We start from the raw sequence: 54,483 nt of genomic DNA on the forward strand, positions 1-54,483 counted from the left end.
AGTCGGCCCTTTCTGCAGCCAAGTCGGAGGGCGGCAAGGTCACCGGTGGCGAGCGTGTCGAGAACGGTGCCGGCGAAGCCTTCTATGTTCGTCCGGCTCTGGTCGAGATGCCGTCGCAGACGGGTCCCGTTGTCGACGAGACCTTTGCGCCGATCCTCTACGTCATGAAGTACAGCGATTTCGACGACGTGCTCGAGCTGCACAATGCCGTGCCGCAGGGCCTCTCCTCGTCGATCTTCACCAACGACATGCGCGAAGCGGAAACCTTCGTCTCTGCCCGCGGTTCGGATTGCGGCATCGCCAACGTCAATCTCGGCCCGTCCGGTGCCGAAATCGGCGGTGCTTTCGGTGGCGAGAAGGAAACCGGCGGCGGCCGTGAATCCGGTTCGGATGCGTGGAGGGCCTATATGCGCCGCGCTACCAACACCATCAATTACGGCAAGACCCTGCCGCTCGCACAGGGCGTCAAGTTCGACGTCGAATAAGGGCGCTTGCATTGCAGCATCGGGGGCGATGACGTAACACCGTCATCGCCCCCTTTTGTTTATTCCAAGGTCTTTCTCATGCATCTGACGCTCGCCGCTGCCGAAACGCTCGTCCTCGACGCGTTGAAACGCAATGGCGTCGAGGAGGGGAATGCGCTCTCGGTATCGCGGGCGCTTGTTGCGGCGGAAGCTGCCGGGCAGAGCGGGCACGGGCTTCGCCGCGCCGTTGCTTATGCGATGCAGGCGAAATCCGGGAAGGTCGATGGCGTCGCCAAGCCGATCCTCTATCAGCCCTATCCGTCCGTCATCCAGATCGATGCCTGCCACGGATATGCCTATCCGGCGCTCGATCTCGCCGTTCCCGTCCTGACCGAAATGGCCCGGTCGCAGGGTATCGCCATGGCGGCGATCCGCCGCTCGCACCATGCCGGCGTTCTGGCGCTGACGGTCGAGCGTTTTGCTGAGGCTGGCCTCGTTGCGATTATGGTTGCTAATGCCACGGCGGCGATGGCGGCCTGGGGCGGGCGCAAGCCGCTGTTCGGCACCAACCCGATTGCTTTTGCTGCGCCTGTAACGGGACAGGACCCTGTGGTCATCGACCTTGCGCTGTCGCGCGTGGCGCGCGGCAAGATCATGGCGGCGCGGCAGAAGGGTGTGCCGATCCCCGCCAACTGGGCCTTCGACCGCGACGGCCAGCCGACGACGGATGCGGTTGCGGCACTCGATGGCACGATGGTGCCCTCGGGCGAGGCCAAGGGCGCTGCCCTTGCGATGATGGTCGAAATCCTCGCTGCGCCGCTGACGGGCGCCAACTTCTCCTATGAATCGACCTCGCTTTTTGACGACAAGGGCGCGGCTCCCGGCCTCGGGCAGATGATCATCGTCATCAATCCGGAAGCGGGTGGTGGTGCGTTTGCGGCGGCCCGGCTGACCGAGCTTGCCAATGAAATTTCTTCCGATCCAGGTGTTCGGCTGCCCGGCAGGCGCGGGCTGACGGCGCGGCGCGCCGCGATCGAAAACGGCATTGATGTCGAGGATGATGTCGTCGATGCGATCCTCGCGGTATAGAATCGTTCTAAACTTGATAAATAATTTCAAGTATTTGTGATCATCCCATGGTGAAGCAAACTTGAAAATTGAAGTCAGGAAAAATATAGGGGGCGCGCATCACCCCACCCCCAGGGGAGATATTGCCATGGAGGGCATCATGAAGAATTCCATTACGCGCCGTTCCGCGCTCGCGCTGGCTGCGTCTCTTCTCGCTGCAACATCGCTCGCATCAGGCGCCAGCGCGCAGGACGAAGGCATCGTCGTCTATAACGCCCAGCACGAAAGCCTCGGCCGCGAATGGATTGATGCCTTCACCAAGGAGACCGGCATCAAGGTCACCATTCGTCAGGGCAGCGACATGCAGTTCGCCAACCAGATCATCCAGGAAGGCGACGCCTCCCCGGCAGATGTATTCCTGACGGAAAATTCCCCGGCCATGACGCTGGTCGACGGCGCAGGCCTCTTCGCACCCGTCGATAAGGAAACGCTCGATCAGGTTCCGGCCGAGTACCGTCCGTCCGACGGCATGTGGACCGGCATCGCCGCCCGCTCGACTGTCTTTGCCTATGACAAGCGCAAGCTGACCGAAGACAAGCTGCCGAAGTCGATGCTCGATCTCGCCGATCCGGCCTGGAAGGGCCGTTGGGGTGCGGCTCCTGCCGGTGCCGACTTCCAGGCCATCGTCAGCGCGCTGCTGCAGCTGAAGGGCGAGGAAGCGACTGCCGCATGGCTCAAGGGCCTCAAGGACAATGCGACGCCTTACAAGGGCAACAGCGTTGCGATGAAGGCGGTCAATGCCGGCGAAGTCGAAGGCGCGATCATCTACCACTACTACTGGTTCGGCGATCAGGCGAAGACGGCTGAAAACAGCGCCAATGTCGGCCTGCACTATTTCAAGAACCAGGATCCGGGCGCATTCGTCTCGATCTCCGGCGGCGGCGTTCTGAAGTCGACGCAGCACATGAAGGAAGCCCAGGCATTCCTGAAGTTCATCGCCGGCAAGGCCGGTCAGGCAATCCTGAAGAACGGCACGTCCTATGAATATGCCGTCAGCGGTGATTCCAACGACAAGCTCGTTCCGCTCAAGGATCTGAACGCACCGAAGGTCGAAGCCTCGGAGCTGAACAGCAAGAAGGTCGTCGAAATGATGACTGCTGCAGGCCTGATCTAAGCCCATCTGCCGCAGGCGGATGGAGTCAAAACTATTGCTTTTGGCTCAAGAAAACCTTACGGCATGACCAATCATGGCAACCGCTTCCTGACGAGGCGGTTGCCTTCCTTTTTCAGCGTCACAAAGGCGTCGGCCTTGCTGCAAGACAACAGATCGCTCGTGACCGGCCTTGCCGGCAATGAAGCGCCGGTCAGCACAATCAGTTCCCTGCGCGGGCGCATGCCGCACGCTTCCGTCGTCGTCTTCGCAACCATCGTCGCGCTCTTCAGCCTCGTGCCGCTCGGCTTCATCGCCTGGATCACCTACGATGTCGGCTGGGAAACCGTGAAGGCGCTCGTCTTCCGCCCGCGTGTCGGCGAGCTGATGATCAACACGGTGTTCCTGGAAGCGTTGACGGTTCCGCTGTCGATCGCGCTTGCGGTGACGCTCGCGTGGCTGACGGAACGGACCGACATTCCCTTCGCGCGCCTCTGGTCGTGGCTTGCGGTCGCGCCGCTCGCCGTTCCCGCCTTCGTTCACAGCTATGCCTGGATCAGCCTCGTGCCCGGCATGCGCGGGCTGCAGAGCGGCGTCTTCGTCTCGGTGCTTGCTTATTATCCCTTCCTCTACCTGCCGGTCGCAGCGGCACTTCGCCGTCTCGATCCGGCGATCGAGGATGCTGCGGCCTCGCTCGGGCTCGGCCCCTGGCGGGTGTTCTTCCGCACGATCCTGCCGCAGCTCAGGCTGGCGATCTGCGGCGGTTCGCTGCTGATCGCGCTGCATCTGCTGTCGGAATACGGGCTCTATGTGATGATCCGCTTCGACACGTTTGCGACGGCGATCGTCGACCAGTTCCAGTCCGCCTATAACAGCCCGGCCGCCAATATGCTCGGCGGCGTGCTCGTCGCCTGCTGCCTGTTCCTGCTCGGGCTCGAAATCCTCGTTCGCGGCAATGAGCGCTATGCCCGCGTCGGCTCCGGTTCGGCGCGCCCGGCAGACCGGCGCAGGCTCGGATGGTTCACCATTCCGGCGGTGCTGCTGCCCATCGCGGTTGCAGTGCTGACGCTCGGCGTTCCCCTGGTGACGCTGGGGCGCTGGCTCTATCTCGGCGGCGCCGAGATCTGGCGGCTGGATACGGTTGGCAGTGCGTTCATTCAGACAATCATTCTTGCCGTTGCGGGCGGTGTGCTGACGACGATTGCCGCGGTGCCGATGGCCTGGCTCTCGGTGCGCGCGCCGGGCCGCTTCCAGCGCTTCCTTGAAGCCTGCCACTATTATGTCGGCTCGCTGCCTGGCGTCGTCGTGGCGCTGGCGCTGGTTACGATCACCGTGCGGCTGGTGCTGCCGCTCTACCAGACCTTCGCGACGCTGACCGTCGCCTATGTTCTGCTATTCCTGCCGCGTGCCATGGTCGGCCTGCGCGCCAGCATCGCCCAGGCGCCGGTCGAACTCGAACGCGCCGCCATGGGCCTTGGCCGCACGCCGTCGCAGGCCGTGCGCCAGATCACCATGCGGCTTGCAGCACCTGGTTTTGCTGCCAGCGTCGCTCTCGTTGCGCTCGGGATCACCAACGAGCTGACGGCAACGCTGATGCTTTCGCCGAATGGCGTCGAGACGCTGTCGACGAAATTCTGGTCGCTGACGAGCGAGATCGATTACGTCTCGGCGGCGCCCTACGCGGTGATGATGATCATCCTGTCGCTGCCGCTGACGCTGCTTCTTTATTCCCAATCGAAACGGACTGCCGGACAATGACGCTGCTCACGATCCAATCCGCAAGCAAGCGCTATGGTCCGGTCACCGCGCTGGATAATGTGTCGCTGGATGTGCCTGCCGGGAGCCGCACCGCCGTCGTCGGACCATCGGGCTCCGGCAAGACGACGCTGCTGCGGCTGATCGCCGGTTTCGAGCGACCGGATCAGGGCAGGGTCGTGCTGAACGGCGAGATGCTCGCCGATGGCCCGGCAATCGTTCCCGCCCACAAGCGCGGCATCGGCATCGTTTCGCAGGACGGGGCACTGTTTCCGCATCTGAGCGTCGCCGAGAATATCGGCTTCGGCTTCGAGCGCGGGGCAATGGACCGCGAGAAGCGGATCGTCGAGCTTCTCGATATGGTCGAGCTCGACCGCAACATGCTGACGCGCCGTCCGCATCAGCTCTCGGGCGGTCAACAGCAGCGCGTGGCGCTTGCCCGCGCACTTGGCCGCAAGCCGCGCCTGATGCTGCTCGACGAGCCGTTCTCGGCGCTTGATACAGGTCTTCGCGAAAACATGCGCAAGGCCGTGTCACGTGTTCTGCAGGCAGCCGGGATCACCACGATCCTCGTGACCCACGATCAGGGCGAGGCATTGTCCTTCGCCGATCAGGTGGCGGTGTTGCGGGATGGGAAGCTGGTGCAATCAGGTTCGCCGCAGAAGCTCTATCTGCAGCCGAAGGACCGCGAGACTGCGCTGTTCCTCGGCGATGCCGTGATGCTGCCTGCGGTCATCCGCAACGGTTTTGCCGATTGTGCGCTTGGCCGGGTCGCCGTCGATGGCGATCATCAGGGCAAGGCCGAGATCATGCTGCGGCCGGAACAGATCCGCGTCGTTCCTGACGACAGCAAGCCCGCCTATCATGGCCGGGTGGTTGAGGTGGAATTCGGGGGCGCGACCTGCACCGTTGCCGTCTCGCTGGAGGGCGTGCAGCTGCCGCCGATCCTGATCAAGACTTCGAGCGTCGCGCTGCCGGAAACTGGCGACCGTGTCCGCCTGGACATCGCCGGCCGCGCGCATGTCTTCTCGGCGCGCTAGGCCGTCTTGCGATCGGCTTCTTCGCCCTGCTCCAGCCAGCCGCCGGTGAAGCCGGCGCGTTCGAGGCCAAGGCGAATGACCGGCGATTGCCGCATCAGGCTCCAGATAAAATCCGAACGGTCGTTCTCAATGGTCATCACCAGCAGACCCTGATCGATGCCGACGCAGCGGTCGTCCACCCAGCCTTCGGGACGTCTGGTCTTCACCGTCGGATTGAAGCCGCCCGGGAAACGGCCCTCGTAGGTCAGGTCAGGATAGGTCTCCAGCAGCGCCTTTGTGCCGTCGAGTGCCGCCTGGCGGTCAAAGGGGAGCGATGCGAGCGCTGCCCACGGCGCGATCGTTCCATCATCGGGGCCGAGCGGAGCACCGCGGGCTGCATAGCCCAGCACCTTCGGATGACGTCCGCCGCGCATATGGCGGCTCGGCGGTGGGCCGTCGGAGGCGGAGAGGCCCCAGATATCCTTGTTATAGCCGACGAAATGGCCGGGATTGCGCACGGCATAATCGCGCTGGACGGCGATCGAGATCTGCGTATTGCGGAAATAGTCCCAATCGCGGGCTGCCATCGGGCGGTCCTGGATGCCGCGGAAATCGATCCAGGCATGCGAGAAAAAATGGATAAAGAGCGGGCCGGCATAGAGATAGGCCTGATCCCTAAAGAGCATCCAGGAATAGCTCGAGGTAAAGGCGTCGTAGCTCGACTGCGGGATCGGGTGCGTCGGCGAGGCGAGCGCCAGCGTATAGAGCAGTACGGCCTCATCGTAACCCTGCCAGCGCCAGTGCAGGAAGCCGCTGGCGGGCTTCCAGCCCATGCAGATGGTCTCGCCCTTGTTGAGAGCCCAATGCCAGTCGATGCGCTCGTAAATGACCTTCACGAGGTCGCGGATTTCCTGCTCGTCGCCATCGGCGCGATCGAAGTAGGCCGAAGCCGTCAGCATGCCGGCGACAAGCAGCGTCGTATCGATGGTCGACAGCTCGCTGTTCCAGGCGCGGTGGCCGGTATCCATGTGCAGGAAGTGATAATAGAAGCCGCGATAGCCGCTTGCGTGGCGCTCCCGGCCCTGATGGCTTCCGGCAAAGAAGCGAAGCGTCGTCAGCGTGCGTTCGATGGCGCCTGCGCGCGTCATCCAGCCGCGCTCGACGCCGACGGTGTAGGATGACAGCGCAAAGCCGACGGCGGCGATACTGCAGGGCACGCCCTCGATCGACGTATCGGCAACAAGCCCGTTATCGGGATTGGTATGTTTCAGGAAGTAGTTGAAGGCGGATTGTTGCAGCCTGTCGATCAGCGCAGCATCCGTGTCGTCGAGTCGTTGCAGCATACTCAAACCATTCGTTTTCGCCCCTGCTTCAACATGGCGATGCGTTGCGTGCAAATCAAACCTTTTTGAAAAGCGCGCGAATTCGATGGATGCTGCGGCCGCAAAGGCGGAAACGGCAAAGCACACGCCTGAGCGTGTTGTCTGCATTTTCGATCTCTGAGGAAAAACTGGAGCGGGCGAAGGGGTTCGAACCCTCGACCCCAACCTTGGCAAGGTTGTGCTCTACCACTGAGCTACACCCGCTCATAATCCCGTCGGCCTGTGGTAGTTGTGAGGACCGTGGGCGCCACCTTGCGGCGACGGGCGCTATATCGCCCAAACGATTTTCAAATGCAACAGGGAAATGACGGAAAGCCGAAGAAAAATTCCAAGCTGTTGAAATGATTTCCGAAAACGCCGCAAATCTGCGCGAAAGCGTCGATCATGCGCATTGCCAAAGCCGACGCCCGGACTTAATCAAAGCGCCTGCCCGCAATTTTCATCAGATGGATGCCGCGATGACCGATACCAAACCGAAGACCCGCGACGAACTTTTCGCCTTTCTGGACAGCCTCGGCATCAAACATTCCACCAAGGATCATGCACCCGTCTTCACGGTCGCCGAATCGGTGGCCCTGCGTGACGAAATTCCGGGCGGGCACACGAAGAACCTTTTCGTGAAGGACAAGAAGGACCAGTTTTTCCTGCTGACCGTCGAGGAGCATGCCTCTGTCGATCTCAAGACGGTGCACACGCTGATCGGTGCGGCGAGCAAGGTCTCCTTCGGCAAGCCCGAGAAGCTGATGGAATATCTCGGCGTCATTCCCGGCTCGGTCACGGCCTTCGGCGCGATCAACGATACCGGCCACAACGTGACCTTCGTTCTCGATGCGGATCTGATGAAGGACGAGATCATCAACTGCCATCCGCTGTCGAACGACGCGACGACCTCTATATCAAGTGCCGATCTCGTCCGTTTCATGGAAGCGACGGGCCACAAGCCGCTTGTCTTGAAAGTCACGGCCTGACATACGATTTTAACGCTAGAAAAAAGGCCGGGCACGACCGGCGTGGCGGGAGATACCTATGAGCGGCAACGACAACCCCTACAGCACGTCCTACGGCACGATGTCGGCAACGGCGACCTATGGCGGCGCACAGCAGCCTGCGGCGGCTCCGGCAGCAGCCGGTAGCTATATCAAGGACACGACGACGGCGAATTTCACCAAGGATGTCATCGAGGATTCGCGCAACCAGCCGGTTCTCGTCGATTTCTGGGCGCCCTGGTGCGGTCCGTGCAAGCAGCTGACGCCGGTGCTCGAAAAGGTCGTCAACGAGGCCCAGGGCCGCGTCAAGCTCGTGAAGATGAATATCGACGATCATCCGTCGATCGCAGGCCAGCTCGGCATCCAGTCTATCCCGGCCGTCATCGCTTTTGTCGGCGGCCGTCCGGCTGACGGCTTCATGGGCGCGGTCCCGGAAAGCCAGGTTCGCCAGTTCATCGATCGGCTCGCCGGTCCTGCCGGCGCCGATCAGGCAGCCGAAATTGAAGCTGTTCTCGAAGAGGCCGCTGGGCTTCTGGCATCGGGCGACGTCAATGGCGCTGCGCAGCTCTATGGCGCCGTCATGCAGGCCGATCCGGAGAATGCCAAGGCGCTCGCCGGCATGGCCGAATGCATGATCGCCGCCAATCAGCACGAGCGCGCCCGCGAAGCGCTGACCGATCTGCCGGAAGAGCTCTCGAAGGATGCCGCCATCCAGGCCGTTCTCAAAAAGCTCGACCAGATCGAAGAAGCCCGCAAGCTGGGAGACCCCTTTGCGCTGGAACAGCAGCTTTCGGGCAATGCTGACGACCACGAAGCGCGGATGAAGCTTGCCAAGATCCGCAATGTCGAGGGGCGCCGCGACGAGGCCGCGGAGCACCTGCTGACCATCATGCGCAAGGACCGCACCTTTGACGATGATGGCGCCCGGCGCCAGCTTCTGCAGTTCTTCGAAGTCTGGGGCTTCAAGGATCCTGCGACTGTTTCCGCCCGGCGCAAGCTTTCGGCGATGCTGTTCTCCTAACTTGATGCGGCTGCCCTTGCGTTTTCATGCAAGGGCACCACATTCAGAAAGATGGCAGGGTTGCGATTTTTCCTGCCTGCATTATGCGGGACGAAATTTCATGCAAGTCGGCAATGCGAGATATTTGAAACCCGGCGATCTGCCGGAAACCATCGCTGTCTTCCCTTTGACCGGCGCTCTTCTCCTGCCGACCGGGCAGCTTCCCTTAAACATTTTCGAGCCGCGTTATCTGGCGATGTTCGATGCCGCCATGGCCGGAAACCGGCTGATCGGCATGGTGCAGCCGGCACTTGGCGATAGCGACGAAAAGATGCCGGATTGCAATCTGGCGCCTGTCGGCTGCCTTGGCCGCATCACCTCTTTCGCCGAAACGGGCGATGGCCGCTATATCGTATCGCTGACCGGCATCTGCCGTTTCAGGCTGATCGGCGAGAAGGTGAGCCACGACCCGTTCCGCACCTTCCGTATCGCTCCGTTCATTTCCGATCTCTCGGCACGTGACGAGGAGGATGCAGTCGATCGCGCCGCCCTGCTCTCTGCCTTCCGTGCCTATCTCGATGCCAACAAGCTGGAAGCGGATTGGGAGAGCGTCGAGCGGGCAAGCAACCTGACGCTCGTCAATTCGCTCGCCATGATGTCACCCTTCGGCCCTGCGGAGAAGCAGGCGCTGCTGGAAGCGCCCGATCTCAAGACACGGGCGGAGACGCTGATCGCTATTACCGAAATCGTGTTGGCGCGCGTCTTCGGTGACTCCGATACGGTTTTGCAGTAAGTCCTAAGAGATGGACGAAAAACTCAGTCGCGTTGATCCGAAGCTCCTCGAGCTCCTCGTCTGCCCCCTGACCAAGGGGCGGCTGACCTATGACCGCGACCACAACGAGCTCGTCTCCGAGAAGGGGCGGCTCGCCTACCCCATTCGTGACGGCATTCCGATCATGCTCGTCTCCGAGGCACGCAGGCTGGACGACTAGATCGCCTCGCCCGCCAATAGCCGCGGATTGCCCTTTGCCGTCGTTCCGGCGGCCTGGCCGATGAAGAACGACTTCAGGCCCGGCAGGCGATCGACGAGGCCGAGGCCGACGTCGCGGGCGATGCGGATGGGCGTCACGTCGTTCGAAAACAGACGGTTCAGAACGTCGGTCGTAACACCCATGCGGAACGTGTCGAAGCGGCGCCATGTCTGGTAGCGCTCCAGGATATTGGTCGAGCCGATATCGAGGCCGAGACGGTCGGCTTCGACGATGGTTTCGGCGAGCGCCGCCACATCTTTGAAGCCGAGGTTGAGACCCTGACCGGAGATCGGGTGAATGCCGTGTGCTGCGTCTCCTGCCAGCGCAAAGCGCGGGGCGACGAAAGAGCGCGCCAACGTCAGGCCAAGCGGGAAGGCGCGCTTGGCGCCGATCACCTTGAGAGCGCCGAGCTTGTGGCCGAAGCGGCGTTCCAGTTCCTCTTCGAAAATCAGATCGTCACCGGCAACCAGCCGGTTTGCATCGCTGGTACGTTCGGTCCAGACGAGCGACGAGCGGTTGTTGGTCAGCGGCAGGATGGCGAAGGGGCCGGAGGGCAGGAAATGCTCCTCGGCGCAGCCATTATGCGGCCGCTCGTGCTCGACGGTGGCGACAATGCCGGACTGGCCGTAATCCCAGCTCACCGTCTTGATACCGGCAAAGTCGCGCAGCTTGGAGCGCACGCCGTCGCAGGCCACCACGAGACGTGCTTCGATGGCACTGCCATCGGAGAGTTCGACGCTCGCGTGATTTTCACCGGCGCTCAGTCCCGTCGCGCTCAGTCCATGGCGGATCTGGATGCCGAGCCGCTGGCAGACGCCGCGCAATTCGCGCACCATGACGGCGTTCGGGATCATATGGGCGAAAGGCCGGCCTTCCTCGATCTCGCCGTCGAAGGTCAGGAAAACGGGGCGCACCGGATCCGATGTCTTGGAATCGGTGACGATCATCTTGGTGATCGGCTGCGCCTCGGCGCGGATATTCTCCCAGATGCCGAAGACCTCCAGCATCTTGGCTGCGGCGGCGATGATGGCGGAGGCGCGCATGTCCTTCTGCCAGACGTGCTCGGGCGCGGCCTCGACAACGGCGACATCAAGATGCGGCGCAGCCTGCTTGACCGCCACCGCCGCGGAGAGGCCCACATAGCCTCCGCCAACAACCAGCATATCAAGCATCGCTTACTCCTCAGCCTTGTGAATACAATCGTGATCTATATAGATCATCGCTCCCTTACTTCCTACTGCCGGGGGCAAGCAAATGACCGCAGCTGCGGCAAAACCGACCGCCATGGAAACCCTTCTTGCGACGCTCGACCTCGAGCCGATCGAAATCGACATTTTTCGCGGCCGCAGCCCTCAAGTGGGCTGGCAGCGGGTGTTCGGCGGACAGGTGATCGGCCAGGCGCTGATGGCGGCGCAGCGGACGATCGAGGCGGGGCGAATCGTGCATTCGCTGCATGCCTATTTCATGCGTCCTGGCGATCCCTCGGTGGCGATCATCTATCAGGTCGAGCGTATCCGCGACGGCTCCAGCTTCAATACCCGCCGTGTCGTCGCCATCCAGCATGGCAAGGCTATCTTTGCGCTGTCCTGCTCATTCCAGATCGAGGAACCCGGTTTCGACCATCAAGCCGCGATGCCGGATGTGCCACCTCCGGAGAAGCTTCTCGGCGAGCAGCAGATCAAGGACCAGTATCTGGCGCACGCACCGGCGGCGATCCGCAAGTACTGGGAGCGTGAACGGCCGATCGAAATCCGGCCGGTATCGCTGAAGCACTATTTCTCCAACGAGAAGCTGGAGCCGCGCCAGGATGTCTGGGTGCGCGCCACGGGTCCCGTTCCCGATGACCGGCTCTATCAGGCGGCGGTGCTTGCCTATCTCTCGGATATGACGCTGCTCGATACCTCGCTCTATGCGCATGGCACGTCGATTTTCGATCAGACCCTGCAGGTCGCCAGCCTCGATCATTCGATGTGGTTCCACAGGCCCGACAAACTGGACGACTGGCTGCTCTATACCCAGGATAGCCCGTCTGCTTCGGGTGCTCGCGGGCTGACGCGCGGTAGCCTGTTTACGCGCTCGGGTGTTCTGATTGCGTCGGTCGCCCAGGAGGGTTTGATTCGGAAAAAGGCAGATGAATAAATAATGTGCATATTTGTGTTTTTGCGCATTTTTTAAGCTGCAATTGCTTCGTCAGATGCCTCATAATTGGCATCCTCTGATATCATCTTTACTTTTCAATAACTTATAACGCGCCTCGAATCTGGCACGCCCCTTGAATGTATATCCCCGGTCGCTGGTCGTGAACGTCAGCGGCAAGGAGAGTCGGCTCCGTGCCGAGGATAACGAAGGATGGGAAACCAGATGAAAATTGTGATGGCCATTATCAAGCCGTTCAAGCTCGATGAGGTGCGCGAAGCCCTCACCGCGATCGGCATCCAGGGCCTGACCGTGACCGAAGTTAAGGGCTACGGGCGCCAAAAGGGACATACCGAAATCTATCGCGGCACTGAATATGCGGTCAGCTTCCTGCCGAAGCTCAAGATCGAGATCGCTGTTGCCACCGAGATCGTCGACAAGGCGGTCGAAGCCATCGCGTCGTCGGCCAAGACCGGCCAGATCGGCGACGGCAAGATCTTTGTCTACTCGATCGACCATGCCGTCCGCATCCGCACCGGCGAAACCGATACCGAAGCGCTCTAAGAACCGCTGAGCAAGGAGCTTTATACCAATGTCAATTTCGAAGTTTTCCTCCACTTTTGCGCGGCTCGGCGCTGCGTCGGCTGCGCTTCTCGCGCCGGTCGCCGCTTTCGCACAGGATGCGGCAACGACGGCCGCTCCGGCAGCTGCCGCTGCAGCACCGGTTGCTGACAAGGGCGATACCGCCTTCATGTTCATTTCTACGCTGCTGGTTCTCTTCATGATCCTGCCGGGTCTCGCCCTGTTCTACGGCGGTCTCGTTCGCGCCAAGAACATGCTCTCGGTTCTCATGCAGTGCACGATGGTCGCTGCGGTTCTGATGCTCATCTGGGTCATCTATGGCTATTCCTTCGCCTTCGGCGGCTCGGACAGCCCGTATTGGGGCGGCACGGCGAAGATGTTCTTTGCCGGCGTCACCAAGGATTCGACGGCTGCGACCTTCTCGCAGGGCGTTGTCATTCCTGAGTTCATCTTCGCGATGTTCCAGATGACCTTCGCGGCCATCACGCCTGCCCTGATCGTCGGCGCCTTCGCCGAACGCATCAAGTTCTCGGCAGTCGTTCTGTTCTGCGCACTCTGGGCAACCTTCGTCTATTTCCCGATCGCGCACATGGTCTGGGATGCCAACGGCATGCTCTTCAAGATGGGCGCGCTCGACTTCGCAGGCGGCACGGTCGTTCACATCAATGCCGGCGTTGCCGGTCTGATCGGCGCGATCATGGTCGGCAAGCGTACCGGCTACGGCAAGGACATGATGGCTCCGCATTCGATGACGCTGACCATGGTCGGTGCATCCATGCTCTGGTTCGGCTGGTTCGGCTTCAACGCCGGCTCCAACCTCGAAGCTTCCGGTGGCGCCATGCTCGCAACGGTCAACACCTTCGTTGCAACCGCTGCTGCCGTCATCTCCTGGGCGATCGTTGAAAGCCTGACGCGCGGCAAGGCATCCATGCTCGGCGGCGCTTCCGGTATGGTCGCTGGTCTCGTTGCCATCACGCCTGCTGCCGGCATCGTCGGCCCGATGGGTGCGATCGTCATGGGTCTGATCGTTTCGCCGCTTTGCTACTTCTTCGTCTCCGTCGTGAAGAACAAGTTCGGCTACGACGATACGGCTGACGTCTTCGGCGTTCACGGCGTCGGCGGCATGTTCGGTGCCGTTGCTACCGGCATCTTCGCCAGCGCTTCGCTTGGCGGCGTCGGTTACGCAGAAGGCGTAACGATGGGCGGTCAGGTCATGACCCAGATCACGGCTATCGCCACCACCATCGTATGGTGCGGCGTCGGCTCGGCGATCCTCTACAAGGTCGTCGACCTCATCGTCGGTCTGCGTGTTGCAGTCGAAGCCGAACGCGAAGGTCTCGACCTCGCAACCCACGGCGAAGCTGCTTACCACTCGTAATCAAGGGATTGCGGCGCCCGGAAACAAAGGGCGCCACTGAATGGCCCGTCGCGGCCTAGCGAAACGCCTAGACCGCATTTTGGCCCGGACCTTCCAAGGTTCGGGCCCTTTTATTTTGAAGCTGCTAATCCTGCCTGTCATGGTTAACACCGCTTTAACCGTCCTCTGATTAGGTGGAGCGGACGCATTCTGCGTGGATGGCGCGAGGGCGATTCGCGCCGCAGCAAATGGACGGGTAGGTTACATGGCAAGAAGCACGTCGCCGGCGATCGATAGCCGGCCGGACCGTTTCTCCCTTTCGGGGTTCCTGTTCAGGCAGGCGCAGGCTCTTCTGGGCTTTGCGATCTTCCTGATGCTGGCGCTTGCCGTCGCAGCGCTGGCAACCTGGAATGTTGCCGATCCGAGCTATTCCTATGCCACCGGCAATGCCCCCACCAACATACTCGGCTATAGCGGCGCCGCTTTCGCCGATATCGCCATGCAGTTCTTCGGCCTCGCCAGCGTCATCGCCCTGCTGCCGGTCGTCGCCTGGGCGCTCTCCCTGATCTCCGGCCGCCATATCAGCCGCATTCCGGCCCGTGGCGGTGCATGGGCCCTCGGCTCGGTGCTGTCCTCGGCCGTTGTCGGCTGCTTCCCGCCGCCGCTCACCTGGCCGATCCCGAACGGTATCGGCGGTGTCGTCGGCGACATGATCCTGCGCTTTCCGGCCCTCTTCGTCGGCGCGTACCCGACCGGCACCTTCGCAACTGCCGTCGGCTGCGTCTTCGCCATTCCGACGGTCTGGATGATGCTGTTTGCTGCCGGTCTCGTCGGCCGTACCGAAGAGGATGAGGACTTCGCCGAAGACTACGCTGCCGCGACGCCTTCGAAGGCGCGCTCGGTCGGCGAAGCCGATGAGGACGATGGCGACGACGAGGGTGGCTGGCTTGCCTTTGGAGCGCTGACGCATGCCTGGTACATGAGCCAGGCGCGCATGCGCCGCATCTTCGGCATGGGTCCGCGCAAGCGCCGCCAGAGTGATTTCGAATCGCCTTACGACTTCAACGACGACGAGTTCGGCAAGCTCAACGAACCGGTTCGCGCCAAGGCGCCGGCCGGTCGCGGCGAGCGCATGGATCCGTCGATGGAGATGGGTGCGGGCTCGCAGCGCCGCGTCGTTTCCGCCCCGTCGATCTCGCTCAACGATGACGATGATGACGCGCCGTTTGATACGGACATGCCGCCGCGTCCTGCCGACATCCTGCCTGACGATGATGAAGATGCCTGGATGATGCGCGCTCCGGCGCGCTCTAACGGTGGCAAGCCGGAGCCGCGCGTCACTCCCGCTGCGTCCCGCCCCAAGCCGGGTGCCCGCGTCGATCGTGAATCGCAGGGCAGCTTCATTCGCCCCGAAGGCTTCCAGCTGCCGCCCATGCATCTTCTGGCGGAGCCGAAGAATGTTGTGCGCGATTCCTCGCTCTCGGCCGATGCGCTGGAGCAGAATGCCCGCATGCTGGAAGGCGTTCTCGAAGATTTCGGCGTCAAGGGCGAGATCATCCATGTTCGCCCCGGTCCGGTCGTCACGCTGTACGAGCTGGAGCCGGCTCCCGGCATCAAGTCGTCGCGCGTCATCGGCCTTGCCGACGATATCGCCCGCTCGATGAGTGCGATCGCCGCCCGCGTCGCCGTCGTTCCCGGCCGCAACGCGATCGGCATCGAACTGCCGAACTCGACCCGCGAAACCGTTTACCTGCGCGAGCTCATCGCATCGCGCGACTTCGAGGGATCCAAGGCGAAGCTCGCCATGGCGCTCGGCAAGACGATCGGCGGCGAAGCCGTCATCGCCGACCTCGCGAAGATGCCGCATCTGCTCGTTGCCGGTACCACCGGTTCGGGTAAGTCGGTCGCCATCAATACGATGATCCTGTCGCTGCTCTATCGGATGACTCCGGAGCAGTGCCGCCTGATCATGATCGACCCGAAGATGCTCGAACTCTCCGTCTACGACGGCATTCCGCATCTGCTCTCGCCTGTCGTGACCGATCCGAAGAAGGCCGTCGTGGCGCTCAAGTGGACCGTCCGCGAGATGGAAGAGCGCTACAAGAAGATGTCGAAGATCGGCGTGCGCAACATCGACGGCTTCAACGCCCGTGTTGAGCAGGCGCTTGCCAAGGGCGAGCAGATTTCGCGCACCGTCCAGACCGGCTTCGATCGCCACACCGGCGAGGCGATGTACGAGACGGAAGAATTCGATCTGCAGCCGATGCCGTATATCGTCGTGATCATTGACGAAATGGCCGACCTGATGATGGTCGCGGGCAAGGATATCGAAGGCGCCGTGCAGCGTCTGGCGCAGATGGCGCGTGCCGCCGGTATCCACGTCATCATGGCGACCCAGCGTCCGTCGGTCGACGTCATCACCGGCACGATCAAGGCAAACTTCCCGACCCGTATCTCGTTCCAGGTCACCTCAAAGATCGACAGCCGCACGATCCTTGGCGAACAGGGCGCCGAGCAGCTGCTCGGTATGGGCGACATGCTCTACATGGCCGGTGGCGGCCGTATCCAGCGCGTCCACGGTCCGTTCGTCGCCGATATGGAAGTCGAAGAGATCGTCTCCTTCCTGAAGACCCAGGGCGCGCCGCAATATCTCGACGCGATTACTGCTGACGACGATGAAGACGACGACTACGGCGGCGGCCCGGCCGGCACGTCCAATCTTGCCGATTCCGACGATCCCTATGATCAGGCGGTGGCCGTCGTGCTTCGTGACGGCAAGGCCTCGACCTCCTACATCCAGCGCCGTCTCGGCATTGGCTATAACCGTGCCGCATCGCTGATCGAGCGCATGGAGAAGGAAGGGGTTGTCGGTCCGGCGAACCATGCCGGCAAACGCGAGATTCTCGTTCCGACCGAAGGTGATATACTCGATCGCTAGAGGCCGAAAAAAATCTTTCGAGGCAACAACTTCACGGAAACCTGATCGCCTCGAAAACGTTACCTGCTTCAGCCATGCTTCTGCGCCATGAAGACGCCGCCTTTCGGCAGCAAGCAGGTCGCATAAAGGAGACTTAGATGAACAACTCCGATTCCTTCCTCGAAGGCTTTTCGCTGACGCGCCGCCATATGCTGGGCGCGATGGCGCTGGTGGCTGCGTCTGCGGCCCTGCCGGTCAATGTCTTCGCTCAGGCTGCTGCCGGAGGTTCGGCGACGGCTCAGGCGATTGCTGACCACTTCTCGAGCGTTGGCACCATGCAGGGCGAGTTCGTGCAGTTCGGACCGCGCGGTGAACAGACCGGCGGCAAGTTCTTCATTCAGCGCCCGGGCAAGCTGCGCTTCAACTACGACGACCCATCGCCGATCCGCGTGATCGCCGATGGAAAGAACGTTGCCGTGGGTAACCTGAAGCTGAAGACCTGGAACCTCTACCCGCTGTCGAAGACGCCTCTTAGCCTGCTGCTCGCGCAGAAGATCAACCTGAACGATGGCTCGGTAAAGAGCGTCAAGGAAGAGTCCGACCTGACGACGATCGCGCTCGGCAACAACACGGTGTTCGGCAATTCGACGATCACCATGATGTTCGATCCGAAGACCTACGATCTGCGTCAGTGGACGATCACCGACAATCAGGGCAAGGACACCTCCGTCATGGTGTTCAACGTCAAGACCGGCGTGCAGTTCGACGACAAGGTCTTCAAGGTGCCCTACGAGAGCATCCCGGGCACTGCCGCCTATCGCGACTGATCGTGCCTTCTACGATTTCTGGAAACGCCCGGCTTCGTCCGGGCGTTTTTGTTTGCGGCCCGTTTCCTATGGCGCCGCTTTGCTCTAAAGCCTCTGCGACCCCTGATGAAAGGCATTGGCATGAGCTTCTCGATCACGACCTGGAACATCAATTCCGTGCGGCTGCGCATGCCGATCGTCGAGAAGTTTCTGATGAAGCATCAGCCGGATATTCTCTGCCTGCAGGAAACCAAGGTTCCGAATGAACTCTTCCCGCTCGCGCCTCTGCGCGCGATGGGCTACGAGCACATCATCATCCACGGGCAGAAGGGCTATCATGGGGTGGCGATCGCTTCGCGCATTCCGCTCACCGAGGATCATAGTTTCGATTATGGCAGCGTCGGCCATGCCCGCCATATCTCGGCGATCTTCGAGCGCGGCGGCCGCCGTGTGCGCCTGCATAACTTCTACGTTCCGGCAGGTGGCGACGAGCCGGATCCGGCGATCAATCCGAAATTCGAGCACAAGCTGAACTTCATCGAGGAGATGAAGCTCCTGAAGGCCGAAGCCGAGGTCAATACTTCAGCCATCCTCGTCGGCGATCTCAATATCGCGCCGCTGGAGCACGATGTCTGGTCGCACAAGCAGCTCTTGAAGATCGTCAGTCATACGCCCGTTGAAACAGAGGGGCTGCTCGAAGTTATCAAGCGGGGCGCCTGGCTCGATCTCATGCGCCAGCACGTGCCTGCCAACGAGAAGCTCTATACGTGGTGGAGCTACCGCGCCAAGGATTGGGAAGCGGCCGACAAGGGGCGCCGCCTCGACCATATCTGGTCGTCCTCCGATCTCGGCCCGCTGCTTCAGCGCGTCGATATCCTCAAGGAAGCGCGCGGCTGGGAGAAGCCGTCGGACCACGTGCCCGTCACGGCGTACTTCAATCTCTGATCAGGAGAAGCGATGCAGCTGCGCCGTCGCCCGGGCGGCGAGCGCGGCGATGTTGTCGCGGATGCGGTTTTCGATCAGCTTTGCGGCTTCCGGATATTCCTCGATGAGGCGATGGAAGAGTGCGCGGGTGATGCGGATGATGCCGGTGTCCTCGCGGGCGACCGCCGTGTACTTGCGCTCGACGAGCGTCACCAGCGCGAGCTCCGACAAGAGCGTGCCCGGTCCGGCGACATGCTGGACGCGATGATGTCCATCCTTGTCCATCACCGTCAGCTCCAGCGCGCCGCTGGTCACGACATAGGCGCTTTCCGCCGGCGATCCCTCTCGGAACAGCATCTGGCCGGTGGAGATGATGCGGCGGTCGGCGCCGAAGGCGATCAGCCGAAGCTGATCGTCGGACATGCCGTTGAACAAGGGCAGCTGCGAGAGCGTATGGATGTCGTCGGTCAGCGCCATCTGCGCATCTGCCTCACGGTATGATCTTGTAGCCGCCGTTCTCGGTAACGAGGATTTCGGCGTTGGAGGGGTCGCGCTCGATCTTCTGGCGCAGGCGGTAGACGTGGGTTTCGAGCGTATGCGTGGTGACGCCCGAATTGTAACCCCAGACCTCCTCGAGCAGCACATCGCGGGTCACGACCTTCTGTTCGGCGCGGTAGAGATAGCGGATGATCGCCGCTTCCTTTTCCGTCAGGCGGATCTTCTGGCCGTTTTCGGCGGTCAGCAGCTTCTGGCTCGGCTTGAAGAGATAGGGGCCGACCGTGAAGGTCGCGTCTTCGCTCTGCTCGTGCTGACGCAGCTGCACGCGGATGCGGGCGAGCAGGACGGCGAAGCGGAAGGGCTTGGTGACATAGTCGTTGGCGCCGGCCTCAAGGCCGAGGATCGTGTCGGAATCCGTATCGTGACCGGTCAGCATGATGATCGGCGCCTTGAAGCCGCCCTTGCGGAGCAGCTTGACGGCCTCGCGGCCATCCATGTCGGGCAGACCCACGTCCATGATCAGGAGGTCCACAGGTGCGCTGCGCGCCGCCTGCACACCCTTGCCGGCGGTCGATTCCTGGAGAACCGTGAACTCCTCATAGAGCGACAGCTGCTCCGTCAGGGTTTCGCGGAGGTCGTCATCGTCATCCACCAGTAGAATGGTGCGTGCGGTCATGCGGGTCTGTTCCTCAGGTTCCGTCTTACAAGTCCTACGCCAAATTCGACGATTGGCAAAGAGCACAAGACGCGCGGTTGCGGGGCTCGGATCGATATGATTTCATCGAACATCCAAGCAAAACAAAAACATGTGAGAATAATGGAAAAAACAAGGCAGAGAGCGCCGAAGCGCATCTCCACCATCCTTGTAAGGCCTCAACCGGGAAAAAAGAGCCGGGCGCTGGTGCAATGCGGGCCGATCGTCGTGCCTGCAGCGATCGGCCGGACGGGGCGCAGCATCCTGAAGCGCGAGGGCGACGGGGCAACACCTGTCGCGGCGATGAAGCTGCTCTACGGCTTCCGGCGTGGCGAGCGTCCGCAGCGGCTCACAACGCCGCTTGCTCTTTCGCGCATCCGTAGCGGTATGCTCTGGTGCGACCAGGCTGAGAACGCCAACTATAACCGGCTGGTCAAGGCGCCCTTCAAGCCGAGCCACGAGGAGCTGAAGCGCAAGGACGGGCTCTACGACGTTTGCCTGGTCATGGACTGGAATGTCTCGTCCCGGGCGCGTCATCGCGGCTCGGCGATCTTCTTCCACCTGATCCGCCCGGGCTATCAGCCGACGGATGGCTGTGTCGCCGTCAAACCACAGGACATGCGCCGGATGCTGCCGCACATGCGCAAGGGGACGGTCGTCCGGGTTCTCTGAATCTCAAGGGGTGATAATTTTTCGCCGCCGTCCTATATGGCTTGTCGACGTCGCGCTGCCTGGCGCGCCGGCTTTCAAACTGACGGAGACATATTGTGGCCAATCAACCCATCATTACTTTCCATGACGGACATTCCATCCCGCAGGTCGGCCTCGGCGTCTGGCAGACGCCGCAGGATATCGCCGCGCCGACAGTGCTGAAGGCGCTGGAAGCCGGCTACCGCCACATCGACACGGCATCCGGCTACGACAACGAGCAGGGCGTCGGCGAAGGCTTCCGTTCCTCCGGTCTCGACCGCAAGGACGTGTTCATCACCACCAAGCTGCGCAACACCGATCAGGGCTACGACAATACGCTGCGCGCCTTCGACGGCAGCCTGAAGAAACTCGGCATGGACTATGTCGATCTCTACCTCGTGCACTGGCCCTCGCCGCATCGCGGCCTCTACCGCGAGACCTGGAAGGCCTTCGTGAAGATCAAGGAAGAGGGCCGGGCGCGCTCGATCGGCGTGTCGAACTTCTATCCCGATCATCTCGAGCACATCATCGGCGATACCGGCGTCGTGCCGGTGATCAACCAGATCGAACTGCATCCCGACTTCCAGCAGAAAGTGGCGCAGGAGGCTCACAAGAAGCTCAATATCGTCACCGAATCCTGGAGCCCGCTCGGCCAGGGCAAGTTCATCGCCAACCCGGTGATCGGCACCATTGCCAAGAAGCACGGCAAGACGCCGGCGCAGGTGATCATCCGCTGGCATATCGATACCGGCCTCGTGGTCATCCCGAAGTCGGTAACGCCGTCGCGCATCGAAGAAAACTTCAAGGTCTTCGATTTCAAGCTGGATGCGGACGATATGGCTGCGATCGCCAAGCTCGACGACAAGGGTGCGCGGATGGGGCCGGATCCGTATACGGCGACTTTCTGATCAAAATAAAAAGGGCGGCTTGAGGCCGCCCTTTTTTGTTCTATGAGTTAAACGCTCAGTTCCATTCGCGAATATCGACGAAGTGGCCGGCAATCGCCGCCGCAGCAGCCATTGCGGGCGACACGAGGTGCGTGCGGCCCTTGAAGCCCTGGCGTCCTTCGAAGTTGCGGTTCGAGGTCGAGGCGCAACGCTCGCCCGGCTTCAGGCGGTCGTCGTTCATCGCGAGGCACATCGAGCAGCCCGGCTCGCGCCAGTCGAAGCCGGCAGCCTTGAAGATCTTGTCCAGGCCTTCCTTCTCGGCCTGTTCCTTCACGAGGCCGGAGCCCGGAACGATCATGGCGTTGACGGTGGAAGCAACGGTCTTGCCTTCGACGACCTTGGCGACTTCACGCAGGTCTTCGATGCGGCCGTTGGTGCAGGAGCCGATGAAGACACGATCGATGCTGATATCGGTGATCGGCGTACCGGGCTTCAGGCCCATATAGTCGAGCGCGCGCCACTTGGAGGTACGCTTGGTCTCGTCCTGGATATCATCAGGGTTCGGAACGATACCCTGAACCGAGATGACGTCCTCGGGCGAGGAGCCCCAGGAAACGATCGGCGGCAGTTCAGCGGCGTTGAGCTTGACGATGCGGTCGTAATGCGCGCCTTCGTCGGTCTTCAGCGTCTTCCAGTAGGCGATCGCCTGTTCCAGCGCTTCGCCCTTCGGCGCGCGCGGCTTGTCCTTCAGATATTCGAAGGTGATCTCGTCAGGCGCGATCAGGCCGGCGCGGGCGCCGCCTTCGATCGACATGTTGCAGATCGTCATGCGGCCTTCCATCGACAACGCGCGGATCGCTTCGCCGGCATATTCAATGACGTAGCCGGTACCGCCTGCGGTGCCGATTTCGCCGATGATGGCAAGAACGATGTCCTTGGCGGTGACACCTGCCGGCAGCTGGCCGTCGACCTGCACCAGCATGTTCTTCGCCTTCTTCTGGATCAGCGTCTGGGTGGCGAGAACGTGCTCGACTTCAGACGTGCCGATACCATGGGCGAGCGAGCCGAAGGCGCCATGCGTCGAGGTATGGCTGTCGCCGCATACGATCGTCATGCCCGGCAGGGTGAAGCCCTGCTCCGGTCCGATGATGTGGACGATGCCCTGACGCTTGTCGTTCTCGGAGTAATATTCGACGCCGAATTCGGCAGCGTTGATGGCGAGCTGCTCGACCTGGATGCGGCTTTCCTCGTTCTTGATGCCGAGGTGGCGATCCGGCGAGGTCGGAACGTTGTGGTCGACCACCGCCAGAGTCTTCTCCGGCGCGCGAACCTTGCGGTTCGTCATGCGCAGGCCTTCGAAAGCCTGCGGCGAGGTGACTTCGTGGACCAGGTGGCGGTCGATGTAGAGAAGACAGGTGCCGTCGGCCTGTTCGTCAACCAGGTGATCGTCCCAGATCTTGTCGTAAAGGGTACGCGGTGCGCTCATGGCAGTTCAATCCGTGTTTGGATGCAATGGAAAAAGGGAAATGGCGGCAAGGCCCGCCGGCCGGCGTCGATCAGCGAAGTCGGCTGTTGAGCGCACCGGAAACGGACGCAAAGAAACGTGCGGGCAGGCGGTAATGGTCCTGCAGCACGAAGATATGCGCGCCAATGCACTTGAACTTGCTTTCCATGGCGCTGGATATAGCGATTTTTCCGCGCGTCGGCAATTCGAATCGTGAGGCGGCCTAGCGGCCCCTTGTCCGGCGCATGTGCATCTCCACCCGCCGCAGCGCCAGAGACAGGCCGATCGTCAGGATCAGGTAGATGTAGGTGACGATCGAATAGGTCTCGAAGAAGCGGAAGGAGCCTGACGCATAGACCTTGCCCATCTGCGTGATGTCGGAGACGCCGAGCACAGAAACCAGCGAACTGTCCTTCACCATAGAGACGAAATCGTTGGAGAGCGGCGGGAAGATCACCTTGATCGCCTGCGGGAAGACGACCAGCCGGAAGCGGTGGTAGCGCGACAGGCCGAGCGCCTTGGCGGCTTCGATCTGGCCGTGATCGACCGACTGGATACCGGCGCGGAAGACCTCGGCGATGAACGAGGAATAGCCGATCATCAGCGCAATGATCGCCCGCCACATCAGCGACAGGTCGCGGACAAGAATAGGCTCGGCGGCGCCGGCTTTGACGAGCGGCGTGATCAGGAAATTATAGGCGGCAACGATCCCAGGCGCGCCGACGAAGGCGACGTAGAAAAGCAGCACCAGCATCGGGATGCCGCGGATGACCTCGATATAAAAGCGCGAGATCTGCCTGAGGACGACGCTGTCCGACAACCCGAGGAGGGCGATGCCGAGGCCGAGCGCCGTCGCCAGCGCGAAGGCGACGACGGTGACGAAGACCGTCACCCACACGCCGTTGACGACGGTTTGGAAGACCTGCGCATAGATGCCGTTGGTGACAATGACGATGGCGAGAATGATGCCGATAATGGCAAGGGCGACCAGCCACCAGGGATAGTCGCCCTTCTCGGATCGCGGGGATGGGTGTGGCGCCATCTGCGATGATCCGGAATTACTGACCCATCTTGTAGTCGAGGAACCACTTCTTGTTCAGGGCATCGAGCGTACCGTCGGCCTTCAGGCTGGCGATTGCCGCATTGACGGGCGCGACGAGGTCGGAACCCTTCGGGAAGATGAAGCCGAAATCCTCGGTGCCGAGCGGGCCACCGATGACCTTCAGCGTGCCGTTCGAGGCATCGACATAGCCCTTTGCCGCAACGCCGTCGGTCAGGACGGTGTCGACGTCGCCGGTCTTCAGGGCCTGGACGGTGGCGCCGAAGGTTTCGAAGAGCTTGATGCGCGGGTTCTGTTCGTTGCCGTCGAGGATTTCGTAGACGGCGGTGTAGAAGGGCGAGGTGCCGGGCTGGGCGCCGACCAAGCCGTCCTTGAAGGCGCCAAAGGTCTTGCCGTCGCTGAAGCGGCTCTCATCGGCGCGAACCAGCATGAACTGCTGCGAGCGCATATAGGGGTCGGAGAAATCAACCTTCGCCTTGCGGTCGTCCTTGATGGTGATGCCGGTCATGCCGATGTTGTACTGATTGTCGGAGACGGCCTGGATCATCGCGTCCCAGCTGGTGTTCTGGTACTCGACCTTGAAGTTCAGCCGCTTGGCGATCTCGTTCATCGCATCATATTCCCAGCCGATCTGCTTGCCGGACTTCGGGTCGACGAACTGCAACGGCGGATAGGCGTTCTCGGTGACGACGACGACCGTCTTGCCGCCGAGATCGGGCAGGGTGTCGGCGACGGCCGCGAGCGGCGAGAGCGTGAGAGCGGCAAGGCCTGCGAGAATGGTGCGGCGGAAAAGCATGCTGAAAAGTCCCCGGAAAAATGTGGCTGGCGAAAACTGTCATAGAAGAGAAGGCGATGGCAAGAGCGGTGAACTTACAGTTGCTGCCTTAAAACAGAAAAGGCGGCCCGAAGACCGCCTTTTCATGCAATGATTTTGCTTCGCAGAACTTATTCTGCTGCCGGCTCAGCGGCGGCGGCTGCTTCTGCGGCTGCCTTTGCTTCAGCGGCTTCTGCTGCTGCCTTTTCGGCGGCGAGAGCCTGTGCTGCTGCAATCTTTTCAGCTTCGATGCGTGCCTTTTCCTCGGCAACTGCAGCGCGCTCGGCTTCGTTCAGCTTGCGGGCGCGGGTGCCGGTGTTCTCGACGATACGAGCCGACTTACCGCGACGGTCGCGCAGGTAGTAAAGCTTGGCGCGACGGACCTTACCGCGGCGAACGATTTCAACGCTTTCGACAGCCGGGGAGTAAACCGGGAATACGCGCTCGACGCCTTCGCCGTAGGAGATCTTGCGAACCGTGAAGTTCTCTTGGAGACCGCCGCCGGAGCGAGCGATGCAAACGCCTTCGTAGGCCTGTACGCGGGTACGGTTGCCTTCCTTGACGCGGACGTTAACGCGGACGGTGTCGCCCGGGGAAAATTCCGGGAGCGTGCGCTGGGCTTCGATCTTGGCGACCTGTTCGGCCTCAAGCTGCTGGATGATGTTCATGACTCAACCTCATTGTTGGTTCAACAGCCAGAGCGCTCTGAACGATCTATCCTTGGTCGAGCCTCAGATATATGCCGGTGAAGGCATGAGCGAATTCGTCTGTTTTTCTTTGCTTGGCTGATGGGAGTTTTCCCATTCCGGGCGTGCGCATACCCTATTACGCAGACCTTGTCACCCCTCTCCGCCGGAAAATCCGCAATGCCGGGCGGTTCGCTGCGCTTCTCCGCGCGATCATGGCTGCGACTTCAGTGATTAATTATTTGTCGAATGCCTAATTTAGGAGCAGATTCTGATTCGGGCCAAATCATGACCCGTGGGAATTTGGAGGGGAATGAATGTCAATAAGCAATCCATCGCCTTCGTTGTATAACGAGGACCTGGCGCCTGCAGAGGAGAGGAAGTGGGGCGCCTTCAGCATCTTCAATGTCTGGACGTCCGACGTCCATAGTCTTTGGGGTTATTATCTCGCCGCCAGTCTGTTCCTGCTCTGCGGCAGTTTCATCAACTTCGTGATTGCGATCGGCATCGGCTCGCTGGTCATCTTCTTCCTCATGAGCCTCGTCGGCAATGCCGGCGTCAAGACGGGCGTGCCTTTCCCGGTTCTCGCGCGCGCCTCCTTCGGCACGTTCGGCGCCAACCTCCCGGCGCTGGTGCGCGCCGTCGTCGCCTGCTTCTGGTACGGCGCGCAGACGGCAGCGGCATCCGGCGCCATCGTTGCGCTTCTCATCCGCAACGACAGCATCCTCGCCTTCCACCAGAACAGTCATATGCTCGGCCACTCGACGCTCGAGGTGATCTGCTACGTCATCATCTGGGGGCTGCAGCTGCTGATCATCCAGCGCGGTATGGAAACCGTGCGCAAATTCCAGGATTGGGCAGGCCCTGCCGTCTGGATCATGATGCTCATTCTTGCCGTCTATCTCGTCACCAAGGCCGGCACCTTCTCCTTCGGCAGCGAAATCCCGCGCGACGTACTGATCGAAAAGACCAAGGACGCAGGCATTTCCTATGAACCCGGATCCTTCCCGGCGCTTGCCGCAGTGGCTGCGACCTGGATCACCTATTTCGCGGCGCTCTACCTGAACTTCTGCGACTTCTCGCGCTATGCCAAGGACACGAAGACCTTGCGCAAGGGCAATCTTTGGGGCTTGCCGATCAACCTTCTCGCCTTCTGCCTCGTTGCCGGTGTCACGACCACGGCCGCCTTCACCGTTTACGGCGAGGTGCTGCTGCATCCGGAAGCAATCTCGGCGAAATTCGACAGCTGGTTCCTGGCGCTGCTTGCGGCTCTGACCTTTGCCGTCGCCACGCTCGGCATCAACGTCGTCGCCAACTTCGTCTCGCCGGCCTTCGATTTCTCGAATGTCTTCCCGCGGCAGATCAGCTTCAAGCGGGGCGGCTATATCGCGGCTCTGATCGCGCTGGTGCTCTATCCGTTCGCTCCGTGGGAAACGGGTGCGGCGCATTTCGTCAACTTCATCGGCTCGACGATGGGGCCGATCTTCGGGATCATGATGGTCGACTACTATCTGATCCGGAAGGGCGAGCTTGATGTTGCCGCGCTCTACCAGGAGAACGGCGAATTCCGCTTCCAGAACGGCTGGCACACGAACGCCTTCATCGCCTTCATTGTCGGTATGGTGTTCTCGTCGATCCTGCCGACCTTCACCTCGATCCTGCCGGATTGGTGGGGAACCTACGGCTGGTTCTTCGGCGTCGGTATCGGCGGCCTGGTCTACTATGTGCTGCGCATGAGCACGCGCGGCTCGGCCGTCGGCGCCGCCACCTGACATATGATGCGCCCGGTTCTGCGGGCGTCTATTCTTCCAAGAGGTCGGGCCGTCGTTTCCTGGTCAGGGCGACGGCCTGTTCATGCCGCCACTTCTCGATGGCGCCGTGATTGCCTGAGGTCAGAACCGCGGGGATTTCCCGGCCTTCCCATTCCTGCGGACGGGTATAATGCGGATGCTCCAGCAGGCCGCCCTCGAAGCTTTCATGCAGGCCGGAGAGATCGTTACCCATGACGCCGGGCAGGATGCGGACGATCGCGTCCAGGACGGTCAGCGCAGCGGGTTCGCCGCCTGATAGCACGTAATCGCCGATCGAGACCTCTTCCAGCTCACGCGCATCGATGACGCGCTGGTCGACACCTTCGAAACGGCCGCAGACGATGATGACGCCGTCGCCCCCGGCGAGCTCGCGAACGCGCTTCTGCGTCAGCGGTTTGCCGCGGGGGCTCATCAGCAGGCGGGGACGATTGTCGTTTTCCGAGACCGTATCGATGGCGCGTGCGAGAACATCGGGCTTCAGCACCATGCCTGCGCCGCCACCGGCCGGGGTATCGTCGACGGTGCGATGCTTGTCGGTGGTGAAATCGCGGATCTGCACGGCGTCCAGCGACCACTGCCCGCGCTCCATCGCCTTGCCTGACAGCGAGAAGCCGAGATGGCCCGGAAACATCTCCGGATAGAGGGTGAGCACGGTTGCCCGGAAGGCCATGACTTACTTCTTTTTCTTCGGTTTGCCGGAGGCGAGCTTGGAGATGTCCTCGGGATCGTCGACGAGACCAGCAGCCATCGGATCGATGCGAATCGTGCCGCCCTCAAGATCGATCTCCAGCACGGAGGCCTCGGAGAACGGAATCAGCACGGGGCCCTTGCCCGGACCCTTGAGCTCCAGAAGATCGCCGGCGCCGAAATCGAAGACACCGGTGATCGTGCCATAGCTGACGCCCTTGTCGTCGAGCGCTTCCAGCCCCTCGAGATCGGCATAGAAGAATTCGTCTTCCTCAAGCTCGTCGTCGGGGAGATTGTCACGCTCGATATAGAGTTCGAGGCCGTTCAGCGCTTCGGCGGCATTGCGGTCGTTGACGCCGCGGAAGCGGACGACGACCATGTTCTTCATTTCGCGCAATTCGAGGACCTCGAAGACGCGGCCATCGAGGCTGTGCAGGTGGCCGTAATCGCCGAGCGCGGTCGCATCAGCGGTATAGGGCTTGACGCGGACCTCGCCGCGGATGCCCTGCGCGCCGCCGATCGTGCCCATCAGCACCGGGTTTTCAAGCTTTGTCATGGTGTCCTTCGTCCGAATGCCGGCATCGATCCGAGTTCACGCTTCTCATAAACGAAGTGCACCGGATTGAAAACGAAAACGGGCGGCATGTCGCCATGCCGCCCGCCCCATAAGGAAATCCTTCTGGGATTATTCTGCGGAAGCTGCAGCTTCAGCGGCGTCAGCAGCCTTCTGAGCCTTTTCAGCAGCGCGCTCCTGAGCCTTCTTGCCCGGCTTTGCCTTTTCCGGGTTGCTCTTGGCGTCGCGCTTTGCGAGGCCGGCTTCGTTGAGGAAGCGGAGAACGCGGTCGGTCGGCTGTGCGCCCTGCTCAAGCCAATGCTTGATACGGTCGTTGTTCAGCTTGATGCGGCCGTCGTTGTCCTTGGCCAGCATCGGGTTCCAGGAACCGAGGTTCTCGAGGAAACGGCCATCGCGCGGCGAACGGGCGTCGGCGAGGACGATGTGGTAGTACGGGCGCTTCTTGGAACCACCGCGTGCGAGACGAATTTTCAGTGCCATGTTCTTTACTCCTTAGGCTTTCTTGGACCGCTTCGTGAGGCGGTTTGTTCACTTTGCTGCGGCGTGGTCCGCAGCGATCTGCTCATGATGCCGGATGACTTCCGTAATGACGAAGTTCAGGAACTTCTCGGCGAAATCCGGGTCCAGATTGGCATCCTTGGCCAGGCGACGAAGGCGTTCGATCTGGTATTCTTCGCGCGCCGGATCTGCCGGCGGCAACTGGTACTTGGCCTTGAGAACGCCGACCTCTTTGGTGCAGCGGAAACGTTCGGCCAGGATATGGACGAGTGCCGCGTCGATATTGTCGATCGACTGGCGGTAGCTCGAAAGCTGGGCTTTGATTTCAGGATCAATCATCGTTCACGCGACCCTTTCACTTCTTCTTGGGCAAACCGGGAAGCCCCGGGAAACCACCGCCGAGACCCGGCAGCTTGGCGCCGCCGAGGCCGGGCAAACCACCCGGCATTCCGCCGAGACCAGGCATGCCCCCGCCCGGCTTTCCAAGACCCGCAGCTTCGGCTTGCTTCTGGAGCGCTTCCAGCTGCTTGGGGTCGATATTCGAGAGATCGGGCATGCCGCCCATTCCGCCCATGCCGCCAAGACCCATCTTGCCGGCAAGGCCGCCCATCATCTGCTTCATCAGGCCGCCCTTACCCTTGCCGCCCATCATCTTCATCATGTCCGCCATCTGGCGGTGCATTTTCAGAAGCTTGTTGATGTCGGAGGCGTCGGTGCCGGAGCCGGCGGCGATGCGCTTCTTGCGGGAGTGCTTGAGCATGTCGGGGTTGGCACGCTCGGCCTTGGTCATCGACGAGATGATCGCCAGCTGGCGGCCGAACAGGCTGTCGTTCAGACCGGCCGAAGCCATCTTGTCCTTCATGCCGGCCATGCCGGGCATCATGCTCATGATGCCGCCCATGCCGCCCATCTTCTGCATCTGGCGCAGCTGATCGGCGAGGTCGTTCAGGTCGAACTTGCCCTTGGCCATCTTGGCGGCCATGGCAGCCGCCTTTTCGGCGTCGATGTTTTCGGCGGCTCGCTCGACCAGCGAAACGATGTCGCCCATGCCGAGGATGCGATCGGCGATACGGCGGGGATGGAATTCCTCCAGCTCGCCCATGCGCTCGCCGACACCGATGAGCTTGATCGGCTTGCCGGTGACGGCGCGCATCGAGAGCGCTGCACCGCCGCGGCCATCGCCGTCCATACGGGTCAGAACGAGGCCGGTAATGCCGACGCGTTCATCGAAATTACGCGCCAGATTGACGGCGTCCTGACCGGTCAGCGAATCTGCGACCAGCAGGATTTCATGCGGGTTCGACTTCTTCTTGATGTCGGCCATTTCGACCATCAAGGGCTCGTCGATATGCGTGCGGCCGGCGGTGTCGAGAATGACGACGTCGTGGCCACCGAGCTTCGCAGCCTGGACGGCGCGTGCGGCGATATCGGTCGGCGACTGGCCAGCGATCACCGGCAGCGTATCGACGCCGGTCTGGACGCCGAGCTGGCGCAACTGTTCCTGGGCGGCCGGACGGCGCGTATCGAGCGACGCCATCAGCACCTTTTTCTTCTCGCGGTCGGTGAGCCGCTTGGCAATCTTTGCCGAAGTCGTCGTCTTACCGGAGCCCTGCAAACCGACCATCATGATGACGACGGGCGCTACGGCATGAAGATCGACGCCCACGCCTTCGCCGCCGAGCATCTCGATCAGCTCGTCATGGACGATCTTGACGACCATCTGGCCGGGCTTGATCGACTTCAGGATCTCGGCGCCGACGGCCTTTTCGCGAACACGGTCGGTGAAGCCACGAACGACTTCCAGCGAGACGTCGGCTTCCAGAAGGGCACGGCGAACCTCGCGCAGCGCTGCGGAAACATCGGCTTCCGAAAGCGCGCCACGGCCTGTCAGTCCATTGAGAATGGATCCAAGACGGTCCTGGAGGTTTTCAAACATCGGCTCTTCCTTGTGATTTCCGGGATGACGGAAACCTTGTGCTTTTCCTTGACGAAAACAAGACGCAAAGCCAAAAAGCACCCGAGGGCGCATCGCGCTGTCGGGTGTGGACCTCCGGGATCAGGGTCCCGGTCGGCGGCTCGGAGTCATGTCGCTCGTCGCAGAATTGAGGCGCGGTAAACAGGAAAGCGGCCGGAAAGTCAAGCCGAAGCGGGGAAATTAGCGCCTCCGGTCCTTCTCAAATCGCCTGCGCCTTCCCAAATGCATCGCCCCGACACGAGAGTCCATTCGCTCATGCCCGACGCCAAGATGCGCAATCCCTATTATCAGGGGCCGGTTTCAGATCATTTCGACGGCGTTCAGTTTTTCAATCCTGAAGGGATCGAGCCGCTCGGCTTTCGCGAGCTGATGCGCTGGCAGTTCGGCGGCGGACGCTTCCGCTGGCCGAAGGCAGTCGACAGCACGTTTCCTCCCGCGAAACCTGCTCAACGCATCGATGGCGAGGATCTGCGGGTGACGATGGTCGGCCATGCGAGCCTGCTGATACAGGTTGCCGGGCTCAATATTCTGACGGACCCAGTGTGGTCGGATCGCGCCAGCCCCTTTTCCTTTGCCGGGCCGCGGCGGGTTTCGCCGCCCGGCATCCGCTTCGAGGACCTGCCGCCGATCGATGTCGTGCTCGTCTCGCACAATCACTACGACCATCTCGATATCAGGACGCTGAAGAGGCTGTTCGAGGAGCATGGTCCGCATTTCATCACTCCGCTCGGCAATGACACCATCATCCATCGCGCCATTCCCGATGCGAAGATCTCGGACATGGATTGGGGAGACCGGCTTTCCTACTGGGATGGCGTGACCATTGATGCCGAGCCCTGCCATCACTGGTCGGCGCGCGGCACGCGCGACCGGCGCATGGCGCTCTGGGCCGCTTTCGTCATCTCGACGCCCGCAGGCAAGATCTATCATGTCGGCGATACCGGCTTTCACGAGGGCATCAATTACAAGGCAGCGCGGGAAAAGCATGGCGGCTTCCGCCTCGCCATCCTGCCCTTCGGCGCGTATGAGCCGCGCTGGTTCATGAAGGGGCAGCACCAGAACCCGGAAGAGGCGGTGGCGGGCATGGAACTCTGCAGCGCCGCCCATGTCGCCGGGCACCATTTCGCGACCTTCCAGCTGACCAACGAGGCGATCGATGCGCCGGTTGCAGCGCTGCAGGAGGCGCTTTCAGCCCGCGGTATCGAACCCGGCCGCTTCCGGCCGCTGCGCGCAGGCGAAGTGTTTGACGTGCCGGTTGCGTGAGCAGCCGGTAAGCCACTGGTAATTCGCCCGCGTTTCCGCCATATACAGCCCGAAAGCAATGGAAGTGGCAGCAATGAGCGCAACGGTCGAATTCGCGAAGATGAACGGGCTTGGCAACAAGATCCTGGTTGTCGACATGCGTGGCCGTCCCGACAAGGTGACGCCCGATGCCGCGATCGCGCTGAATGCCGATCCCGACACCGCCTTCGACCAGATCATGGCGATCCATGATCCCCGGGCCGACGGCACCGATGCGTGGATCGACATCCTCAATTCTGACGGCTCGAAGGCGCAGGCCTGCGGCAACGGCACACGCTGCGTCGTGCAGGCACTGTCTGCCGAAACCGGCAAGAAGATCTTCACCTTCCAGACGGTCGCCGGCATTCTGAATGCCGTCGAGCATGAGGACGGGACGATCTCCGTCGACATGGGTAAGCCGGTCTTTGCCTGGGACAAGATCCCGCTGGCCGAAGAATTCTATGACACGAGTCGCATCGAGCTGCAGATCGGGCCGATCGATAATCCCGTGCTGCATTCGCCTTCGGCGATGTCGATGGGCAATCCGCATGCGATCTTCTGGGTCGATAAGGATGTGATGTCCTTCGATCTCGCTCGCTTCGGGCCGCTGCTCGAAAACCACCCGATGTTTCCGGAACGCGCCAATATCACGCTGGCGCAGGTCACCTCGCCCTCCTCGATCACGACGCGCACCTGGGAGCGCGGCGCCGGCCTGACGCTTGCCTGCGGTTCCGCTGCCTGCGCCACCGCCGTTTCGGCAGCGCGCACCGGCCGCACCGGTCGCAAGGTAGAGATCAAGGTTGCGAGCAGCCCGAATGCCGGTTCGCTGTCGATCGAATGGCGCGAGCCCGACGATCACGTCATCATGACCGGACCTGCCGAATGGGAATGGTCCGGTATGGTCGACCCGACGACCGGCAACTGGTCGCGCGACGCGGAGCATGGAGCCGAGGCGCGGTGAGCGGCGTCGAGGTCATTACCTTCGGCTGCCGTCTCAATACCTACGAATCCGAAGTGATGCGGGCGGAGGCCGAGAAGGCCGGGCTCAACAATGCCATCCTCGTCAATACCTGCGCCGTCACGGGCGAGGCCGTGCGCCAGGCGCGCCAGGCGATCCGCCGCGTGCGACGCGAAAATCCACATGCCCGCATCATCGTCACCGGCTGTGCGGCGCAGACCGAAAGCCAAGTCTTTGCAGAAATGGCCGAAGTCGATGCCGTGCTGGGCAATGAGGAGAAGCTGAAGAGCGCCTCCTATCGCGCGCTTCCGGATTTTGGCGTGTCGGCGGAAGAGAAGTTGCGCGTCAACGACATCATGAGCGTCAAGGCGACGGCGCCGCAGATGGTCAAGCATATCGACGGGCATGTGCGCGCCTTCATCCAGGTGCAGAACGGTTGCGACCACCGCTGCACCTTTTGCATCATCCCCTATGGCCGCGGCAATTCGCGCTCGGTGCCGATGGGCGCCGTGGTCGATCAGGCCCGAAATCTGGTCGAGGGCGGCTATAGCGAGATCGTGCTGACGGGTGTCGATGCCACCAGCTACGGCGCCGATCTGCCGGGCCAGCCGACGCTCGGGCTGCTTGCCAAGACGCTGCTGAAGCAGATCCCCGAAATCCGGCGCCTCAGGCTTTCCTCGATCGACAGCATCGAGGCCGACCAGCATCTTTTCGATCTGATCGGCGACGAGCCGCGATTCATGCCGCATCTGCATCTGTCGCTGCAGCATGGCGACGACATGATCCTGAAACGGATGAAGCGTCGGCATAGTCGCGCCGATGCGCTCGATTTCGTCGCGCAGGTGCGCCGGTTGCGGCCGGAAATCAGCCTCGGCGCCGATATGATCGCCGGCTTTCCGACCGAGACCGAGGAGATGTTTGCCAATGCCGTCGGCCTCGCCGAAGAGGCCGGTATCGCGCATCTGCACGTCTTCCCCTACAGCCCACGCCCGGGCACGCCGGCGGCCCGAATGCCGCAGTTCGACCGCTCGCTGATCAAGGATCGCGCCGCTAGGCTGCGCGCCACTGGACAGACGCTCTACCAGTCCCATCTCGACAGGATGGTTGGAACGCGGCAATGGCTGCTGGTTGAAAACAACGGCCTGGCGCATACCGAAAACTTCACGCTCGTTGCCGTCCCCGGCCTTCGCCCGCGCTCCATGCTGCAGGCCGAAATCACCGGCCACAACGGCAAGCACCTCGACATGCAATTGACGGCCGCAGAGGCCGCCTGACTTTCACGGAATTCTCATGGCCCTCAGTTTCATCAAAAAGGTCTTCACCTTCGGCAAGCCGCTCGAAGAGGCAAAGCCGCAAGAGGCTGCACCCGCCATCGAGCCGGTGAAGGAAGAGCTGCCGGCAGCCGCCGATCCGGTGCTGCCGGAAGAGGTGGAGACGGCTGGCGGGCCTGTTGCTGACGTTGCCGAGCCTGAGGTGGTTGAGGAAGCGGAAGAGCCGGCGATCCTGCCTGATGTCGCGCAGATGAGCAATGTGGGTGTGGTGCCGTTGTCTCTGCTGGAGGCGGAGGCCGAGGCTGAGGCCACGGTAGAAGAGCCTGCCGCGATCCATACGGAAACACCCCCCTCTGTCCCTACGGAACATCTCCCCCACAAGGGGGGAGATCAGGTCGAGGATGCTGTTCCCGATCGCGAAGAAGGCCGCGTAGAGCCGACTGAAACTTTCCCGGAAGAAATCCTCCCGAAGGAAGACGAAAGCCTTCTCGACGCCGAAGTGGCGCAAGACCTGCCCGCTCAGCCGATCTCCCCACCTGCGGGGGAGATGCCCGGCACGGCAGAGGGGGGCACTCCACCCACGGACATCGAAGAAGCAACGGCAGAGCAGACGCTAGACGTCGAGGAAGTGGCTCCCGAACAAGCACCCATCCTCCCGAAAGGTTTCGCCACGGGCGCCGCCGTCCCGGAACCCGAACCTGTCGTCATCCAGCCGAAACTCAGCTGGTTCCAGCGTCTCCGTGCCGGTCTCGCGCGCACCTCGTCGCAGCTGACCGGCCAGATCACCGCGCTCTTCACAAAGCGCAAGCTCGATGACGAGACGCTGCAGGATCTGGAAGACCTGCTGATCCAGGCCGATCTCGGCGTCGAGACGGCGATGCGGGTCACCGATACGCTGGCCTCGGAGCGCTACGGCAAGGATGTGACGGGCGAAGACGTCACGCGCATCATGGCAACCGAGATCGTCAAGGTGCTGAAGCCGGTCGCCAAGCCGCTGCAGCTCGATCTCAGCCATAAGCCGCATGTCATCCTCGTCGTCGGCGTCAACGGCACCGGCAAGACGACGACGATCGGCAAGCTGGCCGCAAAGCTCTCTGGCGCAGGGCTGAAGGTGATGGTCGCCGCCGGCGATACGTTCCGCGCTGCCGCGATCGAGCAGCTGAAGATCTGGGCCGATCGCACCAAATCCGAATTCATCGGCACCAAGCTCGGCGCCGATGCCGCTGGTCTCGCCTATGACGCCTTCGAGCAGGCGAAGGCGAAGAAATGCGATGTGCTGATCATCGATACCGCCGGACGTCTGCAGAACAAGGCGGAGCTGATGGCCGAGCTCGAGAAGATCGTGCGCGTGCTCGGCAAGCTCGATCCTGACGCGCCGCATACCGTGTTGCAGACGCTCGACGCGACGACCGGCCAGAACGCCATGAACCAGGTGGAAATCTTCCGCAACGTCGCCGGCGTCAACGGGTTGATCATGACCAAGCTCGACGGCACGGCGCGCGGTGGTATCCTCGTTGCCATCTCCGCCAAGCACAAGCTGCCGGTCTATTTCATTGGCGTCGGCGAAGGCGTGGACGATCTGGAGCCTTTTGAGGCCGAGGATTTCGCACATGCCATTGCCGGTATCGGTCAATGATGCCACAGATAAGCCGCCAAGAGCGCGCAAGCCGCGGCCGGTTGAGACAGGCCCGAAACTGACAGGTTTTACGAACAGCATGACCACCGAAAGCGATATCACGCCCTCCGCCGCAGACCGGCACCACCCGCTGCTGAAGCTGGCGCTGGAGCTCGGACCGCTGCTGATCTTCTTTTTCGCCAACCTGCGTGGCCAGTGGCTGGTCGATCGCTTCCCGGCTCTTGCCGAGCTCGGCGGTCCGCTCTTCGTCGCTACCGGCCTGTTCATGGCTGCGACCGTGATTTCGCTTGTCGCCTCGAAGATCATCCTCGGCCATCTGCCGATCATGCCCTTCGTTTCGGGCATCGTGGTGCTGATCTTCGGCTCGCTGTCGATCTACCTGCAGAACGAGACCTTCATCAAGATGAAGCCGACCATCGTCAATGCGCTGTTCGGCGTGGCGTTGCTCGGTGGTCTCGCCTTCGGCAAGTCGCTGCTCGGCTATGTCTTCAATGCCGCCTTCCAGCTCGATGCCGAGGGATGGCGGAAGCTGACGCTGCGCTGGGGTATCTTCTTCCTGTTCCTCGCCGTGCTCAACGAAGTCATCTGGCGGAATTTCTCCGATGATTTCTGGGTCGCTTTCAAGGTCTGGGGCACCATGCCGATCACTATCCTGTTCACGATGGCGCAGATGCCGCTGATCCTGAAGCACACGATCCAGCCCGCGGGAGAAACCGAGAAGTGAGCTTCGACAGTACGGCCGAGCGCACGAAACATCAGACCTTCTGGGTTCTCGCCTGCTTTGCCGTGCTCCTTGCGCAGGTCGTCACCGAATATTTCATGGGCCGCACGGTCATCTGCACCTGCGGATATGTGAAACTCTGGGAGGGTACCGTCAATTCCAGCGGCAATTCCCAGCACCTGTCGGACTGGTACACGCCCTCGCATATCATCCACGGCTTCCTGTTTTATGGGCTGGCGCATCTCGTGCTGCGCGGTAAGCCGCTCGCGGCACGCCTGCTCCTGGCGCTGGTGATCGAATCCGGCTGGGAGCTGCTCGAAAATTCGCCCATCATCATCGACCGCTACCGCGCGGCGACGATCTCGCTCGATTATTACGGCGACAGCATCATCAATTCGGCGATGGACGCCGTGTTCATGGTGATCGGCTTCTTCTTCGCGGCCCGGGCGCCGGTGGCGCTGACCGTCGCGATCGCCATCTTCTTCGAGCTGTTCACCGGCTACATGATCCGGGACAACCTGACGCTCAACGTGCTGATGCTGATCTGGCCGGTCGAGGCGATCAAGACCTGGCAGAGTGCGATTTAGCGGACGTTTTGCCGTGCAGCCCCCTCATCCGCCTGCCGGCACCTTCTCCCCGCCGGGGAGAAGGGAAGATGCCGCGACCTCTCTGTCCCTTCTCCCCTCGGGGAGAAGGTGGCCCGATAGGGCCGGATGAGGGCGCGCACGGCAGAACGCCTGTGATGACCGACCTTGGCCTCTACGACGCCGGCTTCCCCAGCACTTTCTCCATCGCCGGGAAAAGCCCTTCCTTCATGCTGATCTCATCGAAGGGGCCGACGCGCTTATAGATGATCGTTCCGTCAGGGGCGACGAGATAGCTTTCGGGAACGCCATAGACGCCCCAGTCGATCGCGGCCTTGCCGTTCGGATCGACGCCGATTGCCTTGAATGGGTTGCCGAGCTCGTTCAGGAACTGCAGCGCGTTCTCGCTCTTGTCCTTGTAGTTGATAGCAACGATGTTGAGCCTGCCATCGGCGGCGAGCTGTTTCAGGATCGGATGTTCTTGCCGGCAGGGGATGCACCAGGAGGCGAAGACGTTGACGAGCGTTAGCTTGCCCTTGACCGCAGCGTCCGTCAGCGCCGGCAGGTTGGAGCCTTCAAGCGGCGCCAGATTCAGCGACGGCGCTTTGGTGCCGAGCAACGCGGAGGGGATTTCCGAGATATCCTTGCCGTGGAAATCCTGGTCGTAGAGCATCTTGGCCGCAGTCGCGGCGATGCCGCCGAAGACGAGGAGCGGGATCAGGGCGACGGCATAGCGGCTGAGGCCACGCGCCTTGGTCTCTTGCGTCTCGGGCGCGCTCATTCGCCGTCCTTCTTTCGGGCAGAGCGGCGGCGGATGCCGGAGGCTTCGAGAGCGGCGAGCTCCTTCTGACGGGCGCGGCCATCGGCCCAGATCCAAAGAGTGACGGCAATCGTCACGAAAGCCGCGAAGCCATAGGCGCTGTAGACGTAGAAAGCATGCGTCATCGATCAGTCCTCGCGGCTTGCCATGCGGGCGGCAAGGCGGCGCTGAGCGGCGACGCGGCGGCGCCAGATCTCGTTGCGCATCGCCATGATGTGCAGCGTGAAGAACAGTAGCGTGAAGCCGACAGCCATGACGAGCAGCGGACGCAGGAATTCGGGATCGATCGTCGGGCCATCGAGGCGCATGACGCTTGCCGGCTGATGCAGCGTGTTCCACCACTCGACGGAGAATTTGATGATCGGGATGTTGACGAAGCCGACGAGGATCAGGACGGCGACGACGCGGGCGGCCTTGGAGGGATCGTCGATGGCGCGATTGAGGGCGATCAGGCCGAGATACATCAGGAAGAGCACGAAAACCGAGGTCAGGCGCGCATCCCAGACCCACCAGGTGCCCCACATCGGCTTGCCCCAGAGCGAGCCAGTGACGAGAGCGAGAAGCGTGAAGGCGGCGCCGAGCGGTGCGGCGGCCTTGGCGGACACATCGGCCAGCGGATGGCGCCAGACCAGCGTGCCGATCGCCGAGATGCTCATGACCGTGTAGCACATCATCGCCAGCCAGGCCGAGGGCACATGGATATACATGATGCGGACGGTCTCGCCCTGCTGGTAGTCGCCTTCGGTCGCGAAGCTCAGATAGAGCCCCACGGCGAGACAGAGGGCAGTGATGCCCGCCATCCAGGGAATGATACGGCTTGCAAGCGCCAGAAACCGGGTCGGGTTTGCGAGGTCGCTGAATTTGCTGATGGCCAGGCTGGTTTCGCTCATGAGCGGTTCTTTACCTTGAACGCGGTTCTCCCGCAATTGATGCCGGTCAACGGCGCGATCAATCCGACGTGTTTCTGAGCGCGAGCGCCGCCGCTGCCGGGCCGATGACGGCGAAGAACAGCGTCAGGGCGATGAGCACGAGGAAGGGCGGGATGAATGGCGCCGGGTCCTCGACCGCGGCATAGGTAGCGCTGACGCCGAAGATCAGCACCGGGATCGTCAGCGGCAGGACGAGGATCGAGACGAGCAGGCCGCCGCGCGGCAGGGCGACGGCGACCGCCGCGCCGACGGCACCGATAAAGGTGATCGCGGGCGAACCGACCAGCAGCGTCAGCATCGTCGCGCCGATCGCCGTCTCGTCCATGTTCATGAAGAGGCCAAGCAGCGGCGAGGCGATGACGAGCGGCAGGCTGGTTGCCGTCCAGTGCGCCAGACATTTCATGAAGACCGTTAGCACCAGCGGTGTTTCCTGCATCAGCAGGATATCGAGCGATCCATCGTCGCGCTCTGCCTGGAAAAGGCGGTCGAGGCCGAGAAGGGCGGCAAGCAGGGCACCGATCCAGACGATCGCCGGGCCGATGCGGGAGAGCAGATTGAGATCGGGGCCGACGCCGAAGGGGATGACGGCGACGACGGTGAGGAAGAACAGGACGCCGATGAGCGCGCCGCCGCCGGAGCGGATGGAGAGTTTGAGATCGCGGAGGAAGAGGGCTTTCATGGGGTATGGCCCTCGTTCCGTAGGGTGGGCGGGTTACCCCCCTCTGTCCTGCCGGACATCTCCCCCACAAGGGGGGAGATCACGTGTGGCGCGCTCATCAGGCCATATTCGACGTTCGCGATTGGAGAGATAGCAGGGCGAGCGTCTGAGCCCAGCCAATCTCCCCCCTTGTGCGGTAGATGCCCGGAAGGGCAGAGGGGGGCAGCCGCGGAACGAGCCATCATCCCCACACCCCCTGATCCACACCCGCAAATCCCGCCATCCGCAATTCCCGCGCATTCTCCAACCCCAGCGGCTGATGCGTCGCCGCCAGCACGATGCCGCCCTTTCTCTGATGCGCGCCGATCAACTCCGCAAACAGCTTGTCGGCGCTGGCATCAAGCGCAGCCGTCGGCTCGTCGAGGATCCAGATCGGGCGGTAGGCGACGAGCAGCTTGGCGAAGGCGAAGCGGCGTTGCTGGCCGGCAGAGAGATAGCCGAAGGGGAGGTGGGTAATGCCGGAGAGGCCGACAGCGTCGGCGGCATCGGCGATCGACATGCCGGAGACGCCGAGAACGTCGCCCAGAAAGTCCTGCCAAAAGGCGAGATTTTCCTCGACCGTGAGCTCGCTTTTCATCGCGTTCCGGTGGCCGAGATAGTGGCTGACTTCGCTGACGCGATGCTCGTCCGAACCGTGCGAATCAGTGAAGCGCACGGCACCCTTTTCGGGGCGCAGAAGACCGGCGACGACACGCAGTAAAGTGGACTTTCCTGATCCATTTTTACCAGTCAAAACCAATGCTTCGCCGCTTTCGAGGTGGAAGGACACGTCCTCGAAAATCAGGTCTTCGCCCCGGCGCGCAGCGAGTTTTTCGGCAGTCAGGTGCACGGCATTTCCGTTGTTTAAGATTTTAGTCATTGCGTCGCAAAAAATGTCCGAAATGGGCCACGCACTATCTGGCACCCTTCTTAGAAATTATCTATAAGACCCGCAACCACGCCAGCGGTCGGCGTGAACTTCATCCTTGCGCCGAACATGGAATATTCTTTCCACGTGCGGACAGCGGAAATGGCCGTACCCGCATCCTGATGTGCATTAAGTGCATAGGCGTTCGCACGACTGTGTTGGCTATCAGAAACGGGGTATCTCGTGTCTAAATCTCTTGACAGCTTCAATTGTCGCTCCACCCTCACCGTCAACGGTAAGGACTACGTCTATTACAGCCTTCCGAAGGCTGAGGCGAATGGCCTGGCTGGCGTATCGAAGCTTCCCTATTCGATGAAGGTCCTGCTCGAAAACCTGCTGCGCTTCGAAGACGGCCAGTCGGTTACGAAGGAGCACATCCAGGCTGTTGCCGAATGGCTCGTCAACAAGGGCTCGGTCGAAAACGAAATCGCATACCGCCCGGCTCGCGTGCTGATGCAGGACTTCACCGGCGTTCCGGCTGTCGTCGATCTGGCCGCAATGCGCGACGCGATGGTTTCGCTCGGTGGCGACCCCGAGAAGATCAACCCGCTGGTTCCCGTCGATCTGGTCATCGACCACTCCGTCATCGTCGATGAATTCGGCACGCCGCAGGCCTTCGCCAAGAACGTCGAGCTGGAATACCAGCGCAACGGCGAGCGCTACCGCTTCCTGAAGTGGGGCCAGCAGGCATTCCAGAACTTCCGCGTCGTTCCTCCGGGCACCGGCATCTGTCACCAGGTCAACCTCGAATATCTCGGCCAGACCGTCTGGACGAAGGAAGAGGACGGCGAGACGATCGCTTATCCGGATACCTGCGTCGGCACCGACTCGCATACCACGATGATCAACGGTCTCGGCGTACTCGGCTGGGGCGTTGGCGGTATCGAGGCCGAAGCTGCCATGCTCGGCCAGCCGGTTTCCATGCTGCTGCCTGAAGTCATCGGCTTCAAGCTCACCGGCAAGCTCAAGGAAGGCGTCACCGCGACCGACCTCGTGCTCATGGTCGTTCAGATGCTGCGCAAGAAGGGCGTCGTTTCGAAGTTCGTCGAATTCTTCGGCTCGGGCCTCGACAACATGCCGCTCGCCGACCGCGCAACCATCGGCAACATGGGTCCGGAATACGGCGCGACCTGCGGCTTCTTCCCGGTCGATGGCGAAACCGTCAACTACCTCAACATGTCCGGCCGCACCAAGGACCGTATCGCGCTCGTCGAAGCCTATTCCAAGGCTCAGGGCATGTGGCGTGAAGGCGATGGTTCCGACCTCGTATTCACCGATACGCTCGAACTCGACCTCGGCGACGTCGTGCCTGCCATGGCCGGCCCGAAGCGTCCGGAAGGCCGTATCCCGCTCGAGAACATCGCTTCCGGCTTTGCCGGCTCGCTCGAAGGCGAATACAAGAAGCCCGGCCAGCTTTCGAACCGTTATGCGGTTGAAGGCACCGACTTCGATCTCGGCCATGGCGACGTTGCCATCGCTGCCATCACCTCCTGCACCAACACGTCCAACCCGTCGGTTCTGATCGCTGCCGGCCTTCTTGCCCGCAACGCCGTTGCCAAGGGCCTGAAGACCAAGCCGTGGGTCAAGACCTCGCTGGCTCCGGGATCGCAGGTCGTCGGCGAATACCTGGCAAAGTCCGGCCTGCAGGCCGATCTCGACAAGCTCGGCTTCAATCTCGTCGGCTTCGGCTGCACGACCTGCATCGGCAATTCCGGCCCGCTGCCGGCGCCGATCTCGAAGACGATCAACGACAAGGGGCTGATTGTCTCGGGCGTTCTCTCGGGCAACCGTAACTTCGAAGGCCGTATCTCGCCGGACGTTCAGGCGAATTACCTCGCCTCCCCGCCGCTCGTCGTCGCCTATGCGCTTGCCGGTACGGTCCAGAAGGACCTGACCAAGGAGCCGATCGGCGAAGACCAGAACGGCAATCCTGTCTACCTCAAGGACATCTGGCCGACCTCGCACGAAGTGCAGGAATTCATCCAGAAGTACGTCACGCGCGAACTCTATGAGTCCAAGTATGCCGACGTCTTCAAGGGCGATGAAAACTGGCAGGCCGTTCAGGTTCCTCCGGGCCAGACCTATGCTTGGGACGACCAGTCGACCTACGTTCAGAACCCGCCTTACTTCGTTGGCATGGGCAAGACCGGTAGCGGCATTTCCGATATCAAGGGCGCCCGCGTTCTCGGTCTCTTCGGCGACAAGATCACCACCGACCACATTTCCCCGGCCGGTTCGATCAAGGCGGCTTCGCCGGCTGGTGCATATCTCACCGGTCACGGCGTCGGCGTTGCCGACTTCAACCAGTACGGCACGCGCCGCGGCAACCATGAAGTCATGATGCGCGGCACCTTCGCCAACATCCGTATCCGCAACCACATGCTGGGCGCGAACGGCAAGGAAGGCGGCTTCACGATCCACTATCCGTCGAAGGAAGAGGAATCGATCTACGACGCGGCCATGCAGTACAAGGCCGAGGGCGTTCCGCTCGTCATCTTCGCCGGTGTCGAATACGGCAACGGCTCTTCGCGTGACTGGGCTGCAAAGGGTACCAACCTGCTCGGCGTCAAGGCTGTCGTCGCGCAGAGCTTCGAGCGTATTCACCGCTCGAACCTCGTCGGCATGGGCGTCATCCCCTTCGTCTTCGAAGAGGGCACGACCTGGCAGAGCCTCGGCCTGAAGGGCGACGAAATCGTTACCATCGAAGGTCTCGAGAACATCAAGCCGCGTGAGAAGAAGATTGCCAAGATCACCTACGGCGACGGCACCGTGAAGGAAGTTCCGCTTCTGTCGCGTGTCGACACGCTGGACGAGGTCATCTACCTCAACAACGGCGGCATCCTGCAGACGGTTCTGCGTGATCTCGCTGCTTAATTCTTAAGACAAGCGCATGATAATCGCCGCCGGAGAGCAATCTCCGGCGGTTTTTCTTTGCGGGACGGGGCTCACGGCGATGTGTTCCGGCTGCGATGGCGGGTGGGCCTGTCTCACCCGTTCGTTACTTCCCGTTTTGAGCCGGAAGGATTATCTCTACGGTCGTAATCGGGGCCTGCGGTATCGGTCCGCCGCATGTTCTGGAAAAGAGGTTGCAATGTCGCCGCGTTTTTTGATTTCGATGATTGCCGGTCTGGTGCTCGCGGCACCGCTTCATGCCGAAGACGGCAAGCCGAAGGGCGTCGTCGAACTCTTTACCTCCCAGGGCTGCGGCTCCTGTCCGCCGGCTGATGCGGCATTCCGCAAGATCGTCGGCCAAGGCGATGTCATCGCGCTAGCCTATCACGTCGATTACTGGAATTATCTCGGCTGGACCGACACGCTGAGCTCCAAGCAGAATACCGACCGGCAGTATGGCTATGCCCGCATGCTCGGCCGTAGCAACGTCTATACGCCGCAGGTGGTGGTCAATGGCCGCGACCATATGGCGGGATCCGACATCTCGGCGATCAACGGCAAGATCAACGGCTTCTCCACGGAGGGCAAGGGCCTCTCCGTGCCCGTCGATGCGCAGATGCGTGGCGACGAGCTGGAGATCAAGATTGGCGCAGGGCAGGGCAAGGCCAGCGTCGTCATGGTCTATTTCGACAAGGAAAAGACCATCGACGTCGAAAAGGGCGAGAATAGCGGCCAGAAGATTTCCTACATCAACAGCGTCAGCGACATCGAAACCGTGGGCATGTGGGACGGAAAGGCAACAAGCCTGACCTTACCTGCAACGGTGCTGCAGAAGGCCGACCTCGAGGGCTGTGCAATTCTGCTGCAGGCTGCTACGGCTGATGGTGACCCGGCCGCGATCCTGGGCGCAACCGTCATCATGGCGGGCAAGAATATCTGAGGGTTTCATCTGCTGTGGCAGATGGAAAACGGGGCGGCCCGGCTGATCGTATTCGGGGCTGGGGTTAAGGTCGATACGCTCAGCCGGGCCCTTTGGCGCGCTGGCGCCAAATCGGTGAGCGGAACTTCCCCTGCAAATGAGGCGCTGTTTTGACTGAATTGCGGCGCTCAGGAGATTGCATAGCATATGATTAATGTGATGACTGGCCGCACTTGCAATTTGGCGCGGCTCGGGCAAACTGTCACTCTCCTGTCACAAGCGGAGGCACAGGGAGACTGATGACAGATCAGCCGGATTTGCGGCATGGCGATCACCGTTCCGCCGACAATAGTTCCTCAGTCGTCGTCGATCTTAAAGAATACAAGCAGAGCAAGGATCCGTTGCCGGTGACGTTTCACCGGCGAGAGCTGGATGCAATCCTGTGGATTTACGGCCGCATGGTCGGCGAGGGCGAGTGGAAAGACTACGCCATCGACCACATGAAGGACAAGGCGGTGTTCTCCGTCTTCAAGCGCTCCGGCGAAATGCCCCTCTTCACCATCGAGAAAGATCCCAAGCTTGCCAACAAGCAGGGCGCCTATTCCGTGGTGAATACCAACGGCATGATCCTGAAGCGTGGCCACGAGCTGCCGCAGGTGTTGAAGGTTTTCGACAAGGTGCTGAAGCTCGTCGACAAATAGGCGCTCAGCCCTTGTAGAGGCTGCCTGGATAAGCAGAGAGATCCGGGTCTGTATCCTTGCCCTCGCCGAGCACACGCTGCATCAACATCGTGTCCAGCCAGCGGCCGTGCTTGTAGCCGGTGCCCTTCAGCAGGCCGGTTTCCTCGAAACCTGATGAACGATGCAGCGCGATCGAGGCTGGATGGGCGCCGCCGATGACGGCCACCATTTGCCGGAAGCCGAGCGCGGTGCAGCGTGATATCAGTTCGGCCAGCAGCGCCTTGCCGACGCCCTTTCCACGGGCGGCGGGGGCAAGATAGATCGAATCCTCGACCATCCATCTATAGGCCGGCCGCGTGCGGAACGCCGACGCATAGGCATAGCCCAGAAGCTCGCCGTTTTCGTCAACGGCGGCAATATAGGGGTAGCCCTGGCCGGTTATGGCGGAGAGGCGGGTTGCCATCTCCTGGCGCTCCGGCGGTGCTATCTCGTAGCTGGCGACGCCCGACAGTACGGATTCACGGTAGATCGCGGTGATGGCGTCGAGGTCGGAGGTGGAGATATCGCGGAGGTTAACGGTCATTCGGCGGCCGATGTCTGGAGTGTGGTTCAGGCTGAAAACCATTCGCCGCGAGATTTGGCAACAGGAAAAGCGAATGGGGTATCGGGGCCGGTGCATTCAGACTGATCATGCTTGCGGCCGTTGTTGCCGTCGTTCCGCTCTGGTTTTGGCACGGCGTAGGATGACATCGAGCCCGGCAGCAGAGCCAGCGAGTTGACCGAAGCCGCCGGAGCTTCTAGAGAACGGCATTCGCTGAACGGGCCCGTTGCCTCAGGCGGCACAGTCGCCGCATGCGTCAGCCATGGAGAAACGCCATTATCAAGATCCTGGTTTTGCTGCATGCCGCCGTCGGCATCGATTGCAGTCTCCTCCCGAGGGCACCAGCCTGAAGACCTTGAACGAGGCCGAGGAGAAGGGCTTTATCGAGATTCGCGGAGAATTCCAGAAGCGGCAATTCCGTCTGACGAAGCGCGGCTCCGACCATGTTGCGCTCGATCGGCGGCGTCTGGCGGCGCGCAAGCTCTGAGACAAAGGGCCGGCTTTCGTATGCCGGCTGCATGTCGATCGTCATGATGCGCCACGCGAAGCGCCGCATCCTCATTCCGCAAAATAAAACCGCCCGCAACATCTCTGCTGCAGGCGGCTTGTGTCTTTGATCCGGTCGAGGTTACCCTCGCCGGCACTCGTTCCGTGTTACTTGCGGTTACCCATGAACTGCAGAAGGAACATGAACAGGTTGATGAAGTCGAGGTAGAGCGTCAGAGCGCCCATGATCGCCTTGCGGCCCATGACCTCAGCACCGTCTGCTTCATAGTACAGTTCCTTGATGCGCTGGGTATCGTAGGCCGTAAGACCTGCGAAGATCAGGACGCCGATCACGGAGATCGCGAACTGGAGGGCAGAAGAGCCCAGGAAGATGTTCACGATCGACGCGATGATCAGGCCGAAGAGACCCATGATCAGGAACGAGCCCATGGCCGAGAGATCACGCTTGGTCGTGTAGCCGTAGAGCGACAGGGCGCCAAACGAAGCGGCTGTCACGAAGAAGGTCTGCGTGATGCTCGACTGCGTGTAGACCAAGAAGATCGACGAGAGCGACAGGCCGACCAGCGCGGCATAGACCCAGAAGGTCGTCTGCGCGGCGGCAACGCTCATGCGGTTAATCCGGAAGCTCAGGAAGAAGACCGCAGCCAACGGAGCAAGGATCACGACCCAGCGAAGCGGCGACTGGAAAAGCAGTACGCCGAACTGCGTCAGCTGATTGTCCTGGACCGCGAAATTGAAGCCGAGATAGGCCGCAACACCCGTGATCGCCAGACCCAGCGCCATCAGGTTGTAGACCTTGAGCATATAGGAGCGCAGCCCCTGGTCGATCATCTCGCCAGTCTGTGCCCGGCTTTGGTAGTTACGAAGGTCAGCCATTGTTTCCTCTATACAAGCTCCGATGTGAATACGGTGTCGGGCTTTACGACCCGGGCGCCGCTGCGGAGCTCCAGCATGCCTGCAGACAATATGAGGCTTTCGCCCCTAGCAAACAAGGCCCTTGCAACCAGCGGCGGGGTTAAATCGCCGTAAGGTGAAGCTATTTCGTCAAACGCTCATTCTAGAGCTCGCGCAGAACAGGTGCTGCCTTCTGGCCGAGAATGCGCCATGTGCCGATCAGGCCGATACCGACGGTCAGCACAAGTGCCGTCACCAGCGTCAGCCCGGCGACATCCGGCAGGAAGGCCGAGGGCAGCTTCATGATACGGCTGACGACGAACCAGGCGGCCGTTCCGCCGGCAAGCAGCGCGAAGATCGCGGTGGCGACACCGAGGATGAGATATTCGTAGCTGAAGGCGCGGATCAGCATGGAGCGGGTCGCGCCCAGCGTCTTCAAGACGACGGCATCATGCGTGCGTGCCCTGTTTCCGGCGGCAAGGGCGCCCGCGAGAACGAGGATCGAGGCGATCAGGGCGACGGAGGCTGCGGCGCGGATGGCGGTCGCAAGCTGGCCGACCAGCTCGTTGACGATATCGAGCGCGTCCTTCACGCGGACGCTGGTGATCGTCGGATAGGTGTTGGTGACGGTCTTCAGGAGCGCCGCTTCCTTGGCCGGCGTGGCAGAGGGATCGGTCAGTGTGGCGAGCCAGGCATGCGGGGCGCCGCGGAAGGTGTTGGGCGAGAAGACCATCACGAAGTTGATCGACAGCGACTCCCATTCGACCTTGCGCAGGTTGGCGATGCGCGCGGTGATGTTGCGGCCCAGCACGTTGACGGTGACGGTATCGCCGATCTTGAGGCCGAGCTCTCCCGCCTCTTCGGCGGAGAAGGAGACTTGCGGTTCGCCGCTGTAATCCTTCGGCCACCAGCTGCCTTCGGTCAGCGAGGCATTTTCCGGCATGTTTTCAGAATAGGTGATGCCGCGGTCGCCGCGCAGCACCCATTGGCCGGCGGGCGGCACCTTGCGCTTGGTGACATCCTCGCCGTTGAAGGCAAGGATCCGGCCGCGGAGCATCGGCACTTCGACGAGCTTGCCTTCCGGCGCCTGCTCTCTGACGAGACTGCGGAAGTCTTCGACCTGGGCGCTCTGGATGTCGACGAAGAAGAAGTTCGGCGCTCCTTCGGCCATCCGTCCGGTCAGCTGCTGGCGCAGATTGCCGTCGATCAGCGTCAGGGTCACCAAGAGAGCGAGGCCAAGGCCGAGCGAGAGGACGACCGAGGGGGTCAGGGCGCCGGGGCGGTGGATATTGCCGATTGCGAGGCGCAGCGCCGGGGAATTGACGCGCGGACTGCGCTTCGCAAGCCAGGCGATGACAGCCGCGACGACGCGCAGAATGACGAAGGCGAAGATGATGGCGCCGACGAAGACGACGGCGATGAAGCGGTCATAGGCGGTGACGATCGCCAGGCCCGCAAGCGCGGCCATGAAGAGGGCGGCGAGCAGGATATAGGGCCAGGAGGGGAGCTTGCGGGCTTCGAAGCCTTGCTCGCGGAAGAGCGCCGTTGCCGGAACCTCGCGGGCATGGCCGAGCGGCAGGATGGCGAAGGCGAGCGTCGTCAGGATGCCGAAGAGCGTGGCGAGCAGCAGTGCGCCCGGATAGAGCGCCGGCTCGGTGGAGACCGGCAGGAACTGCGCCAGGAACTGCGCGGCGATGACGGGCGATATGGCGCCCAGTATGAGGCCGATCAGGATGCCCGCGAAGGCGATGATGGCGATCTGGAAGAGATAGATCAGCACGACGACCGAGGCCGGGGCGCCCAGGCATTTGAACGTGGCGATTGTCGTACGCTTGGAATCGAGGAAGGTACGCACCGCATTGGCAACGCCGACGCCGCCGACGATCAGCGCGGTCAGACCGACCAGCGTCAGGAACTGCGAGAAGCGGGTGATGTTTTCGGTGAGCGAGGGGGCTGCACGGTCGCTGGTGCGGATCGACCAGCCGGCCGAGGGAAACTCCTTGGCGGCGCGATCGCGGACGGTGCCGATTTCTCCGGGATCATCGAGCTTGATCTTGTAGGCATGCTCGACAAGGCTGCCGGTCTGGATCAGGCCGGATGCCTGCAGCGCCTCGCGGCTGACGATCAGGCGCGGGGCAAAGCCGAAGCCTTCGGAGAGCGCATCTGGCTCGGTTTTGACGGTGCCTGTTATGTTGAGCGTCGCATTGCCGAGGAGGATTTCGTCGCCGATCGATAGCCCGAGACGTTCCAGCAGCAACGGGGCGGCGACGGCGCCGTAGGTGCCGCTCTGGGTGGAGAGCAGCGCGGCAAGCGGATAGTCCGGTTCGGACTGGAAGGTGCCGTAGAGCGGATAGGCATCATCGACGGCCTTGACCTCGACCAGCGCCTGATCGGAGCCATCGGGCTTGCGGGCCATCGAGCGCAGGCCCGTAGAGGTCGAGACCTTGCCGAAGCCGCGCAGGAAATTCATCTCGTCCTGCGTCGCCTCACGATTGTTCAGTTCGAAGCGCACGTCGCCGGCCAGCAGTTCCTGTCCCTGCGAGGCGATCGTATCTGTGATCGAGGTCGAGACCGAATTGACGGCGGCGATGGCGCCGGTTCCGAGCGCGATACAGGCGAGGAATATGTAGAAGCCTCTGAGGCCGCCGCGCAGTTCGCGAAGGGCAAGGCGGAAGGCGAGCGAAACGCGCGGGGTGATCAGCGTCATGCGATGGCTGCCGCAGACTGGCGGACCGCGCTGTCGCCTTCGATCTTGCCGGAGCGCACGCGGATCTGCCGCGAGCAGCGGTTCGCGAGCGCATTGTCGTGGGTGACGAGCAGCAGCGTCATGCCGCGCTCGGTCTGTTTGGAGAACAGCAGATCGGCGATCTGGCGGCCGGTATCGGTGTCGAGATTGCCGGTCGGTTCGTCGGCGATCAGCAGGGCAGGCGAGGGGGCGAGAGCGCGGGCAATGGCGACACGCTGCTGCTCGCCGCCGGAGAGCTGGCCCGGATAGTGGTTGAGGCGTTCGCCGAGGCCGACGGAGCGGAGCTCGCGCTGGGCGATCTCGAAGGGGTTCGGGACATTGGCGAGCTCGAGGGGAACGGCGACGTTTTCGAGTGCCGTCATGTTGGCGATCAGGTGAAAGGATTGGAAGACGATGCCGATATTGCGGCCGCGGAAGTCGGCGACCTGATCCTCGCTCATCGCATGGAGCGGCGTTTCGTTGATGTGGATCTCACCGCTATCGAGCCTTTCAAGACCAGCCAGCACCATCAGCAGCGTCGACTTGCCGGATCCGGAGGGACCGACGATGCCGACCGATTCGCCGGCGGCGATCGTCAGGTCGATGCCCTTCAGCACATGCACGGATGCGGCGGCATTGCCCAAGGTCAAATCCGCGTGCTTCAGCTCGATGATGGTTTTTGCCAAAGAAAATAGCCCTATATAAATCTCAAAGACTTCGACAATTTAGGGAAAGCGGAATGAGATTTAAAGTTGGCCTGCTTCACATCGCTGTCATTGCAGGCTCCCTGCTCGCAAGTTCCATGGCTCAGGCCGCGACGCTCAATCTCGTCGGCTTCGGCGACAGTCTGATGGCGGGCTACCAGCTGCCACCCGGCGACGGCTTTCCGGAAAAGCTGCAGGCGGCGCTGAAGGCCAAGGGTGAAGACGTTGCGATCACCAATGCTGGGGTCTCCGGCGACACGTCGACGGGTGGTCTGGCGCGAATCGACTGGTCGGTTCCCGACGGCACGAATGGTGTGATTCTCGAACTCGGCGCCAATGATGCACTGCGGGGAATTCCACCCGAAGAAACCGAGAAGAATCTCGACGCCATGATTATCCGGCTAAAGGAGCGGGGCATTCCGGTGCTGCTTGCCGGTATGATGGCGCCGCCGAACATGGGTGCGGATTATGCCGCGCGGTTCAATCCGATCTACGAGAAACTGGCGCAAAAACATCAGGTTCCGCTCTACGCCTTCTTTCTCGACGGCGTCGTCATGGATGCCAGCCTGAAGCTGGAGGACGGCATGCACCCCAATTCGAAGGGTGTAGATGTCATGGTCCAGAAGATGGAGCCGGCTGTCACAAATTTCATCCGGACGATTTCTACTGTGAAGAAATAGGGGCTTGCGCGGCTCACCAATGCGTGATTCCGTGTTAGCACCTGCAAAAGATTCGGGGAGTGCTCGTTATGCCGAGACTATTTACCGCCCTCGAAATTCCGCGCAATGCGGCGATGAGCCTCTCTTTGCTGCGCGGTGGTCTTCCCGGTGCCAGATGGATCGATGTGGAGAATTACCACATCACGCTTCGCTTCATAGGCGATGTCGATGGCCGCACGGCAGACGAGATCGTCGACCGGCTCGATCGGATCGACAGGCCCGAATTCCAGATCAGGCTTGATGGCATCGGGGCCTTTGGCTCCAAGAAGCCGCATTCGGTCTGGGCCGGCGTGACGCAGTCGCCCGAGATGTATGCGCTGCAGGCTGAGATCGAACGGATCTGCCAGCGCATCGGCCTGCCGCCGGATCCCCGCAAGTTTACCCCGCATGTCACGCTCGCCCGCCTCAAGTCGTCGCGGGTAGACGATGTGGTGCACTACCTCTCGGGCCGCGGCAATTTCCAGACTTCGGCTTTCACTGTACCCCGCTTCGTACTTCTGTCGTCGCGGGAATCGGTCGGCGGCGGTCCTTACCTGACCGAGGAAGTGTTCCCCCTCCACGAAGCGCTTTCGGCGCCGAGCATGCCCGCGAGCTTCATGCAGCCGGTGTGAAGCCTGGCATAGACCGCTTCGAAGCCTTCCGGGCCGCCGTAATAGGGGTCCGGAATGTCTTCGCCGGTGCCGAGCGCGATGTCTCCGAACAGGTGGATGTTTCCGGCATCCGGCGCCTTGCGCCTCAGCTCCGCCATGTTGCTGCGATCCATTGCGACAATCAGGTCGAATGCTGCAAAATCCGACGAGCGGATGCGGCGCGCACTCTGGCCGGTAATGTCGATGCCATGGCTTTTCGCCGTTGCGATCGAGCGAGGGTCGGGCTGATCGCCTTCATGCCAGCCGCCGATGCCGGCTGAATCGATCGAGACGATTTCGGCAAGCCCGCTTTCGGCCGCGACATGGCGAAAGATACCTTCCGCAAGTGGCGACCGGCAGATATTGCCCATGCAAACAAACAGGATGCTGACGCGTTTCATGAAAAGCCTGTTCTGAAAAACGATGGGAGAACCATGACATGAAGATGGAGAAACTGGAACGCCGGGCGATCGACGCGCAGCTTGCTGGTCTGAGCGGCTGGGCGCTTGCCGATGACGGACAATCGATCTCGAAGACTTTCAAGTTCGCGAGTTTCGTCGAGGCTTTCGGCTTCATGACGAAGGCGGCGCTGACGGCGGAGAAGCTCAACCACCATCCGGAATGGTTCAATGTCTATTCCAAGGTGGAGGTGAAACTGAACACGCATGATGCGGGCGGACTTACCGAGCTCGACTTCAAGCTCGCGAAGGCGATGGACAAGGCGGCGGGTTTGAACACGAACAATTGAATCGGCGTGTTCAATCCCCATATCAGCGCATGCCTTTTGAGGAGATCGGAATGGACGACGTCAAATACGGTGAGATCCTGCTGCCCGGCGATGAGGAAACCCAGAGCCGCCGGGAGAAAACCGTGCGCAAGAAGTTCTGGCCAACCTTCAAGCGTGCCGTCCGGCAGATCCCGTTCTCGCGCGACGTCGTTGCCGCCTTCTACTGCGCGCTCGATCCGCAGACGCCGACGCGCGTGCGCGGCATCCTGCTTGCCGCGCTCGCCTATTTCGTCCTGCCGTTCGACCTGATCCCCGATGTCTTCGCGGTCATTGGCTTTTCCGACGACGTCGCCGTGTTGTCGGCGGCCTTTGCCATGGTCAGCGGCCATATGAAGCCGAAGCATTACGAGGCGGCTGATCGGGCGCTTGCGGACCAGCCCGAGGGCATGAAGACGATCTAGGCCGGTCGCTCCTAGGCCGTCTGCGCCTCCAGAACCTTCTTGAGCTTGCCGAAGGCGAGCCTGATGCGCGACTTCACCGTGCCGAGCGGAAGTCCTGTGGCTTCGGCGATCTCCGAATGCGACTGCCCCAGGAAGAAGGCTGCCTTCAGCATTTCGCGCTGTTCCTCCGGCAATTGGCTGACGGCGGCGCGTACATGCGCATCGCGGTCATCGTTGGCGACGGCTTCGTCGGCGCCGATCTCGGCGGGCGGCTGCAGCGTCGGATCGTCCTCGTCGAGGACTCGCGCACGGGCGCGGCGCTGCAGATCGATGCGGCGGTTTCTGGCGATGCGGAAGAGCCAGGTCGAGAGCGACGAGCGCGCGGGATCATAGAGATCGGCCTTGTGCCAGAGCACGATCATCACTTCCTGAACCAGCTCTTCGGCTTCGGTTGCAGGCATGCGTTGACGTAGCAGCCAGGATTTCAGCCTCGGCGCGAAATAATCGAACAGGACGGAGAAGGCCTGCTGATCGCGCCGTTCTGCGACTGCTTTTGCGAGGGCAGCGAAACGCTGTTTTTCCTCAGCATCCATGTCCGGTTACGGGCCCCCTGGCTCAGGCAATTCTTCGACGGATTTCCAATACCTTAATGAGGTACAACGGATTTTCGAAAGGTCAAACTCTTGCCTGAATCTTTATGTCTTAAATTGCCCTCGAAGGGATGACGCGCCGTCATCAATGCAAGGACATCACACAGGCATCCGCACCAAGCCGAACGTTGACACTCGGGCCTAAATGACACAGGTGGAGACATATCACGGTCTCCGTTGACGCTTTGGTAACCTGAATTAAGTCAAAATAAAGCAGATCGTGACGAAAGCGCAGCCCGCTCGAACGGGCGCTGAATCGCAAGAACCGGCAGGAAATCAATGTTTGTAAAAAGTATCGCACCCGCTCTCGCTCTCGTTCTCATCACGGCCGGAGTCGCAGGAGCACAGCAGGGCGGAGCTTCGGCGCCGACCCGCATCCAGCAGTTCCAGGCTTGGGGCGCTTATTCCTACAAGCAGGGTAACAGCACCGTTTGCTACGTCTTGTCCGTTCCGACGACGAAGCAGCCGGCGAGCGTCGATCACGGCGACAACTTCTTCATCGTGTCGCAGCGCCCGGGCCAGAACATCTCCTACGAGCCGCAGGCGATGATGGGCTACACGGTCAAGGAAAACTCCAAGATCAACGTTGTCATCGACAACAAGACCTTCGTCATGT

57 protein-coding genes, 1 tRNA gene and 1 pseudogene (2 of these 59 cut by a window edge) are annotated in these 54,483 nt (G+C 61.6%); 33 read left to right on the forward strand and 26 right to left on the reverse strand.

Features of this window, described 5'->3' with window-relative positions; all coding sequences use genetic code 11:
* The 5 genes from amaB to ACQZ5H_RS20695 all read left to right on the forward strand — a co-directional run.
* Nucleotides 1-485, forward strand: partial view of an L-piperidine-6-carboxylate dehydrogenase gene (gene amaB / locus ACQZ5H_RS20675; RefSeq protein ID WP_449098918.1) — the 3' portion only. It extends 1,054 nt beyond the left edge of the window; only the last 485 of its 1,539 coding nucleotides appear in the window; the start codon falls outside the window, past its left edge; it ends in the stop codon at nucleotides 483-485.
* 78 nt (nucleotides 486-563) lie between these two features.
* Nucleotides 564-1,553, forward strand: a complete 990-nt coding sequence (locus ACQZ5H_RS20680; RefSeq protein WP_449098919.1) for an Ldh family oxidoreductase — start codon at nucleotides 564-566, stop codon at nucleotides 1,551-1,553.
* A 139-nt stretch (nucleotides 1,554-1,692) separates the two neighbouring features.
* Nucleotides 1,693-2,706 carry an iron ABC transporter substrate-binding protein gene (locus ACQZ5H_RS20685; RefSeq protein ID WP_112718497.1) on the forward strand — a complete coding sequence of 338 codons (1,014 nt, stop codon included), beginning with the start codon at nucleotides 1,693-1,695 and terminating at the stop codon, nucleotides 2,704-2,706.
* A gap of 63 nt (nucleotides 2,707-2,769) precedes the next feature.
* Complete coding sequence (locus ACQZ5H_RS20690; protein ID WP_449098920.1) at nucleotides 2,770-4,440, forward strand: ABC transporter permease; 1,671 nt, start codon at nucleotides 2,770-2,772, stop codon at nucleotides 4,438-4,440.
* Nucleotides 4,437-5,477, forward strand: a complete 1,041-nt coding sequence (locus ACQZ5H_RS20695) for an ABC transporter ATP-binding protein (RefSeq protein ID WP_413710499.1) — start codon at nucleotides 4,437-4,439, stop codon at nucleotides 5,475-5,477. Before ACQZ5H_RS20690 ends, ACQZ5H_RS20695 begins: the two co-directional genes overlap by 4 nt.
* On the opposite strand, the gene ACQZ5H_RS20700 is transcribed toward ACQZ5H_RS20695, so the two are convergent.
* Together ACQZ5H_RS20700 and ACQZ5H_RS20705 are read right to left on the reverse strand one after the other, a co-directional pair.
* Nucleotides 5,474-6,799 carry a glucoamylase family protein gene (locus ACQZ5H_RS20700; RefSeq protein ID WP_449098921.1) on the reverse strand — a complete coding sequence of 442 codons (1,326 nt, stop codon included), beginning with the start codon at nucleotides 6,797-6,799 and terminating at the stop codon, nucleotides 5,474-5,476. The genes ACQZ5H_RS20695 and ACQZ5H_RS20700 overlap by 4 nt on opposite strands.
* A 168-nt stretch (nucleotides 6,800-6,967) precedes the next feature.
* Nucleotides 6,968-7,042: transfer RNA gene (locus ACQZ5H_RS20705), tRNA-Gly, on the reverse strand.
* Nucleotides 7,043-7,296: 254 nt separating this feature from the next.
* Between ACQZ5H_RS20705 and ACQZ5H_RS20710 the strand changes: the two genes are divergently transcribed.
* The 4 genes from ACQZ5H_RS20710 (at nucleotide 7,297) to ACQZ5H_RS20725 (ending at nucleotide 9,816) form a co-directional block, all read left to right on the forward strand.
* Nucleotides 7,297-7,806, forward strand: a complete 510-nt coding sequence (locus ACQZ5H_RS20710; RefSeq protein WP_112718499.1) for a prolyl-tRNA synthetase associated domain-containing protein — start codon at nucleotides 7,297-7,299, stop codon at nucleotides 7,804-7,806.
* Between the two features lie 58 nt (nucleotides 7,807-7,864).
* Nucleotides 7,865-8,845, forward strand: a complete 981-nt coding sequence (gene trxA, locus ACQZ5H_RS20715) for a thioredoxin (RefSeq protein WP_449098922.1) — start codon at nucleotides 7,865-7,867, stop codon at nucleotides 8,843-8,845.
* A gap of 100 nt (nucleotides 8,846-8,945) precedes the next feature.
* Nucleotides 8,946-9,617, forward strand: coding sequence for an LON peptidase substrate-binding domain-containing protein (locus tag ACQZ5H_RS20720; protein WP_449098923.1), 672 nt, complete (start codon nucleotides 8,946-8,948; stop codon nucleotides 9,615-9,617).
* 10 nt (nucleotides 9,618-9,627) lie between these two features.
* Complete coding sequence (locus tag ACQZ5H_RS20725) at nucleotides 9,628-9,816, forward strand: Trm112 family protein (RefSeq protein WP_112718321.1); 189 nt, start codon at nucleotides 9,628-9,630, stop codon at nucleotides 9,814-9,816.
* On the opposite strand, the gene ACQZ5H_RS20730 is transcribed toward ACQZ5H_RS20725, so the two are convergent.
* Nucleotides 9,813-11,027 carry a ubiquinone biosynthesis hydroxylase gene (locus ACQZ5H_RS20730; protein WP_449098924.1) on the reverse strand — a complete coding sequence of 405 codons (1,215 nt, stop codon included), beginning with the start codon at nucleotides 11,025-11,027 and terminating at the stop codon, nucleotides 9,813-9,815. The genes ACQZ5H_RS20725 and ACQZ5H_RS20730 overlap by 4 nt on opposite strands.
* Nucleotides 11,028-11,109: 82 nt before the next feature.
* On the opposite strand from ACQZ5H_RS20730, the gene tesB reads away from it, so the two are divergent.
* The 6 genes from tesB (at nucleotide 11,110) to xth (ending at nucleotide 18,598) form a co-directional block, all read left to right on the forward strand.
* Nucleotides 11,110-11,994, forward strand: coding sequence for an acyl-CoA thioesterase II (gene tesB, locus ACQZ5H_RS20735; RefSeq protein WP_449098925.1), 885 nt, complete (start codon nucleotides 11,110-11,112; stop codon nucleotides 11,992-11,994).
* A 210-nt stretch (nucleotides 11,995-12,204) separates the two neighbouring features.
* Nucleotides 12,205-12,555, forward strand: coding sequence for a P-II family nitrogen regulator (locus ACQZ5H_RS20740; protein ID WP_162698828.1), 351 nt, complete (start codon nucleotides 12,205-12,207; stop codon nucleotides 12,553-12,555).
* Nucleotides 12,556-12,583: 28 nt separating this feature from the next.
* Nucleotides 12,584-13,951 carry an ammonium transporter gene (locus ACQZ5H_RS20745; protein ID WP_112718327.1) on the forward strand — a complete coding sequence of 456 codons (1,368 nt, stop codon included), beginning with the start codon at nucleotides 12,584-12,586 and terminating at the stop codon, nucleotides 13,949-13,951.
* 244 nt (nucleotides 13,952-14,195) lie between these two features.
* The gene (locus ACQZ5H_RS20750) at nucleotides 14,196-16,868 is read left to right on the forward strand and encodes a DNA translocase FtsK 4TM domain-containing protein (protein ID WP_449098926.1); all 2,673 of its coding nucleotides are present in this window, start codon (nucleotides 14,196-14,198) and stop codon (nucleotides 16,866-16,868) included.
* A 137-nt stretch (nucleotides 16,869-17,005) separates the two neighbouring features.
* Entirely contained in the window at nucleotides 17,006-17,674 is a 669-nt protein-coding gene (locus ACQZ5H_RS20755) for an outer membrane lipoprotein carrier protein LolA (RefSeq protein ID WP_112718331.1), read from the forward strand.
* Between the two features lie 120 nt (nucleotides 17,675-17,794).
* Complete coding sequence (xth, locus tag ACQZ5H_RS20760; RefSeq protein WP_112718501.1) at nucleotides 17,795-18,598, forward strand: exodeoxyribonuclease III; 804 nt, start codon at nucleotides 17,795-17,797, stop codon at nucleotides 18,596-18,598.
* Here the strand turns inward: xth and ACQZ5H_RS20765 are convergent, their stop codons facing one another.
* Nucleotides 18,599-19,054, reverse strand: coding sequence for a cyclic nucleotide-binding domain-containing protein (locus tag ACQZ5H_RS20765; protein ID WP_112718333.1), 456 nt, complete (start codon nucleotides 19,052-19,054; stop codon nucleotides 18,599-18,601).
* A 13-nt stretch (nucleotides 19,055-19,067) separates the two neighbouring features.
* Nucleotides 19,068-19,751, reverse strand: a complete 684-nt coding sequence (locus ACQZ5H_RS20770; RefSeq protein WP_112718335.1) for a response regulator transcription factor — start codon at nucleotides 19,749-19,751, stop codon at nucleotides 19,068-19,070.
* A 141-nt stretch (nucleotides 19,752-19,892) separates the two neighbouring features.
* Between ACQZ5H_RS20770 and ACQZ5H_RS20775 the strand changes: the two genes are divergently transcribed.
* A complete protein-coding gene (locus ACQZ5H_RS20775) occupies nucleotides 19,893-20,441 on the forward strand; it encodes a L,D-transpeptidase family protein (RefSeq protein ID WP_112718337.1) in 549 nt (182 codons plus the stop codon).
* 95 nt (nucleotides 20,442-20,536) lie between these two features.
* The gene (locus ACQZ5H_RS20780; protein WP_112718339.1) at nucleotides 20,537-21,367 is read left to right on the forward strand and encodes an aldo/keto reductase; all 831 of its coding nucleotides are present in this window, start codon (nucleotides 20,537-20,539) and stop codon (nucleotides 21,365-21,367) included.
* Between the two features lie 55 nt (nucleotides 21,368-21,422).
* Here the strand turns inward: ACQZ5H_RS20780 and leuC are convergent, their stop codons facing one another.
* The 4 genes from leuC to rplS all read right to left on the reverse strand — a co-directional run bounded on the left by leuC (nucleotide 21,423) and on the right by rplS (nucleotide 25,392).
* Nucleotides 21,423-22,832: a 3-isopropylmalate dehydratase large subunit gene (gene leuC, locus ACQZ5H_RS20785; RefSeq protein ID WP_112718341.1), complete on the reverse strand. Its 1,410-nt coding sequence runs from the start codon at nucleotides 22,830-22,832 to the stop codon at nucleotides 21,423-21,425.
* 241 nt (nucleotides 22,833-23,073) lie between these two features.
* Complete coding sequence (locus ACQZ5H_RS20790; protein ID WP_449098927.1) at nucleotides 23,074-23,892, reverse strand: amino acid ABC transporter permease; 819 nt, start codon at nucleotides 23,890-23,892, stop codon at nucleotides 23,074-23,076.
* A gap of 16 nt (nucleotides 23,893-23,908) precedes the next feature.
* On the reverse strand, nucleotides 23,909-24,706 hold the full coding sequence (locus tag ACQZ5H_RS20795) for a transporter substrate-binding domain-containing protein (protein ID WP_449098928.1): 798 nt from the start codon (nucleotides 24,704-24,706) through the stop codon (nucleotides 23,909-23,911).
* A gap of 149 nt (nucleotides 24,707-24,855) precedes the next feature.
* Nucleotides 24,856-25,392, reverse strand: a complete 537-nt coding sequence (gene rplS / locus ACQZ5H_RS20800; RefSeq protein WP_112718353.1) for a 50S ribosomal protein L19 — start codon at nucleotides 25,390-25,392, stop codon at nucleotides 24,856-24,858.
* Between the two features lie 335 nt (nucleotides 25,393-25,727).
* Here rplS and ACQZ5H_RS20805 point away from each other — a divergent pair, with 335 nt between their 5' ends.
* Nucleotides 25,728-27,182, forward strand: a complete 1,455-nt coding sequence (locus ACQZ5H_RS20805) for an NCS1 family nucleobase:cation symporter-1 (protein ID WP_112718355.1) — start codon at nucleotides 25,728-25,730, stop codon at nucleotides 27,180-27,182.
* A 28-nt stretch (nucleotides 27,183-27,210) separates the two neighbouring features.
* Here the strand turns inward: ACQZ5H_RS20805 and trmD are convergent, their stop codons facing one another.
* The 5 genes from trmD to ffh form a co-directional block, all read right to left on the reverse strand.
* Nucleotides 27,211-27,891 (reverse strand): tRNA (guanosine(37)-N1)-methyltransferase TrmD, encoded by a 681-nt coding sequence (trmD, locus tag ACQZ5H_RS20810; RefSeq protein WP_449098929.1) that lies wholly within the window; start codon nucleotides 27,889-27,891, stop codon nucleotides 27,211-27,213.
* Between the two features lie 3 nt (nucleotides 27,892-27,894).
* A complete protein-coding gene (gene rimM, locus ACQZ5H_RS20815) occupies nucleotides 27,895-28,464 on the reverse strand; it encodes a ribosome maturation factor RimM (protein ID WP_449098930.1) in 570 nt (189 codons plus the stop codon).
* Between the two features lie 129 nt (nucleotides 28,465-28,593).
* On the reverse strand, nucleotides 28,594-28,962 hold the full coding sequence (gene rpsP / locus ACQZ5H_RS20820) for a 30S ribosomal protein S16 (protein ID WP_112718361.1): 369 nt from the start codon (nucleotides 28,960-28,962) through the stop codon (nucleotides 28,594-28,596).
* Between the two features lie 48 nt (nucleotides 28,963-29,010).
* Entirely contained in the window at nucleotides 29,011-29,319 is a 309-nt protein-coding gene (locus ACQZ5H_RS20825; protein ID WP_449098931.1) for a chorismate mutase, read from the reverse strand.
* 16 nt (nucleotides 29,320-29,335) lie between these two features.
* The gene (ffh, locus tag ACQZ5H_RS20830) at nucleotides 29,336-30,916 is read right to left on the reverse strand and encodes a signal recognition particle protein (RefSeq protein WP_199627911.1); all 1,581 of its coding nucleotides are present in this window, start codon (nucleotides 30,914-30,916) and stop codon (nucleotides 29,336-29,338) included.
* Nucleotides 30,917-31,210: 294 nt separating this feature from the next.
* On the opposite strand from ffh, the gene ACQZ5H_RS20835 reads away from it, so the two are divergent.
* The 6 genes from ACQZ5H_RS20835 to ACQZ5H_RS20860 all read left to right on the forward strand — a co-directional run bounded on the left by ACQZ5H_RS20835 (nucleotide 31,211) and on the right by ACQZ5H_RS20860 (nucleotide 37,409).
* The gene (locus ACQZ5H_RS20835) at nucleotides 31,211-32,218 is read left to right on the forward strand and encodes an MBL fold metallo-hydrolase (protein WP_449098932.1); all 1,008 of its coding nucleotides are present in this window, start codon (nucleotides 31,211-31,213) and stop codon (nucleotides 32,216-32,218) included.
* 73 nt (nucleotides 32,219-32,291) lie between these two features.
* Nucleotides 32,292-33,197, forward strand: coding sequence for a diaminopimelate epimerase (gene dapF, locus ACQZ5H_RS20840; protein ID WP_449098933.1), 906 nt, complete (start codon nucleotides 32,292-32,294; stop codon nucleotides 33,195-33,197).
* Nucleotides 33,194-34,468: a tRNA (N(6)-L-threonylcarbamoyladenosine(37)-C(2))-methylthiotransferase MtaB gene (gene mtaB / locus ACQZ5H_RS20845; protein ID WP_449098934.1), complete on the forward strand. Its 1,275-nt coding sequence runs from the start codon at nucleotides 33,194-33,196 to the stop codon at nucleotides 34,466-34,468. Before dapF ends, mtaB begins: the two co-directional genes overlap by 4 nt.
* 16 nt (nucleotides 34,469-34,484) lie before the next feature.
* Nucleotides 34,485-36,101 (forward strand): signal recognition particle-docking protein FtsY, encoded by a 1,617-nt coding sequence (ftsY, locus tag ACQZ5H_RS20850; RefSeq protein WP_449098935.1) that lies wholly within the window; start codon nucleotides 34,485-34,487, stop codon nucleotides 36,099-36,101.
* 79 nt (nucleotides 36,102-36,180) lie between these two features.
* Complete coding sequence (locus ACQZ5H_RS20855; RefSeq protein WP_130283199.1) at nucleotides 36,181-36,825, forward strand: septation protein A; 645 nt, start codon at nucleotides 36,181-36,183, stop codon at nucleotides 36,823-36,825.
* Entirely contained in the window at nucleotides 36,822-37,409 is a 588-nt protein-coding gene (locus ACQZ5H_RS20860) for a DUF2585 domain-containing protein (protein WP_449098936.1), read from the forward strand. Before ACQZ5H_RS20855 ends, ACQZ5H_RS20860 begins: the two co-directional genes overlap by 4 nt.
* Before the next feature lie 172 nt (nucleotides 37,410-37,581).
* Here the strand turns inward: ACQZ5H_RS20860 and ACQZ5H_RS20865 are convergent, their stop codons facing one another.
* The 5 genes from ACQZ5H_RS20865 to ccmA all read right to left on the reverse strand — a co-directional run bounded on the left by ACQZ5H_RS20865 (nucleotide 37,582) and on the right by ccmA (nucleotide 40,702).
* Entirely contained in the window at nucleotides 37,582-38,187 is a 606-nt protein-coding gene (locus ACQZ5H_RS20865) for a DsbE family thiol:disulfide interchange protein (protein ID WP_449098937.1), read from the reverse strand.
* Nucleotides 38,184-38,351, reverse strand: a complete 168-nt coding sequence (gene ccmD / locus ACQZ5H_RS20870) for a heme exporter protein CcmD (protein WP_449098938.1) — start codon at nucleotides 38,349-38,351, stop codon at nucleotides 38,184-38,186. Before ccmD ends, ACQZ5H_RS20865 begins: the two co-directional genes overlap by 4 nt.
* A 3-nt stretch (nucleotides 38,352-38,354) precedes the next feature.
* Nucleotides 38,355-39,116 carry a heme ABC transporter permease gene (locus ACQZ5H_RS20875; RefSeq protein ID WP_449098939.1) on the reverse strand — a complete coding sequence of 254 codons (762 nt, stop codon included), beginning with the start codon at nucleotides 39,114-39,116 and terminating at the stop codon, nucleotides 38,355-38,357.
* A 58-nt stretch (nucleotides 39,117-39,174) separates the two neighbouring features.
* Nucleotides 39,175-39,834 carry a heme exporter protein CcmB gene (gene ccmB, locus ACQZ5H_RS20880; protein WP_449098940.1) on the reverse strand — a complete coding sequence of 220 codons (660 nt, stop codon included), beginning with the start codon at nucleotides 39,832-39,834 and terminating at the stop codon, nucleotides 39,175-39,177.
* A 220-nt stretch (nucleotides 39,835-40,054) separates the two neighbouring features.
* Nucleotides 40,055-40,702: a heme ABC exporter ATP-binding protein CcmA gene (gene ccmA / locus ACQZ5H_RS20885; protein ID WP_449098941.1), complete on the reverse strand. Its 648-nt coding sequence runs from the start codon at nucleotides 40,700-40,702 to the stop codon at nucleotides 40,055-40,057.
* A gap of 261 nt (nucleotides 40,703-40,963) precedes the next feature.
* Here ccmA and acnA point away from each other — a divergent pair, with 261 nt between their 5' ends.
* From acnA to ACQZ5H_RS20900, 3 genes are all read left to right on the forward strand, one after another.
* The gene (gene acnA / locus ACQZ5H_RS20890) at nucleotides 40,964-43,654 is read left to right on the forward strand and encodes an aconitate hydratase AcnA (RefSeq protein WP_112718389.1); all 2,691 of its coding nucleotides are present in this window, start codon (nucleotides 40,964-40,966) and stop codon (nucleotides 43,652-43,654) included.
* A 217-nt stretch (nucleotides 43,655-43,871) separates the two neighbouring features.
* Nucleotides 43,872-44,612, forward strand: a complete 741-nt coding sequence (locus ACQZ5H_RS20895) for a DUF1223 domain-containing protein (protein ID WP_112718391.1) — start codon at nucleotides 43,872-43,874, stop codon at nucleotides 44,610-44,612.
* 278 nt (nucleotides 44,613-44,890) lie between these two features.
* The gene (locus tag ACQZ5H_RS20900) at nucleotides 44,891-45,292 is read left to right on the forward strand and encodes a DUF2794 domain-containing protein (RefSeq protein ID WP_203427765.1); all 402 of its coding nucleotides are present in this window, start codon (nucleotides 44,891-44,893) and stop codon (nucleotides 45,290-45,292) included.
* Nucleotides 45,293-45,296: 4 nt separating this feature from the next.
* Here ACQZ5H_RS20900 and ACQZ5H_RS20905 read toward each other — a convergent pair whose 3' ends face one another.
* Together ACQZ5H_RS20905 and ACQZ5H_RS20910 are read right to left on the reverse strand one after the other, a co-directional pair.
* Nucleotides 45,297-45,854: a GNAT family N-acetyltransferase gene (locus ACQZ5H_RS20905; RefSeq protein WP_112718503.1), complete on the reverse strand. Its 558-nt coding sequence runs from the start codon at nucleotides 45,852-45,854 to the stop codon at nucleotides 45,297-45,299.
* A 26-nt stretch (nucleotides 45,855-45,880) separates the two neighbouring features.
* Nucleotides 45,881-46,174, reverse strand: coding sequence for a hypothetical protein (locus tag ACQZ5H_RS20910; protein WP_449098977.1), 294 nt, complete (start codon nucleotides 46,172-46,174; stop codon nucleotides 45,881-45,883).
* On the opposite strand from ACQZ5H_RS20910, the pseudogene ACQZ5H_RS20915 reads away from it, so the two are divergent.
* A pseudogene (locus ACQZ5H_RS20915) lies at nucleotides 46,124-46,359 on the forward strand (hypothetical protein). The gene ACQZ5H_RS20910 and the pseudogene ACQZ5H_RS20915 sit on opposite strands and share 51 nt — an antisense overlap.
* Nucleotides 46,360-46,526: 167 nt before the next feature.
* Here ACQZ5H_RS20915 and ACQZ5H_RS20920 read toward each other — a convergent pair.
* The 3 genes from ACQZ5H_RS20920 to ACQZ5H_RS20930 form a co-directional block, all read right to left on the reverse strand.
* The gene (locus ACQZ5H_RS20920) at nucleotides 46,527-47,255 is read right to left on the reverse strand and encodes a Bax inhibitor-1/YccA family protein (protein WP_112718395.1); all 729 of its coding nucleotides are present in this window, start codon (nucleotides 47,253-47,255) and stop codon (nucleotides 46,527-46,529) included.
* Nucleotides 47,256-47,436: 181 nt separating this feature from the next.
* Nucleotides 47,437-49,980, reverse strand: coding sequence for an ABC transporter permease (locus tag ACQZ5H_RS20925; protein WP_449098942.1), 2,544 nt, complete (start codon nucleotides 49,978-49,980; stop codon nucleotides 47,437-47,439).
* Nucleotides 49,977-50,684: an ABC transporter ATP-binding protein gene (locus ACQZ5H_RS20930; protein WP_112718399.1), complete on the reverse strand. Its 708-nt coding sequence runs from the start codon at nucleotides 50,682-50,684 to the stop codon at nucleotides 49,977-49,979. The genes ACQZ5H_RS20925 and ACQZ5H_RS20930 overlap by 4 nt, the downstream gene beginning before the upstream one ends.
* Before the next feature lie 53 nt (nucleotides 50,685-50,737).
* On the opposite strand from ACQZ5H_RS20930, the gene ACQZ5H_RS20935 reads away from it, so the two are divergent.
* Nucleotides 50,738-51,382 carry an arylesterase gene (locus ACQZ5H_RS20935; protein ID WP_449098943.1) on the forward strand — a complete coding sequence of 215 codons (645 nt, stop codon included), beginning with the start codon at nucleotides 50,738-50,740 and terminating at the stop codon, nucleotides 51,380-51,382.
* Nucleotides 51,383-51,450: 68 nt separating this feature from the next.
* Entirely contained in the window at nucleotides 51,451-52,032 is a 582-nt protein-coding gene (gene thpR / locus ACQZ5H_RS20940; protein ID WP_148194744.1) for an RNA 2',3'-cyclic phosphodiesterase, read from the forward strand.
* Here thpR and ACQZ5H_RS20945 read toward each other — a convergent pair.
* Nucleotides 51,951-52,451 carry a low molecular weight protein-tyrosine-phosphatase gene (locus ACQZ5H_RS20945; protein ID WP_449098944.1) on the reverse strand — a complete coding sequence of 167 codons (501 nt, stop codon included), beginning with the start codon at nucleotides 52,449-52,451 and terminating at the stop codon, nucleotides 51,951-51,953. The two genes, thpR and ACQZ5H_RS20945, sit on opposite strands and share 82 nt — an antisense overlap.
* 38 nt (nucleotides 52,452-52,489) lie before the next feature.
* On the opposite strand from ACQZ5H_RS20945, the gene ACQZ5H_RS20950 reads away from it, so the two are divergent.
* Both ACQZ5H_RS20950 and ACQZ5H_RS20955 read left to right on the forward strand, forming a co-directional pair.
* Nucleotides 52,490-52,798, forward strand: a complete 309-nt coding sequence (locus ACQZ5H_RS20950) for a 4a-hydroxytetrahydrobiopterin dehydratase (protein WP_449098945.1) — start codon at nucleotides 52,490-52,492, stop codon at nucleotides 52,796-52,798.
* Nucleotides 52,799-52,848: 50 nt separating this feature from the next.
* On the forward strand, nucleotides 52,849-53,238 hold the full coding sequence (locus ACQZ5H_RS20955; protein ID WP_413710472.1) for a YkvA family protein: 390 nt from the start codon (nucleotides 52,849-52,851) through the stop codon (nucleotides 53,236-53,238).
* Between the two features lie 11 nt (nucleotides 53,239-53,249).
* On the opposite strand, the gene ACQZ5H_RS20960 is transcribed toward ACQZ5H_RS20955, so the two are convergent.
* Nucleotides 53,250-53,810, reverse strand: a complete 561-nt coding sequence (locus tag ACQZ5H_RS20960; RefSeq protein ID WP_112718411.1) for a sigma-70 family RNA polymerase sigma factor — start codon at nucleotides 53,808-53,810, stop codon at nucleotides 53,250-53,252.
* 336 nt (nucleotides 53,811-54,146) lie between these two features.
* Here ACQZ5H_RS20960 and ACQZ5H_RS20965 point away from each other — a divergent pair, with 336 nt between their 5' ends.
* Nucleotides 54,147-54,483, forward strand: partial view of an invasion associated locus B family protein gene (locus tag ACQZ5H_RS20965; RefSeq protein ID WP_112385816.1) — the 5' portion only. 182 nt of this gene lie beyond the right edge of the window; the window shows 337 of its 519 coding nt (coding positions 1-337); the start codon lies at nucleotides 54,147-54,149; the stop codon falls past the right edge of the window.

It is taken from the genome of Rhizobium sp. 21-4511-3d, assembly GCF_053522545.1.

Bases quoted from the DNA above. Each gene is read 5' to 3' on its own strand.
- ACQZ5H_RS20680 (WP_449098919.1), top strand. From the start codon at position 564: ATGCATCTGACGCTCGCCGCTGCCGAAACGCTCGTCCTCGACGCGTTG.
- ACQZ5H_RS20685 (WP_112718497.1), top strand. From the start codon at position 1,693: ATGAAGAATTCCATTACGCGCCGTTCCGCGCTCGCGCTGGCTGCGTCT.
- ACQZ5H_RS20690 (WP_449098920.1), top strand. From the start codon at position 2,770: ATGACCAATCATGGCAACCGCTTCCTGACGAGGCGGTTGCCTTCCTTT.
- ACQZ5H_RS20695 (WP_413710499.1), top strand. From the start codon at position 4,437: ATGACGCTGCTCACGATCCAATCCGCAAGCAAGCGCTATGGTCCGGTC.
- ACQZ5H_RS20700 (WP_449098921.1), bottom strand. From the start codon at position 6,799: ATGCTGCAACGACTCGACGACACGGATGCTGCGCTGATCGACAGGCTG.
- ACQZ5H_RS20710 (WP_112718499.1), top strand. From the start codon at position 7,297: ATGACCGATACCAAACCGAAGACCCGCGACGAACTTTTCGCCTTTCTG.
- trxA (WP_449098922.1), top strand. From the start codon at position 7,865: ATGAGCGGCAACGACAACCCCTACAGCACGTCCTACGGCACGATGTCG.
- ACQZ5H_RS20720 (WP_449098923.1), top strand. From the start codon at position 8,946: ATGCAAGTCGGCAATGCGAGATATTTGAAACCCGGCGATCTGCCGGAA.
- ACQZ5H_RS20725 (WP_112718321.1), top strand. From the start codon at position 9,628: ATGGACGAAAAACTCAGTCGCGTTGATCCGAAGCTCCTCGAGCTCCTC.
- ACQZ5H_RS20730 (WP_449098924.1), bottom strand. From the start codon at position 11,027: ATGCTTGATATGCTGGTTGTTGGCGGAGGCTATGTGGGCCTCTCCGCG.
- tesB (WP_449098925.1), top strand. From the start codon at position 11,110: ATGACCGCAGCTGCGGCAAAACCGACCGCCATGGAAACCCTTCTTGCG.
- ACQZ5H_RS20740 (WP_162698828.1), top strand. From the start codon at position 12,205: ATGGGAAACCAGATGAAAATTGTGATGGCCATTATCAAGCCGTTCAAG.
- ACQZ5H_RS20745 (WP_112718327.1), top strand. From the start codon at position 12,584: ATGTCAATTTCGAAGTTTTCCTCCACTTTTGCGCGGCTCGGCGCTGCG.
- ACQZ5H_RS20750 (WP_449098926.1), top strand. From the start codon at position 14,196: ATGGCAAGAAGCACGTCGCCGGCGATCGATAGCCGGCCGGACCGTTTC.
- ACQZ5H_RS20755 (WP_112718331.1), top strand. From the start codon at position 17,006: ATGAACAACTCCGATTCCTTCCTCGAAGGCTTTTCGCTGACGCGCCGC.
- xth (WP_112718501.1), top strand. From the start codon at position 17,795: ATGAGCTTCTCGATCACGACCTGGAACATCAATTCCGTGCGGCTGCGC.
- ACQZ5H_RS20765 (WP_112718333.1), bottom strand. From the start codon at position 19,054: ATGGCGCTGACCGACGACATCCATACGCTCTCGCAGCTGCCCTTGTTC.
- ACQZ5H_RS20770 (WP_112718335.1), bottom strand. From the start codon at position 19,751: ATGACCGCACGCACCATTCTACTGGTGGATGACGATGACGACCTCCGC.
- ACQZ5H_RS20775 (WP_112718337.1), top strand. From the start codon at position 19,893: ATGGAAAAAACAAGGCAGAGAGCGCCGAAGCGCATCTCCACCATCCTT.
- leuC (WP_112718341.1), bottom strand. From the start codon at position 22,832: ATGAGCGCACCGCGTACCCTTTACGACAAGATCTGGGACGATCACCTG.
- ACQZ5H_RS20790 (WP_449098927.1), bottom strand. From the start codon at position 23,892: ATGGCGCCACACCCATCCCCGCGATCCGAGAAGGGCGACTATCCCTGG.
- ACQZ5H_RS20795 (WP_449098928.1), bottom strand. From the start codon at position 24,706: ATGCTTTTCCGCCGCACCATTCTCGCAGGCCTTGCCGCTCTCACGCTC.
- rplS (WP_112718353.1), bottom strand. From the start codon at position 25,392: ATGAACATCATCCAGCAGCTTGAGGCCGAACAGGTCGCCAAGATCGAA.
- ACQZ5H_RS20805 (WP_112718355.1), top strand. From the start codon at position 25,728: ATGTCAATAAGCAATCCATCGCCTTCGTTGTATAACGAGGACCTGGCG.
- trmD (WP_449098929.1), bottom strand. From the start codon at position 27,891: ATGGCCTTCCGGGCAACCGTGCTCACCCTCTATCCGGAGATGTTTCCG.
- rimM (WP_449098930.1), bottom strand. From the start codon at position 28,464: ATGACAAAGCTTGAAAACCCGGTGCTGATGGGCACGATCGGCGGCGCG.
- rpsP (WP_112718361.1), bottom strand. From the start codon at position 28,962: ATGGCACTGAAAATTCGTCTCGCACGCGGTGGTTCCAAGAAGCGCCCG.
- ACQZ5H_RS20825 (WP_449098931.1), bottom strand. From the start codon at position 29,319: ATGATTGATCCTGAAATCAAAGCCCAGCTTTCGAGCTACCGCCAGTCG.
- ffh (WP_199627911.1), bottom strand. From the start codon at position 30,916: ATGTTTGAAAACCTCCAGGACCGTCTTGGATCCATTCTCAATGGACTG.
- ACQZ5H_RS20835 (WP_449098932.1), top strand. From the start codon at position 31,211: ATGCCCGACGCCAAGATGCGCAATCCCTATTATCAGGGGCCGGTTTCA.
- dapF (WP_449098933.1), top strand. From the start codon at position 32,292: ATGAGCGCAACGGTCGAATTCGCGAAGATGAACGGGCTTGGCAACAAG.
- ftsY (WP_449098935.1), top strand. From the start codon at position 34,485: ATGGCCCTCAGTTTCATCAAAAAGGTCTTCACCTTCGGCAAGCCGCTC.
- ACQZ5H_RS20855 (WP_130283199.1), top strand. From the start codon at position 36,181: ATGACCACCGAAAGCGATATCACGCCCTCCGCCGCAGACCGGCACCAC.
- ACQZ5H_RS20865 (WP_449098937.1), bottom strand. From the start codon at position 38,187: ATGAGCGCGCCCGAGACGCAAGAGACCAAGGCGCGTGGCCTCAGCCGC.
- ccmD (WP_449098938.1), bottom strand. From the start codon at position 38,351: ATGACGCATGCTTTCTACGTCTACAGCGCCTATGGCTTCGCGGCTTTC.
- ACQZ5H_RS20875 (WP_449098939.1), bottom strand. From the start codon at position 39,116: ATGAGCGAAACCAGCCTGGCCATCAGCAAATTCAGCGACCTCGCAAAC.
- ccmB (WP_449098940.1), bottom strand. From the start codon at position 39,834: ATGAAAGCCCTCTTCCTCCGCGATCTCAAACTCTCCATCCGCTCCGGC.
- ACQZ5H_RS20895 (WP_112718391.1), top strand. From the start codon at position 43,872: ATGTCGCCGCGTTTTTTGATTTCGATGATTGCCGGTCTGGTGCTCGCG.
- ACQZ5H_RS20900 (WP_203427765.1), top strand. From the start codon at position 44,891: ATGACAGATCAGCCGGATTTGCGGCATGGCGATCACCGTTCCGCCGAC.
- ACQZ5H_RS20905 (WP_112718503.1), bottom strand. From the start codon at position 45,854: ATGACCGTTAACCTCCGCGATATCTCCACCTCCGACCTCGACGCCATC.
- ACQZ5H_RS20910 (WP_449098977.1), bottom strand. From the start codon at position 46,174: ATGCAGCAAAACCAGGATCTTGATAATGGCGTTTCTCCATGGCTGACG.
- ACQZ5H_RS20920 (WP_112718395.1), bottom strand. From the start codon at position 47,255: ATGGCTGACCTTCGTAACTACCAAAGCCGGGCACAGACTGGCGAGATG.
- ACQZ5H_RS20925 (WP_449098942.1), bottom strand. From the start codon at position 49,980: ATGACGCTGATCACCCCGCGCGTTTCGCTCGCCTTCCGCCTTGCCCTT.
- ACQZ5H_RS20935 (WP_449098943.1), top strand. From the start codon at position 50,738: ATGAGATTTAAAGTTGGCCTGCTTCACATCGCTGTCATTGCAGGCTCC.
- thpR (WP_148194744.1), top strand. From the start codon at position 51,451: ATGCCGAGACTATTTACCGCCCTCGAAATTCCGCGCAATGCGGCGATG.
- ACQZ5H_RS20945 (WP_449098944.1), bottom strand. From the start codon at position 52,451: ATGAAACGCGTCAGCATCCTGTTTGTTTGCATGGGCAATATCTGCCGG.
- ACQZ5H_RS20950 (WP_449098945.1), top strand. From the start codon at position 52,490: ATGAAGATGGAGAAACTGGAACGCCGGGCGATCGACGCGCAGCTTGCT.
- ACQZ5H_RS20955 (WP_413710472.1), top strand. From the start codon at position 52,849: ATGGACGACGTCAAATACGGTGAGATCCTGCTGCCCGGCGATGAGGAA.
- ACQZ5H_RS20960 (WP_112718411.1), bottom strand. From the start codon at position 53,810: ATGGATGCTGAGGAAAAACAGCGTTTCGCTGCCCTCGCAAAAGCAGTC.